The 55443-nt window shown below is 73.6% G+C and carries 55 protein-coding genes (1 of these 55 only partly in view); 15 read left to right on the forward strand and 40 right to left on the reverse strand.

Annotation, left to right across the window (positions count from 1 at the left end):
• Positions 1–415 precede the first annotated feature (415 nt).
• Complete coding sequence (gene tyrS, locus ACIOGZ_RS18295) at positions 416–1687, reverse strand: tyrosine--tRNA ligase (protein WP_400807627.1); 1272 nt, start codon at positions 1685–1687, stop codon at positions 416–418.
• A 290-nt stretch (positions 1688–1977) separates the two neighbouring features.
• Between tyrS and ACIOGZ_RS18300 the strand changes: the two genes are divergently transcribed.
• Positions 1978–2520, forward strand: a complete 543-nt coding sequence (locus ACIOGZ_RS18300; protein WP_063349641.1) for an HNH endonuclease — start codon at positions 1978–1980, stop codon at positions 2518–2520.
• A gap of 34 nt (positions 2521–2554) precedes the next feature.
• Here the strand turns inward: ACIOGZ_RS18300 and ACIOGZ_RS18305 are convergent, their stop codons facing one another.
• From ACIOGZ_RS18305 to ACIOGZ_RS18330, 6 genes are all read right to left on the reverse strand, one after another.
• Positions 2555–4510 carry a PQQ-binding-like beta-propeller repeat protein gene (locus tag ACIOGZ_RS18305; RefSeq protein ID WP_400986450.1) on the reverse strand — a complete coding sequence of 652 codons (1956 nt, stop codon included), beginning with the start codon at positions 4508–4510 and terminating at the stop codon, positions 2555–2557.
• Between the two features lie 93 nt (positions 4511–4603).
• Complete coding sequence (locus tag ACIOGZ_RS18310) at positions 4604–4909, reverse strand: 4a-hydroxytetrahydrobiopterin dehydratase (protein WP_400986452.1); 306 nt, start codon at positions 4907–4909, stop codon at positions 4604–4606.
• Positions 4910–5050: 141 nt separating this feature from the next.
• Positions 5051–5809, reverse strand: coding sequence for a sulfite exporter TauE/SafE family protein (locus tag ACIOGZ_RS18315; protein WP_363589448.1), 759 nt, complete (start codon positions 5807–5809; stop codon positions 5051–5053).
• 184 nt (positions 5810–5993) lie between these two features.
• Positions 5994–7043, reverse strand: coding sequence for an SPFH domain-containing protein (locus ACIOGZ_RS18320; RefSeq protein WP_363589446.1), 1050 nt, complete (start codon positions 7041–7043; stop codon positions 5994–5996).
• Between the two features lie 10 nt (positions 7044–7053).
• Positions 7054–7464, reverse strand: coding sequence for an NfeD family protein (locus ACIOGZ_RS18325; protein ID WP_363589456.1), 411 nt, complete (start codon positions 7462–7464; stop codon positions 7054–7056).
• Positions 7465–7619: 155 nt separating this feature from the next.
• On the reverse strand, positions 7620–8411 hold the full coding sequence (locus ACIOGZ_RS18330) for an ABC transporter ATP-binding protein (protein WP_063349636.1): 792 nt from the start codon (positions 8409–8411) through the stop codon (positions 7620–7622).
• A 148-nt stretch (positions 8412–8559) separates the two neighbouring features.
• On the opposite strand from ACIOGZ_RS18330, the gene ACIOGZ_RS18335 reads away from it, so the two are divergent.
• Positions 8560–9363: a hypothetical protein gene (locus ACIOGZ_RS18335; protein WP_363589444.1), complete on the forward strand. Its 804-nt coding sequence runs from the start codon at positions 8560–8562 to the stop codon at positions 9361–9363.
• Between the two features lie 91 nt (positions 9364–9454).
• On the opposite strand, the gene ACIOGZ_RS18340 is transcribed toward ACIOGZ_RS18335, so the two are convergent.
• From ACIOGZ_RS18340 to ACIOGZ_RS18350, 3 genes are all read right to left on the reverse strand, one after another.
• Entirely contained in the window at positions 9455–10132 is a 678-nt protein-coding gene (locus ACIOGZ_RS18340) for a response regulator transcription factor (RefSeq protein WP_363589442.1), read from the reverse strand.
• On the reverse strand, positions 10125–11282 hold the full coding sequence (locus ACIOGZ_RS18345; protein WP_363589454.1) for a GAF domain-containing sensor histidine kinase: 1158 nt from the start codon (positions 11280–11282) through the stop codon (positions 10125–10127). The genes ACIOGZ_RS18340 and ACIOGZ_RS18345 overlap by 8 nt, the downstream gene beginning before the upstream one ends.
• 228 nt (positions 11283–11510) lie before the next feature.
• Positions 11511–14096: an FHA domain-containing protein gene (locus ACIOGZ_RS18350; protein ID WP_363589440.1), complete on the reverse strand. Its 2586-nt coding sequence runs from the start codon at positions 14094–14096 to the stop codon at positions 11511–11513.
• A 212-nt stretch (positions 14097–14308) separates the two neighbouring features.
• Between ACIOGZ_RS18350 and serB the strand changes: the two genes are divergently transcribed.
• Entirely contained in the window at positions 14309–15565 is a 1257-nt protein-coding gene (gene serB, locus ACIOGZ_RS18355; protein ID WP_363589438.1) for a phosphoserine phosphatase SerB, read from the forward strand.
• A gap of 108 nt (positions 15566–15673) precedes the next feature.
• Here serB and ACIOGZ_RS18360 read toward each other — a convergent pair whose 3' ends face one another.
• The 3 genes from ACIOGZ_RS18360 to ACIOGZ_RS18370 form a co-directional block, all read right to left on the reverse strand.
• Positions 15674–16201, reverse strand: a complete 528-nt coding sequence (locus tag ACIOGZ_RS18360; protein WP_363618519.1) for a histidine phosphatase family protein — start codon at positions 16199–16201, stop codon at positions 15674–15676.
• 159 nt (positions 16202–16360) lie between these two features.
• The gene (locus ACIOGZ_RS18365; protein WP_279634939.1) at positions 16361–16483 is read right to left on the reverse strand and encodes an SGM_5486 family transporter-associated protein; all 123 of its coding nucleotides are present in this window, start codon (positions 16481–16483) and stop codon (positions 16361–16363) included.
• Positions 16484–16550: 67 nt separating this feature from the next.
• Positions 16551–17840, reverse strand: a complete 1290-nt coding sequence (locus tag ACIOGZ_RS18370; RefSeq protein WP_400986453.1) for a CynX/NimT family MFS transporter — start codon at positions 17838–17840, stop codon at positions 16551–16553.
• Between the two features lie 135 nt (positions 17841–17975).
• On the opposite strand from ACIOGZ_RS18370, the gene ACIOGZ_RS18375 reads away from it, so the two are divergent.
• On the forward strand, positions 17976–18650 hold the full coding sequence (locus ACIOGZ_RS18375) for a FadR/GntR family transcriptional regulator (protein WP_350887659.1): 675 nt from the start codon (positions 17976–17978) through the stop codon (positions 18648–18650).
• A gap of 78 nt (positions 18651–18728) precedes the next feature.
• On the opposite strand, the gene fabI is transcribed toward ACIOGZ_RS18375, so the two are convergent.
• Together fabI and fabG are read right to left on the reverse strand one after the other, a co-directional pair.
• Positions 18729–19496, reverse strand: a complete 768-nt coding sequence (fabI, locus tag ACIOGZ_RS18380) for an enoyl-ACP reductase FabI (protein WP_063349628.1) — start codon at positions 19494–19496, stop codon at positions 18729–18731.
• 2 nt (positions 19497–19498) lie between these two features.
• The gene (fabG, locus tag ACIOGZ_RS18385; RefSeq protein ID WP_350887665.1) at positions 19499–20218 is read right to left on the reverse strand and encodes a 3-oxoacyl-[acyl-carrier-protein] reductase; all 720 of its coding nucleotides are present in this window, start codon (positions 20216–20218) and stop codon (positions 19499–19501) included.
• Between the two features lie 314 nt (positions 20219–20532).
• On the opposite strand from fabG, the gene ACIOGZ_RS18390 reads away from it, so the two are divergent.
• The 6 genes from ACIOGZ_RS18390 to ACIOGZ_RS18415 all read left to right on the forward strand — a co-directional run bounded on the left by ACIOGZ_RS18390 (position 20533) and on the right by ACIOGZ_RS18415 (position 26457).
• Positions 20533–21678, forward strand: coding sequence for an MBL fold metallo-hydrolase (locus ACIOGZ_RS18390; RefSeq protein ID WP_400986455.1), 1146 nt, complete (start codon positions 20533–20535; stop codon positions 21676–21678).
• Positions 21679–21805: 127 nt separating this feature from the next.
• The gene (locus tag ACIOGZ_RS18395) at positions 21806–23407 is read left to right on the forward strand and encodes a TldD/PmbA family protein (RefSeq protein ID WP_400986457.1); all 1602 of its coding nucleotides are present in this window, start codon (positions 21806–21808) and stop codon (positions 23405–23407) included.
• Positions 23407–24804, forward strand: coding sequence for a metallopeptidase TldD-related protein (locus ACIOGZ_RS18400; protein ID WP_363580655.1), 1398 nt, complete (start codon positions 23407–23409; stop codon positions 24802–24804). Before ACIOGZ_RS18395 ends, ACIOGZ_RS18400 begins: the two co-directional genes overlap by 1 nt.
• Positions 24805–24836: 32 nt before the next feature.
• Positions 24837–25385: an RNA 2'-phosphotransferase gene (locus tag ACIOGZ_RS18405; RefSeq protein WP_063351459.1), complete on the forward strand. Its 549-nt coding sequence runs from the start codon at positions 24837–24839 to the stop codon at positions 25383–25385.
• Positions 25386–25568: 183 nt separating this feature from the next.
• Positions 25569–25961, forward strand: coding sequence for a DUF3099 domain-containing protein (locus ACIOGZ_RS18410; protein ID WP_363618529.1), 393 nt, complete (start codon positions 25569–25571; stop codon positions 25959–25961).
• A gap of 277 nt (positions 25962–26238) precedes the next feature.
• Entirely contained in the window at positions 26239–26457 is a 219-nt protein-coding gene (locus tag ACIOGZ_RS18415; protein WP_363580651.1) for a hypothetical protein, read from the forward strand.
• A 50-nt stretch (positions 26458–26507) separates the two neighbouring features.
• Here the strand turns inward: ACIOGZ_RS18415 and moaA are convergent, their stop codons facing one another.
• The 4 genes from moaA to ACIOGZ_RS18435 all read right to left on the reverse strand — a co-directional run bounded on the left by moaA (position 26508) and on the right by ACIOGZ_RS18435 (position 30858).
• A complete protein-coding gene (moaA, locus tag ACIOGZ_RS18420) occupies positions 26508–27497 on the reverse strand; it encodes a GTP 3',8-cyclase MoaA (RefSeq protein ID WP_400986458.1) in 990 nt (329 codons plus the stop codon).
• Positions 27498–27589: 92 nt separating this feature from the next.
• Entirely contained in the window at positions 27590–29200 is a 1611-nt protein-coding gene (locus tag ACIOGZ_RS18425; RefSeq protein ID WP_350880245.1) for a cation acetate symporter, read from the reverse strand.
• Positions 29197–29553: a DUF485 domain-containing protein gene (locus tag ACIOGZ_RS18430; RefSeq protein WP_063349620.1), complete on the reverse strand. Its 357-nt coding sequence runs from the start codon at positions 29551–29553 to the stop codon at positions 29197–29199. The genes ACIOGZ_RS18425 and ACIOGZ_RS18430 overlap by 4 nt, the downstream gene beginning before the upstream one ends.
• 261 nt (positions 29554–29814) lie before the next feature.
• Positions 29815–30858, reverse strand: a complete 1044-nt coding sequence (locus ACIOGZ_RS18435; RefSeq protein WP_363580647.1) for a zinc-dependent alcohol dehydrogenase family protein — start codon at positions 30856–30858, stop codon at positions 29815–29817.
• 158 nt (positions 30859–31016) lie between these two features.
• Between ACIOGZ_RS18435 and ACIOGZ_RS18440 the strand changes: the two genes are divergently transcribed.
• Together ACIOGZ_RS18440 and ACIOGZ_RS18445 are read left to right on the forward strand one after the other, a co-directional pair.
• Entirely contained in the window at positions 31017–32012 is a 996-nt protein-coding gene (locus ACIOGZ_RS18440) for a DEDDh family exonuclease (RefSeq protein ID WP_363580645.1), read from the forward strand.
• A gap of 31 nt (positions 32013–32043) precedes the next feature.
• Positions 32044–32850 (forward strand): SURF1 family cytochrome oxidase biogenesis protein, encoded by an 807-nt coding sequence (locus ACIOGZ_RS18445; protein ID WP_363627906.1) that lies wholly within the window; start codon positions 32044–32046, stop codon positions 32848–32850.
• Between the two features lie 46 nt (positions 32851–32896).
• Here the strand turns inward: ACIOGZ_RS18445 and trxA are convergent, their stop codons facing one another.
• Positions 32897–33229 (reverse strand): thioredoxin, encoded by a 333-nt coding sequence (trxA, locus tag ACIOGZ_RS18450; protein ID WP_063349617.1) that lies wholly within the window; start codon positions 33227–33229, stop codon positions 32897–32899.
• 3 nt (positions 33230–33232) lie between these two features.
• Positions 33233–33658: a MerR family transcriptional regulator gene (locus ACIOGZ_RS18455; protein ID WP_350880255.1), complete on the reverse strand. Its 426-nt coding sequence runs from the start codon at positions 33656–33658 to the stop codon at positions 33233–33235.
• Positions 33659–33849: 191 nt separating this feature from the next.
• Between ACIOGZ_RS18455 and ACIOGZ_RS18460 the strand changes: the two genes are divergently transcribed.
• Positions 33850–34620 carry an SDR family oxidoreductase gene (locus tag ACIOGZ_RS18460; protein WP_400986460.1) on the forward strand — a complete coding sequence of 257 codons (771 nt, stop codon included), beginning with the start codon at positions 33850–33852 and terminating at the stop codon, positions 34618–34620.
• Between the two features lie 42 nt (positions 34621–34662).
• Here the strand turns inward: ACIOGZ_RS18460 and ACIOGZ_RS18465 are convergent, their stop codons facing one another.
• From ACIOGZ_RS18465 to ACIOGZ_RS18505, 9 genes are all read right to left on the reverse strand, one after another.
• Positions 34663–35304, reverse strand: a complete 642-nt coding sequence (locus ACIOGZ_RS18465) for an alkaline shock response membrane anchor protein AmaP (protein ID WP_363580639.1) — start codon at positions 35302–35304, stop codon at positions 34663–34665.
• The gene (locus tag ACIOGZ_RS18470) at positions 35301–35897 is read right to left on the reverse strand and encodes a DUF6286 domain-containing protein (protein ID WP_400986462.1); all 597 of its coding nucleotides are present in this window, start codon (positions 35895–35897) and stop codon (positions 35301–35303) included. Before ACIOGZ_RS18470 ends, ACIOGZ_RS18465 begins: the two co-directional genes overlap by 4 nt.
• On the reverse strand, positions 35894–36241 hold the full coding sequence (locus tag ACIOGZ_RS18475; protein ID WP_400807583.1) for an Asp23/Gls24 family envelope stress response protein: 348 nt from the start codon (positions 36239–36241) through the stop codon (positions 35894–35896). Before ACIOGZ_RS18475 ends, ACIOGZ_RS18470 begins: the two co-directional genes overlap by 4 nt.
• On the reverse strand, positions 36241–36432 hold the full coding sequence (locus tag ACIOGZ_RS18480) for a hypothetical protein (protein WP_063349611.1): 192 nt from the start codon (positions 36430–36432) through the stop codon (positions 36241–36243). Before ACIOGZ_RS18480 ends, ACIOGZ_RS18475 begins: the two co-directional genes overlap by 1 nt.
• A gap of 52 nt (positions 36433–36484) precedes the next feature.
• Positions 36485–36991 (reverse strand): Asp23/Gls24 family envelope stress response protein, encoded by a 507-nt coding sequence (locus ACIOGZ_RS18485; RefSeq protein WP_400986588.1) that lies wholly within the window; start codon positions 36989–36991, stop codon positions 36485–36487.
• Between the two features lie 198 nt (positions 36992–37189).
• Entirely contained in the window at positions 37190–37996 is an 807-nt protein-coding gene (locus ACIOGZ_RS18490; protein ID WP_363627908.1) for an enoyl-CoA hydratase/isomerase family protein, read from the reverse strand.
• A gap of 232 nt (positions 37997–38228) precedes the next feature.
• Positions 38229–38462, reverse strand: coding sequence for a helix-turn-helix domain-containing protein (locus ACIOGZ_RS18495; RefSeq protein WP_030059940.1), 234 nt, complete (start codon positions 38460–38462; stop codon positions 38229–38231).
• Between the two features lie 327 nt (positions 38463–38789).
• A complete protein-coding gene (abc-f, locus tag ACIOGZ_RS18500) occupies positions 38790–40388 on the reverse strand; it encodes a ribosomal protection-like ABC-F family protein (protein WP_363580629.1) in 1599 nt (532 codons plus the stop codon).
• 206 nt (positions 40389–40594) lie between these two features.
• The gene (locus tag ACIOGZ_RS18505) at positions 40595–41620 is read right to left on the reverse strand and encodes a hypothetical protein (RefSeq protein ID WP_400986463.1); all 1026 of its coding nucleotides are present in this window, start codon (positions 41618–41620) and stop codon (positions 40595–40597) included.
• A gap of 360 nt (positions 41621–41980) precedes the next feature.
• Between ACIOGZ_RS18505 and ACIOGZ_RS18510 the strand changes: the two genes are divergently transcribed.
• Positions 41981–43228, forward strand: coding sequence for a glycoside hydrolase family 26 protein (locus ACIOGZ_RS18510; protein WP_400986464.1), 1248 nt, complete (start codon positions 41981–41983; stop codon positions 43226–43228).
• 16 nt (positions 43229–43244) lie between these two features.
• On the opposite strand, the gene ACIOGZ_RS18515 is transcribed toward ACIOGZ_RS18510, so the two are convergent.
• The 9 genes from ACIOGZ_RS18515 to ACIOGZ_RS18555 form a co-directional block, all read right to left on the reverse strand.
• Positions 43245–44405, reverse strand: a complete 1161-nt coding sequence (locus ACIOGZ_RS18515) for a GNAT family N-acetyltransferase (protein ID WP_363580623.1) — start codon at positions 44403–44405, stop codon at positions 43245–43247.
• Positions 44402–45211: a Wzz/FepE/Etk N-terminal domain-containing protein gene (locus ACIOGZ_RS18520; protein WP_400986466.1), complete on the reverse strand. Its 810-nt coding sequence runs from the start codon at positions 45209–45211 to the stop codon at positions 44402–44404. The genes ACIOGZ_RS18515 and ACIOGZ_RS18520 overlap by 4 nt, the downstream gene beginning before the upstream one ends.
• A 49-nt stretch (positions 45212–45260) precedes the next feature.
• A complete protein-coding gene (locus ACIOGZ_RS18525; RefSeq protein WP_400986468.1) occupies positions 45261–46376 on the reverse strand; it encodes a glycosyltransferase in 1116 nt (371 codons plus the stop codon).
• Complete coding sequence (locus ACIOGZ_RS18530; RefSeq protein WP_363580617.1) at positions 46373–47287, reverse strand: polysaccharide deacetylase family protein; 915 nt, start codon at positions 47285–47287, stop codon at positions 46373–46375. Before ACIOGZ_RS18530 ends, ACIOGZ_RS18525 begins: the two co-directional genes overlap by 4 nt.
• Positions 47277–49013, reverse strand: a complete 1737-nt coding sequence (locus ACIOGZ_RS18535) for a lipid II flippase MurJ (RefSeq protein ID WP_363580615.1) — start codon at positions 49011–49013, stop codon at positions 47277–47279. Before ACIOGZ_RS18535 ends, ACIOGZ_RS18530 begins: the two co-directional genes overlap by 11 nt.
• Entirely contained in the window at positions 49010–50323 is a 1314-nt protein-coding gene (locus ACIOGZ_RS18540) for an O-antigen ligase family protein (protein ID WP_363580613.1), read from the reverse strand. Before ACIOGZ_RS18540 ends, ACIOGZ_RS18535 begins: the two co-directional genes overlap by 4 nt.
• Before the next feature lie 5 nt (positions 50324–50328).
• Entirely contained in the window at positions 50329–51852 is a 1524-nt protein-coding gene (locus tag ACIOGZ_RS18545) for a sugar transferase (protein ID WP_400986469.1), read from the reverse strand.
• Between the two features lie 378 nt (positions 51853–52230).
• On the reverse strand, positions 52231–53385 hold the full coding sequence (locus tag ACIOGZ_RS18550; protein ID WP_363580609.1) for a glycosyltransferase: 1155 nt from the start codon (positions 53383–53385) through the stop codon (positions 52231–52233).
• A 219-nt stretch (positions 53386–53604) separates the two neighbouring features.
• Entirely contained in the window at positions 53605–54045 is a 441-nt protein-coding gene (locus tag ACIOGZ_RS18555) for an SRPBCC family protein (protein WP_363580607.1), read from the reverse strand.
• Between the two features lie 130 nt (positions 54046–54175).
• On the opposite strand from ACIOGZ_RS18555, the gene ACIOGZ_RS18560 reads away from it, so the two are divergent.
• A complete protein-coding gene (locus ACIOGZ_RS18560) occupies positions 54176–55069 on the forward strand; it encodes a HipA family kinase (protein WP_363627915.1) in 894 nt (297 codons plus the stop codon).
• 121 nt (positions 55070–55190) lie between these two features.
• Here the strand turns inward: ACIOGZ_RS18560 and ACIOGZ_RS18565 are convergent, their stop codons facing one another.
• A protein-coding gene (locus tag ACIOGZ_RS18565) for a S8 family serine peptidase (protein ID WP_363580603.1) crosses the window boundary here: on the reverse strand, positions 55191–55443 show its final stretch. 1235 nt of this gene lie beyond the right edge of the window; the window shows 253 of its 1488 coding nt (coding positions 1236–1488); the start codon falls outside the window, past its right edge — the gene reads right to left on this strand; its stop codon occupies positions 55191–55193.

Here is a 55443-nt window from a genome sequence, read left to right on the forward strand (position 1 = left end):
TGGCACGCTGTTGAGTTCTCAAGGAACGGACACTTCCTTCGGACCGCCTTCCAGCGGGCCCTCCGGGCGCTTCGTTCTTTCGTGTTTCCAGCTTACCAGATGTTTTCCGCTCCGTTTTCCGGAGTTTCATTCATCCGATTTCCCGAACTGGTCGGGCCGCTTTCCGCGACGGCCTCCACATTAGCGCATTTCGGTTGTCACCCGAAATTCACACTCACCACGGTTGACGGGAACGCCAACAAACCCATGTCAATGGGTATCGAGGTGAGGGTGGGTCCTGCGGAGTGGGATGGCCGCATCAGCGACTCGTTCAACACTAGGCCACCCGGACGACATCGTCAAACACCGAGGGCGGGATCCGGCTGGATCCCGCCCTCGTATGTCGAAGCCGCAGCTCAGCGGCGTCGTGTTTCGGTCACACCGTAGCCGGAACCAGCTCCGCCGCCGCCAGGTTGCGCTTGCCGCGGCGCAGTACGAGCCAGCGACCGTGCAGCAGGTCGGCCTCGGCCGGCACCGCTTCCTCGTCCGTCACCTTGACGTTGTTGAGGTAGGCGCCGCCCTCCTTGACCGTGCGGCGGGCGGCCGAACGGCTCGGTGCGAGGCCGACGGCGACCAACAGGTCGACCACCGAGTGGAGTTCGGCCACCTCGGCCTTCGGGACCTCGGCCAGGGCGGCGGCCAGGGTCGGCGCCTCCAGGTCGGCGAGGTCGCCCTGGCCGAACAGCGCCTTGGACGCGGCGACCGCGCGCTCGTACTGCTCGGCGCCGTGGACGAGGGTGGTGAGCTCCTCGGCGAGGGCTCGCTGGGCGAGGCGGGCGGCGGGGCGCTCGGTGGTCTCGCGCTCCAGCTCCTCGATCTCCTCCTTCGAGCGGAAGCTGAAGATCCGCAGGAAGTTGGGGACGTCCCGGTCGTCCGCGTTCAGCCAGAACTGGTAGAAGGCGTACGGGGTGGTCAGCTCGGGGTCGAGCCAGACCGTGCCGGACTCGGTCTTGCCGAACTTGGTGCCGTCGGCCTTGACGATCAGCGGCGTGGCCAGCGCGTGCACGGACTTGGCGTCGGCCTTGCGGATCAGGTCCGTGCCGGCGGTCAGGTTGCCCCACTGGTCACTGCCACCGGTCTGCAGGGTGCAGCCGTAGCGGCGGTTCAGCTCCAGGTAGTCCATGCCTTGCAGGATCTGGTAGCTGAACTCGGTGTAGCTGATACCCGCGTCGGAGTTGAGCCGTCGGGCGACGGCCTCCTTGGCGATCATGTTGTTGACGCGGAAGTACTTGCCCACGTCGCGCAGCAGGCTGATGGCCGACATCCCGGACGTCCAGTCCAGGTTGTTGACCATGCGCGCCGCGTAGGGGCCCTCGAAATCGAGGAAGCGCGAGATCTGGCCCCGCAGCCGCTCGACCCAGCCGGCCACCGTCTCGGGGTCGTTGAGGACGCGCTCGGCGGTGGGCTTCGGGTCACCGATGAGGCCCGTGGCCCCGCCGACCAGGCCGAGCGGGAGGTTTCCCGCCTGCTGGATGCGGCGCATGGTGAGGATCTGCACGAGGTTGCCGAGGTGCAGGCTGGGGGCCGTCGGGTCGAAGCCGCAATAGAACGTGACCGGGCCGTCCGCGAACGCCTTGCGCAGTGCGTCCTCGTCGGTGGACAGGGCGATCAGCCCCCGCCACCGCAGCTCGTCGACGATGTCCGTCACGGTCACGCTTCTCCTTCGATCGGGCGCCCGCCCGGTGGCGGCCCGTTCTCTCGGACCCCGGGTCGGTGCGACTCCAGCGTGGTAGAGCCTACGCGGTCGGGGCCAGCGGGTTTTCCCCGAGCGTCGTGCCGCAGTCCTCCCCCGGCCGCTCCGGCGCCTGCCCGATACCGGAAATTCCGTTGTTCGTCGGCTGTGGGCCCGTTCAGAGTGGTGTCACCGCCGTGCGGCGGCAGTGACGTGTGTGGAGACGGTCGTGCCGCCGTGGCACGCCCGCGGGAAGGGTGTGCCGAGTGCGCAACACGCTGGTTCTGAACGCGAGCTACGAGCCCCTGACGACGGTGTCGCTCCAGCGCGCCGTCGTCCTGGTGCTCCAGGACAAGGCGGTGGTGGAGCAGGCGCATCCGCTGCGCACGGTCCGGGGGACGGGCGTCAGCATCCCGGTGCCCCGGGTGATCAGGCTTCAGCGCTACGTGAGAGTGCCGTTCCGACAACAGGCGCCGTGGTCGCGGCGGGGTGTCCTGGCCCGGGACCAGCACCTGTGCGCGTACTGCGGGCGGCGGGCCACCACGGTGGACCACCTGCAGCCCAGGTCGCGCGGTGGGGAGGACAGCTGGTTGAACACCGTGGCCGCGTGCCCGGAGGACAACCAGCGCAAGGCGGACCGGACACCCGAACAGGCCGGGATGAGGCTGCTGCGCCGGCCGTTCGTGCCGACCCCGCAGGCCACCCTCATGCTGGCGCTCGGCCTGCGCGGCTCGGAGGCCCGGGAGCTGGCCGACTGGCTGCCGGCCGTGCCGGGCCAGCCCGCTCCGACAGCCGTCCCGGCCGCGTGAGCGCCGCCGCGAGCCGCGCCCTACGGGGCCCGGGCTAACCCTTCGCCTGGTAGCCCGCCGCCGTGCCGTAGTTGGCCGAGTGCTCGGGCATCACGACCACCCGCCCGCCGCCGATCAGCACCCGCCCGGAGACCAGCAGCGAACCGGTGCCCTGCGGGAAGTTGCCGCCGGTCGCCTCCTGGCCGCCGGCCAGCGGGAACCGGCTGAGGCGGGCGGGCTGGTCGCGGCGTTCGTCGGCGGCGAGCACGAGCGCGCCGCCGTCGACGCCGACCGCCCGGACGGTGCCCTTGGCGGCGGTCGGCGCCTTCCAGCGCTGCTTACCGGTGTCGAGGTCGTAACCGACCGCCGCGGCCGGTCCGCCGCCGTTCGCCGGGACGAGCGTGGTGACCATCGTGCGGTTCTGGAAGAACACCTCGGGCGTGGCCGAGAACGTGCCGTGGCCGACGTCCAGCCGGCCGCCGTCGCCGACCACCGGGATCTCGGCGGCCGGGTCGCCGCCCGCGCCCCAGGAGAACACCCGGTCGTCCTCCGGCTTCTCGCCCGTGGTGAGGACGACGGACGGCTCGGCGGACAGCACGGTCACCGTCTTCGGCCGGTTGTTCAGGCCGCGCCACCAACTGACCTTGCCGTCCGCCGTGTTCAGTGCGACGGCCTGGTCGGCGGGGGTCGAGTCGGCGCAGGAGGAGGCGACCAGCACGGTCTTGCCGGTCACGCCGCCGGACAGGGTGCAGAACTTGCCCTGCCCGGTGTACTGCCAGACGTCCTTGCCGTCCGCGGACTCCCAGGCGACCGCCCGGTCGTCGCCGACCGCGATCACCTTGTCCTCGGTGACGCCGATCCGCGCGCCGTACGCGCCCTTGGCGTCCGAGACGGTCTTCGTCCACGCGGTCTTGCCGGTCTTGGTGTCCACGGCGGCGACCAGCGTGCACGGGCTCTTCGGGTCGGCCTGGGCCCGGAACAGCACCGCGCCCAGCCCCGCCTGGTTGACCCCCGCCGACAGCCCGCACGGGACGGCCCCGGCGGCCGGTGGCTCGACCGACCAGACGGGCTTGCCGGCCGCGAGGTCGTAGGCCCGCACACCGGCGGCGTCGGCGCGGACCACCGCATCGGCCAGCAGCCAGCTGCCGACCAGCGTGTCGTCACCCGGCGACCCGGACGCGGCGGGCTGGGCGGACCACACCTTGGTGTGCGCGACGGCGAAACCGGGCTCCCCACCGCTGCTCGCGGCCGCGCTGCCGCCGCCCTCGGCCCCGACCATCAGACCGGCCGCGACCAGCACGCCCAGCGCGGCCACCCCGGCGCCGGTGCGCACCAGCAGGGTCCGCCGGCTGGGCACGTGCTCGCCGGTGAGCACCGCCCCGGCGGCGGCGCGGGCCCTGGCCGAGAGCGAAGAGCCCGCCGTCGAGGAGCCTGCCTTCGGGGACCTGCCCCGACGGGCGGCAGCCCGCGACGGCGCGACGGGCACGGCCTCGGGCGTCGTGTCCGGCTCGGGCTCCGGCTCCGTGGACGGCTCCACCGGAACGGGCTCGGCGTCCTCGATGTGCACGTACCCGTCGGCCGAGTACTCCGCCCCCACCGGGACGTACAGCCCCTCCCCCGCAGGCTGCTCCGGGACGGCGTACGGCGCGTACTGCTGCTGCCCATGATCCGGGTACGGCTGGTACTGCTGGTACTGCCCCTCGGCGTAGCCGCCCTGGACGTAGCCGCCCTCGGCGTACCCGGTCTCGGCGTACCCAGCCTGGGCGTAGCCGGTCTGCCCGTACTGCGGGTCCTGTCCGTACTGCGCGTCCTGCCCGTCCTGGCGCGGGTCCTGTCCGTACGGCGAGCCCTGCCCGTACCCGCCCTGGCCGTAGCCCGCCGCCGTCTGCCAGTACTCCTGCTGCGGGTGGTCCTGCGGCTGCGGCTCCTGGTGCCCGCCGACCGGCCAGGCCTGCCGGCCCTGGGGGTACCACGGCTGCTGCTGGGCGTCTGCGAAGGGCTCCTGCGCCATCCGTTCCCGTCCCTCCCGAGCCGCCTGCCGATGCGGCAGTCAGCATCTCACGCCCGTTCGAGCGCGCCGCCCCGGCCTCGGGGGTCGGGGAGGTCAGCCTGCGGACTCGGCCTTCAGCGCCTCGTCGATGCGGGCGGCCAGGGTGAGGTCCAGGCCGGTCAGCCCGCCCGCGCTGTGGGTGGAGAGGACGAAGCGCAGGGTGCGCCAGCGGATGTCGACGTCGGGGTGGTGGCCGAGCGCCTCGGCCTGTTCGGCGACGGCGACGACCACCCGGATCGCCGCCGGGAAGTCGGGGGCGTCGGCCACGCGGACGATGCTGTCGCCCTCCCTGGTCCACCGCGGCAGTGCGGCCAGGGCCGCCGTGATCTCGTCCTCGCTCAGCCGTGCCCTGCTGCTCATCGAAGCTCTTCCGTTCGTCGTCTCGTCGTCCGGTCCGGCGTGCACTGCGAGGAACATACCGAGCCGGGGCCCTCCGCACCGGACGACACAGCCGCTGACGGGCAGCCCCCGGCGGGCGTCCCCCGACGGATGCTCAGCTCATCAGCTCAGCAGCAGTTTGGTGACCGCGGCGAGGCCGACCACCACGATGATCCCGCGCAGCGCGACCGGCGGCAGGCGGCGGCCGACCTTGGCGCCGAGCAGGCCGCCGACCAGCGAGCCCGCCGCGATCAGGCCGGCGGCCGCCCAGTTGACGGTGGAGGTGAACAGGAAGAACAGCGCGGCGACGCCGTTGACGACCATCGCCAGCGCGTTCTTCACGGCGTTGATCCGCTGCAGGTCCTCCTGGAGCAGCATGCCCATCAGCGCCAGCAGCAGGACGCCCTGCGCGGCGCCGAAGTAGCCGCCGTAGATGCCGGTGAGGAAGACGCCGACGAACAGCAGCAGGCCGCCGTCCGGGTCCCCGTCGGGGCGGCGGCGGGCGGCGACCGCCTTGGCGACCTTGGGCTGGATCACCACCAGGACGAGGGCGAGCAGGATCAGTACCGGGACGATCGCGTCGAAGGCGCCGTTCGGCAGTCTGATCAGCAGCAGCGCGCCGACCAGTCCGCCGAGCAGTGAGGCGGTGCCCAGGCGCAGCAGCCGGTGGCCCTGGCCGGCCAGCTCGCGGCGGTAGCCGATCACGCCGCTGAGCGAACCGGGCACCAGGCCGAAGGTGTTGGAGACGTTGGCGGTGACCGGCGGAATCCCGATGGCGAGCAGCACCGGGAACGTGATCAGCGTGCCGGAGCCGACGATCACGTTGATCATCCCGGCGCCGACGCCCGCCACCAGGACGGCGATGCCCTCCCAGAGCGTCATGGGTCACCTCTCCTCTCGGTCCTGTCCGGGGGGATCATGCCGGACGGCCCACCGGTCGGACCAGGGCCGCCCACGATTCGGGACACGCACCACGACCGCCACACGCCACGACCGCCACGACCGCCACACGCCGGGGGCCCGCCACCGTGCGGTGGCGGGCCCCCGGGCCGGACGGTTCAGCCGGTCACTCCGGGTCGATCTTGCGGTACTCGCGGGCCGGGTCCACCCGGGGGCGGGCGGCACCCTTCTCGGTGTCCACCGGGCGCGGGCCGGCCGCCGGGTCGAGCGGCACCTGGGTGGCCGCGGGGGCCGCCTGCGGGACGCTCGGGGCGGCGACCGCGCCGCCGTTGACGCCGGGGTTGCCGGTCAGCCCGCCGAAGGCGCCGCCGAGGCCCTTGAGGGCGTCGCCGACCTCGCTGGGGATGATCCACAGCTTGTTGGAGTCGCCCTTGGCCAGCTCGGGCAGGGTCTGCAGGTACTGGTAGGCGAGCAGCTTCTGGTCGGCGTCGCCGTCGTGGATGGCCTCGAAGACCGTCCGGATCGCGGCCGCCTCACCGTCGGCGCGCAGCACCGCGGCCTGCGCCTCACCCTCGGCCCGGAGCACGTCGGCCTGCTTCTCACCCTCGGCCTTGAGGATCTGGGCCTGCCGCTGGCCCTCGGCGGTGAGGATCGCGGCGCGCTTGTCACGGTCGGCGCGCATCTGCTTCTCCATCGAGTCCTGGATGGAGGTGGGCGGCTCGATCGCCTTCAGCTCGACGCGGTTGACCCGGATGCCCCACTTGCCGGTGGCCTCGTCCAGGACGCCGCGCAGACCGGCGTTGATGACCTCGCGCGAGGTCAGGGTGGATTCGAGGTCCATCGAGCCGATGATGTTGCGCAGCGTGGTGACGGTCAGCTGCTCGATGGCCTGGATGTAGCTGGCGACCTCGTAGGTGGCCGCGCGCGGGTCGGTGACCTGGTAGTAGATCACCGTGTCGATGTTGACCACCAGGTTGTCCTGGGTGATCACCGGCTGCGGCGGGAACGGCACGACCTGCTCGCGCAGGTCGATCCGGTTGCGGACCCGGTCGATGAACGGGACGACGATGTTCAGGCCTGCGTTGAGCGTCCGGGTGTAGCGGCCGAAGCGCTCCACGATCGCGGCGCTGGCCTGCGGGATGACCTGGATCGTCTTGATCAGCGCGATGAAGGCCACCACGACCAGGACGACCAAAACGATAAGGACGGGTTCCACGGACTCTCCCCTAGATGACCAGGGCGGTCGCGCCCTGGATTTCGACGACGTCGACCTGCTGCCCCGGTTGGTACACGCTGTCCGGGTGGAGCGCGCGGGCCGACCAGATCTCGCCGTTCAGCTTGATCCGTCCGCCCTCCCCGTCGACGGTTTCCGCGACGACCGCGGTGGCGCCCTGGAGCGCCTCGATGCCCATCTTGATGTGCGGGCCCTGCCGCAGTTGCCGGTAGGCGATCGGGCGGACGAAGACCAGCAGCGAGACCGAGACCGCGATGAAGACCAGGGTCTGCCAGACCGCGTCTCCGCCCAGCCCGGCCACGCCGGCGGCCGCCAGCGCACCGACCGCGAACATGGCGAACTCCGGCATCGCGGTCAGCACCAGCGGTATGCCGAGCCCGACGGCGGCCAGGAGCCACCAGATCCAGCTGTCCACGTGTCCATCCTAGGGAGCGAAGGGCCTTCGAGGCGGACAGTTCCCGCAGGTCGAGGGGCGGAAACCGGTCGCGCGTGCGACCGGTCCCCGGAAACCCGACGACATCGGAGCGTGCGAGGCGCGGGCGGGGCGCGGGCGGGGGCTCAGCCCAGCGGCAGGCCCTGCGCGGACCAGCGGTCCCCGTGGCGCTCCAGGGTGAGCGGCAGGCCGAAGCACTTGGAGAGGTTGCGGGCGGTCAGCTCGGTGTCGATCGGACCGGCGGTGAGCACCTTGCCCTGGCGGATCATCAGGACGTGGGTGAAGCCCGGCGCGATCTCCTCGACGTGGTGGGTGACCATCGCCATGGCCGGGGCGAACTCGTCCTGGGCGAGCGCGCCGAGCCGGCGGACGAGGTCCTCGCGGCCGCCGAGGTCCAGGCCGGCCGCGGGCTCGTCGAGCAGCAGCAGCTCGGGGTCGGTCATCAGGGCGCGGGCGATCAGGGTGCGCTTGCGCTCGCCCTCGGAGAGGGTGCCGAACTTGCGGCCGGTGAGGTTGGACATGCCCATCCGGTCGAGCAGCGCGAGCGCGCGGGACTCGTCGAACTGCTCGTAGGTCTCCTGCCAGCTGACCGTCATGCCGTAGGCGGCGGTCAGCACGGTCTGCAGCACCGTCTGCTCGGCCGGCAGCTTGTCGAACATGGCGGCGCCGGCCAGGCCGATCCGGGAGCGCAGCTCGAAGACGTCGACCTCGCCCAGCTTCTCGCCCAGCACCGACACCTTGCCCGCGGTCGGGAACAGGTAGGTGGCGGCGATCTGCAGCAGGGTGGTCTTCCCGGCGCCGTTGGGGCCCAGGATGACCCAGCGCTCCCCCTCGGAGATGGACCACGAGACCTGGTCGACCAGCGCGCGTCCCTCCCGGACCACGGATACGTCCACCAGCTCCAGCACGTCGCTCATGCCTACGCCTTCCCCAATACAAGAATTTCGGCCGTCGGTGCGGGCGGCGAGCCTACTCCGGCAGCCGGTGGGCACGGGGTGGGTGCGCCGCACACGCATGGGCAAACCTACGCCACGCGGATGACCGCCGATTCCGTAGGCTGGCCGGATGCTCGCGACTCCTCCCGACAATCCGTACGAAGAACCCCGTTCGGGGCGGCTGACCGCGTGGGGCAACGCCCTGCTGGCCGGTCTGGTGCCGCCGGACAACGCCGCGGCGGCCGTGCTGGGCGACGACGAGAGCCACCGGGTGACCGGGCTGCCCGGGGACGGGCCGGGCGAACGGCACGGCCTCACCTGGGCGCTGGGACGGCTCCGGGTGCTCGGGGTCAAGGGCCTGCGACTGGCGCTGCCGTCCGCCGGGCACCCGCTGGGGCTGACCGGTCCGGCACCGTTCAACGAAGCGGCGATGGGCGTCGGGGAGGCGGTGCTGGCGGTGGGCGTCCCGCTCGGACTGGTGCCGGAGGTGGAGGTGTTCGGCCCGGCCGGGGACCGTTCGGCGACGGTGCTGTGGCGCTGCCTTGAGACCAACGACACACCGCCGGCCGACGTCCCGTCGCTGCACGAGGCCGAACGGGAGCTGGCCGACGGGCTGCGCGAGGCGACGCTCCTGCTGACCCGCCTGGACGTGGCGGGCGCCGGACCGGAGGCGCTGCGGGCGCTGGAGGCGTACCGCCGGCGCGGGCACGCCGAACTGCTGGCGCCCGGGTACCCGCCGCGTGCGGTGCGGGTGCTGGAGTCGGCCCGGCAGGTGTCGGCGCTGCTGGCGATCGCCGCGGGCGGGCACGGCGCGGCGGTCAGCGCCTCCGAGATGGCGGCGCGGCAGGCGGTGCTGGCGCCGCTGCGGCGCACCGCCCGGCGGGCGCAGGTGGCGGCGTACAACGCGCTGGTCGACGAGCGCGAGGACCGCTGAGCACGGGGCCCGCTCAGCACGAGGAACGCTCAGCACGAGGAGCGCTGAGCACGGGGCCCGCCGAACACGGGGCCGCTCAGGACGCGGCCCGCTAGGACGGGCCGCCGTCCCGCGCCTCGCCGTTGCGGACGGCCCACAGGGCCGCCTGGGTGCGGTCCGCCAGGTCCAGCTTCATCAGGATGTTGGAGACGTGGGTCTTCACCGTCTTCTCCGACAGGTGCAGGCTGCGGGCGATCTCCCGGTTGGAGCGGCCGTCGGCGATGTGGCCGAGGACCTCGCGCTCGCGTTCGGTGAGGGTGCCGCCGCGGCCCTGCGGGGCGCGGGGGCCGTCGTCGGCGAGCAGCGCCTCGGCCAGTTCGGGCTGGAGCAGGACGTGGCCGGCGTGCACCGAGCGGATCGCGCCGGCCAGCGCCTCCGGGTCGACGTCCTTGTAGACGTACCCGGCGGCGCCGGCCCGCAGCGCGGGGACCATCGTGCGGTGCTCGGTGAAGCTGGTGACGATCAGGATCCGGGCCCGGCTGCCCTCGCCCTTGAGCGTGCGCAGCGCCTCGATGCCGTCGACACCGGGCATCTTGAGGTCCATCAGGACGACGTCGGGGTCGAGTTCGCGGGCGCGCTCGACGCCCTCCGCCCCGTCGGCGGCCTCCCCGACCACCTCGATGTCGTCCTGGACCTCCAGGAACGTGCGCAGCCCGCGGCGGACCACCTGGTGGTCGTCGACCAGCAGGACGCGGATCGACGGCGTGCTGTCAGGCGGGTTGTCAGGCACCGGGGACCTCCATCTCGACGAGCGTCCCCCGGCCGGGGGCGGACTCCAGGGTGAGCGTGCCGCCGACGGCGGCCGCGCGGTCGCGCATCGAGGCCAGGCCGAGGTGGCGCCCGGCCCGGCGGACGGACTCGGGGTCGAAGCCGTGCCCGTCGTCGCGCACCCGCAGCACGGCGCCGCGCGCGGGCGTGCCGGCCAGGGTGACGGTGACGCGGCCGGCTCCGGAGTGGCGCAGCGCGTTGTGCAGCGCCTCCTGGGCGACCCGCAGCAGCGCGGCCTCCTGCGCGGGCGGCAGGGCGCGGACGCCGTCGGCGGCGAAGGCGACGTCCGCGGTGTGGGCCCGGTCGAGGACCTGCACCTGGGAGGCGAGGGTGGCGCTCAGCCCGTCCTCCTCCAGGGCGGCGGGGCGCAGTTCGACGACGACGGCGCGCAGTTCGTCGGCGGCCTCGGCGGCGAGCCGGGCGACCTCGGCGAGTTCGGCGCGGGCCCGGGCCGGGTCGCGGTCGACGAGCGTGGCGGCGGCCTTGGCGGTGAGCCGCAGCGAGAAGAGCTTCTGCGCGACGGCGTCGTGCAGGTCGTGGGCGATGCGGGCGCGTTCGCCGGCCAGGGTGAGCTCGCGGCTGCGCTCGTACAGGCGGGCGTTGGAGAGGGCGAGGGCGGCGTGCGCGGCGAGTATCCGCAGCAGTTCCTCGTCGTGGTCGGTGAACAGGCCGCCGCCGCGCTTGTTGGCGAGGAAGATGACGCCGGTGACCTGCGGTTCGTCCTCGGCGGCCTCGGCGTCCAGGATGGGCATGCCGAGGAAGGCGTCCATCTCGGGGTGGGCGGCCGGCCAGCCGCCGAAGGCCGGGGCCCTGCGGACGTCGGCGAGCCGGGTGGGGCCGGTCTCGTGCAGCATCTTGGCGAGGACGCCGTGCTGGCGGGGCAGCGGGCCGATCGCCCGCCACTGCTCGTCGGTGACGCCGTCGACGACGAACTGGGCGAAGCCGCCGTGGTCGTCGGGCACGCCCAGAGCCGCGTACTCGGCGCCGAGCAGGTCGCGGGCGGAGGCGGTGATGCGGCGCAGCACCTCGCGGACCTCCAGGTGCCGGCTCATCGCGAGCAGCGCCTGGCTGACCGCCTCGATGCCGGCCAGGCAGGGGTCGCAGCCGGGCATCGGGCGGGCCGGGCCGCGCAGGTCGAGGTGCGGACCGGCCGGGCTCCGGTGGTCGCTGGGCGTGCTGGGCATACCGCCAAACTACCGCCGCCGCGGGCGCCGCCGCGTCGGTCCGCGGCCGGGGTGGGCGCAGGTCCGGGGACCTAGGTCTCGGGGCCCGCGCAATGGAGGAGGGGCGGCTCTCCGGGTGATGGGAGAGCCGCCCCTCGTCGGGCGGGGCGAAGGGGGTCAGCCCTTCTGCATGACCTCGGGCTCGTGGCGGCGCTGGAGCCGGGTGACGATGACGCCGATGACGATCGAGATCGCGATCAGCGCGCCCGCGTCGATCGCCCACTGGGCGACGCTGGCGGTCCACAGCGGGTCGTACTGGGGGTTCTGGAAGTCCTTGTTCCAGGGGCCCATGAGCTTGGACAGGTCCAGTGTGGTGGCCACGATGCCGGTGCCCCAGCGGGCCGGCATCAGCCAGGCGGCCTGCTCCAGGCCGGGCTTGCCGAAGAGCTGGAACAGGCAGCCGGTGAAGACGACCTGGATGATGGCGAACATGACCAGCAGCGGCATGGTCTTCTCGGCGGTCTTGACCAGGGCCGAGATCATCAGGCCGAACATCATCGCGGTGAAGCTGAGCAGGATCATGCCGATGGTCATCTCGATGATCGGCAGGTCCTTGACGATCAGGCCGTGCTCGGGGAGCTTGCGCGGCAGGAAGCCGACCGCGGCGACGATGGCGCCCTGGATCACGCTGAAGAAGCCCAGCACGATGATCTTGGACATCATGTACGCCGAGCGGGAGAGCCCGGTGGCCCGTTCCCGTTCGTAGATGGCCCGTTCCTTGATCAGTTCGCGGACCGAGTTGGCCGCTCCGGAGAAGCAGGCTCCGATCGCCAGGATCATGATGATCGTCGCGGCCCCGCTGTTGAGGTGGAGCTGCGTGTTCGGATTGGGCGCGAGGCCCGCCCCGTTGGGGACCAGCACGCTGACCGCGCCGATGACGGCGGGCAGCAGCACCGACAGCGCCAGGAAGCCGCGGTCCGAGGCGAGGACCGACATGTAGCGGCGCATCAACGTCCACAGCTGGGAGCCCCAGCTCTGCGGCTTCGGCGGCCGGACGGCCTCCTGGGCGACCTGGGCGTGCTGCACCTCGCCCGACTCCACGTCGGGGGCGGAGTACTGCTGGTAGTGCACCGAGCCGCGGTAGCGGCCGGCCCAGTCGTGGTCCGGGTAGTTCTCGAAGGCCTGGAAGACGTCCGCCCAGGTCTCGTACCCGAAGAAGTGCAGCGCCTCGTCCGGCGGGCCGAAGTAGGCCACCGCGCCGCCCGGCGCCATCACCAGCAGCCGGTCGCAGAGCGCGAGTTCGGCCACCGAGTGGGTGACGACCAGGATGGTGCGGCCGTCGTCGGCGAGACCGCGCAGCATCTGCATGACCTCGCGGTCCATGCCCGGGTCGAGGCCCGAGGTGGGCTCGTCCAGGAAGATGAGCGACGGCTTGGTGAGCAGTTCCAGGGCGACCGAGACGCGCTTCTGCTGGCCGCCGGAGAGCGCGGTGATCTTGTTGTCGGCGCGCTTGTCCAGGCGCAGCTCGTACAGCACCTCGTCGATCCGGGCCGCGCGCTCGCGCGCCTCGGTGTCGCCGGGGAAGCGCAGCTGGGCCGCGTACTTGAGGCCGGTGCGGACGGTGAGTTCCTTGTGCAGGATCTCGGACTGCGGCACCAGGCCGATGCGCGAGCGCAGTTCGGCGAACTGCTTGTAGAGGTTGCGGCCGTCGTACAGGACCTCGCCGCGGTCGGCCGGGCGGTAGCCGGTGAGGGCGCGCAGCAGGGTCGACTTACCGGAGCCGGACGGGCCGATGACGGCGACCAGGGACTTCTCCGGGACGCCGAAGCTGACGTCGTCGAGCAGGATCTTCTTGGCGCCCTTGTGCTCGACCTCGACGGTCAGGTGGCGGGCGGAGAAGGAGACCGCGCCGGTGTCGACGAACTCCTGCAGCTGGTCGCCGACCAGGACGAAGCTGGAGTGGCCGACGGTCAGCCGGTCCTGCGGGCCCATCAGCTGGCGCTGCACCCGCTGGCCGTTGAGGAAGATCCCGTTGTGGCTGCCGAGGTCGACGATCTCGTAGCGGCCGTCCTGGAGCTGGCGCAGCTCGGCGTGGTGGCGGGAGACCTGGAGGTCGGAGACCACGACGTCGTTGTCGAGCGCGCGGCCGATCCGGACGGTGCGCATGGCGGCGGTCAGGTTGCGGATGATCGTCGGCTGCGGGCCGTCGCCGTCCTGCGGGGCGGGCGGGAAGGCCTGCTGCTGCGGGAAGCCGCCCTGCTGGGGCTGGGGCTGGGGCGGGTGCTGCTGGTGCGGGAACGGTGGCTGGGGCCGACCCGCCCAGGCCTGCTCGGGCTGCGGCGGGTAGGGGGCCTGCGGCGACCAGCCCTGCTGCGGGGCCGGCGGCTGGGGCGTCGGCGCGGCGCTGCGGCTGGTGGCGGCCTCGTGCCAGGCGGGAGCCTGGGGGGCGGCGGCGTGCGGGGCGGCGTGGGCGGGCGCGGAGAAGCCGAGCCGGGGTCCGTTCTCCGGGTTGCCGAGGTTGACGACGGCGCCGGGGAACAGCTGGGCCTGCGTCGTCCGGGCGCCGGCCGTGTAGGTGCCGTTGGTGCTGCCGTGGTCGTCCAGCTGCCAGCCGCTGCCGTTGAAGGTGATGGTCCCGTGGTTCCAGGAGACCCTGGCGTCGTCGAACGGGAAGTCCGACTGCGGGTTGCGCCCGATGGTGTAGGACCGCCCGGGCTCCAGAGTCCGCTGCTGTCCGTTGATATCGATGACGAGTTGCGGCACTGTGCGCCTGCCCCGCTCTCTCGGTTCCCCCGAATTGTGCCCCCGACCAGGGGTGCGATGTTTCCGAAACTGACGGGGGGAATCATTCCAGCCTGCTGACCGCCGATAGAAGTCGCCCCGGGTGACTGTGACCAGGCTGCTACCCGGCACCCGTCCGCGACGTGGGACGGGTGCTCTGGGCCCGCCGGCCGGCGGGTAGCGTGGGAGGCACCATGAACGCATCGCCCCTGGCCGCTGAGCCCCTCCCCGCCGCCCAGCCCCGGACCGCGGACGAGCGCACCCTGCTCGTCAAGGTGTTCGGCAAGGACCGCCCCGGCATCACCGCCGGCCTCTTCGCCACCCTGGCAGGCTTCGCCGTCGACGTGATCGACATCGAACAGGTCGTGACCCGTGGCCGCATCACGCTCTGCGCACTGGTCACCCCGCCCACCGCTCCCGGCGCCGAGGGCGGACTGCGGGCCACCGTGCACCGCTGGGCGGAGGAGCAGAAGCTCCAGGCCGAGATCCTCTCCGGCATCGGCGACAACCGGCCGCGCCGCGAGGGCCGTTCGCACGTCACCGTGCTCGGCAATCCGCTGACCTCCGCCGCCGTCTCCGCGCTCACCTCCCGGATCACCGCGGCGGGCGGCAACATCGACCGTGTGTTCCGGCTCGCCAAGTACCCGGTGACGGCGGTCGAGCTGGCCGTGTCCGGTGTGGCCACCGACGAGCTGCGGGCCGAGCTGGCCCAGGAGGCGGCCACCCAGCGGGTGGACGTCGCGGTGGTCGCGGCCGGGCTGGAGCGCCGGGCCAAGCGCCTGGTGGTGATGGACGTCGACTCCACGCTCATCCAGGACGAGGTGATCGAGCTGTTCGCGGCCCACGCGGGCTGCGAGGAGGAGGTCGCCGAGGTGACGGCGCAGGCGATGCGCGGCGAGCTGGACTTCGCCGAGTCGCTGCGGGCCCGGGTCTCGCTGCTGGCCGGGCTGGACGCCTCGGTGACCGAGAAGGTGCGCGCGGAGGTCCGTTTCACGCCGGGCGCGCGCACCCTGATCCGCACGCTCCAGCGGCTGGGCTTCCAGGTCGCGGTGGTGTCGGGCGGGTTCACCCAGGTCACCGACCACCTGGTCGAGGAGCTGGGGCTGGACTTCGCGGCGGCCAACACCCTGGAGGTGGTGGACGGCAAGTTCACCGGCCGGGTGGTCGGCGAGATCGTGGACCGCGCGGGCAAGGCCCGCTGGCTGGCCCGGTTCGCCGAGCAGGCGAAGGTGCCGCTGTCGCAGACGGTGGCGATCGGCGACGGCGCCAACGACCTGGACATGCTGAACGCGGCCGGGCTGGGCGTGGCGTTCAACGCCAAGCCGGTGGTGCGCGAGGCCGCCGACACCGCCGTCAACGTGCCGTTCCTGGACACCGTGCTGTACCTGCTGGGCATCACCCGGGAGGAGGTCGAGGCGGCCGACGCGGTGGACGGCAGCCTGACCGAGTAGAGCCCGAAGACGCACACGAGGGGCGCGCGGACCTGGTCCGCGCGCCCCTCGTCGTCATCGAAGCCCGGAACCCCGGAGCCCGTACGGAACTCGGAGCTCCGTACCGGGTCAGTCCTGCGGCGTGTAGTACGAGACCAGCGCGGCCGCGCCCGGCTCGACGCCCTTCCACGAGCCGCTGAAGCTGAGCACCGCGATCGCCGCCGTCGGGAAGCCGCCGAGCCGCAGCCGCTCCAGCGCGTCCCGGTCGCCCGCGTCCCCGGCCAGCACCTGGGTCAGGCCCAGCACGCCGGGGTTGTGCCCGACCAGCACCACGTCCGCGTACTCCTCCGGGGTCTCCTGGAGGACGGCGATGATCTCGCCGGGGCTGGCCTCGTAGATGCGGTCCTCGTACACGGTCCTGCGGGCCCGCTTCGGCAGCTCGTGCGCCGCCAGCTTCCACGTCTCGCGGGTGCGCAGCGCGGTGGAGCAGAGCACGTACTCGGGGTTGATGCCGGAGTCGACCAGCCAGCGGCCGGCGTCCGGGGCCTGGTGACGGCCCCGGTCGGCCAGCGGCCGCTCGTGGTCGTCCACGCCGTTGGGCCAGTCGGCCTTGGCATGGCGGAGAACGATGATCCTGCGGGACGTGTCGGCGCTCATACCCAGCAAGCTTGGCAGAAAAGCCGCTCCGGGGCGCGGTGCTCCCGGATGCCGCCACTCGCAGGGGTGGCGGGTGTCATCATCCGCCGTTCGTCCGGCCTTCCGATAAACGGGGGTGGCCGGTGAACGGCGGTGCTACGCGGGGGGGGATGGACCGGATCAGCCTATGGCGGCGGCGACGGAGGCGATGATCGCCACCAGCACCACGATGCCGGCGATCGCCAGGGCGATCTGGCCGAGCTGCTTGCGGCCGTCGGTCGGGTTGGGATCGAGAACGGGCATGTCCGGGATTCTTCCACCCCGAACACGCCCGTCGGTCACCGACCCCTCGGGGTTGGCCGTCCCTTGGTCAGGCCTTGACCTGCGCCACGGGGTGGACCGCCTCGTCCTCGATGTGCCGGGCCATCGCGGCCCGCAGGCCGAACAGCATCTGCGGCACCAGCAGCAGCGCCAGGAAGCCCAGCGGGCCGTACCACTCGCCGGTCATCTGGTAGATCCGGCCGATCAGGATCGGGCCGGGGATGGAGATCAGGTAGCCGACACCCTGGGCGAAGGCGGAGAGCTGGGCGACCCCGCCGGCGGTGCGGGCGCGCAGCCCGATCATCGTCAGCACCAGCGGGAAGGCGCAGTTGGACAGGCCCACCAGGACCGCCCAGAGCCACGACGCGCCGGCCGGGGCCAGCGCCAGCCCGGCGTACCCGGCGATGCCGCAGGCGGCCAGCACGACGACGAACAGCCGCTGGTCGCCGCGGCGGGCGGCCAGGTTGGGCAGCACGAAGGAGACCGGCACGCCGATCACCATGGTCACCGCGAGCAGCACCCCGGAGGTGCCCTTGTCGACGCCGGCGTCCTGGAAGATCTTCGGCAGCCAGCCCATCACCACGTAGGCGCCGGTGGCCTGGAGGCCGAAGAAGCAGGCCATCGCCCAGGCCGTCCGGCTGCGGGTGATCGGCAGCCTGGCGGCGGCGGCCGCCCCGCCCGCGCGCTCGCCGCGCTCGCGCTTGGTCAGCAGCACCGGGAGCCAGAGCAGCAGGGCCAGCGCGGCGAGACCGGCCCAGACGCCCAGGCCGTAGCGCCAGTCGCCGCCGAGCGCGCTGGTCATCGGCACGGTGACGGCGGCGGCCAGCGCGGTGCCGGCCGACAGCGCCATCGAGTACAGGCCGATCATCGGACCGACCTTGTCCGGGAAGTAGCGCTTGATCACCACCGGGATCAGCACGTTGGAGACCGCCACACCGGCCAGCGCGAGCGCCGTCAGCAGCAGGAACACCGCGGTGCCGCCGGCGAAGGAGCGGGAGAGCACGCCCAGGGTGATCGCGCCCATGCCGGCGGTGATCACGGCGATCGGGCCGATCCGCCGGGCCATCGAGGGCGCGGCGAAGCCGAACAGGCCGAAGCAGAGCGACGGGACGGCGGTGAGCAGCCCGGCGAGCGTCGGGTTCATCCCGAGGTCGGCGCGGACCTGGTCGAGCAGCGGCCCGAGGCTGGTGACCACGGGGCGCAGGTTGAAGGCGGCGGCGGCGATCGCGATGGCGAACAGCCAGCCCAGGTACTTGCCGGAGGAGGGCGTGGAGGGCCGCTCGGTCTGCGGCCGGGCCTCGGTTCGTGGGGAGGCGGTGGTGTCTGCTGCGGGAGGCATGGGCACCATCATAGAATGATGGGATGAATCGGCGCACCTTCGAATTGGCATGATGTGCCGACCCGCTCCCCCACCGGACGCCGGCCCTCCCACCCGCCGGCCCCGTCCATCGAACCGTAGCCGCAAGGAGTACCCGTGGCGCTGTCCTCGCCGAGGCGCACCCCGCTGTCCGACCAGGTGATCGCGCAGCTGCGCGCCCAGATCACCTCCGGAGAGTGGCCCGTCGGCTCACGCATCCCCACCGAGGCCGCACTCGTCGAACAGCTCGGCGTCGCCCGCAACACCGTCCGCGAGGCCGTCCGCGCCCTCGCCCACAACGGGCTGCTCGACATCCGCCAGGGCTCCGGCACCTACGTGCTCGCCACCAGCGAGCTGGCCGGGGTCATGCACCGCCGCTTCGCCGACGCCGACCAGGCGCAGGTCGCCGAGCTGCGGGCCGCCCTGGAGACCTCTGCGGCCGGCCTCGCCGCGGCCCGCCGCACCGACCGCGACCTCGGCCTGCTGGACGCCGCGCTGGGCCGCCGCGAGAGCGCCTGGCACTCCGGCGACGCCGAGGACTTCATCCAGGCCGACGCCGCGTTCCACCAGGCCGTCGTCGCCGCCGCCCACAACGACGTGCTGGCCGCCGTCTACGCCGACCTCGGCGAGGTCACCCGCGCCCACCTGCGGCACGACGTCGGCCCCGAGCTGATCGCCGAGCGCTACATCGGCCACGCCACCATCCTCGACGCCATCCGGGCCGGCGACGCCCAGCGCGCCTCCGTCGAGGCCGGCCGCGCCATCGGCGCGTGCACCCCCGCCGACGCCTGAGGCGCCCCCGAACGCCCTGGAACGCCGCTGCCCGGCACCCCCCACGAGGGTGCCGGGCAGCGGTGTGCGGCGAAGCGGTCAGGCGCCGATGGCGTGCAGCCCGCCGTCGACGTGGATGATCTCGCCGGTGGTCTTCGGGAACCAGTCCGAGAGCAGCGCGACGATGCCGCGGCCGGCCGGCTCCGGGTCGGTCAGGTCCCACTTCAGCGGGGAACGGTGGTTCCAGGTGTCCGCGAGGTCGCCGAAGCCCGGGATGGACTTGGCGGCCATCGAGCCGAGCGGGCCGGCCGAGATCAGGTTGCAGCGGATGTCCCGCTCGCCCAGGTAGCGCGCCAGGTAGCGGTTGGTCGACTCCAGGGCGGCCTTGGCCGGGCCCATCCAGTCGTACTGCGGCCAGGCGAACTGCGCGTCGAAGGTGAGGCCGACGACCGAGCCGCCGTCCTGCATCAGCGGCAGCAGCGCCATGGTCAGCGACTTCAGCGAGAAGGCCGAGACGTTCATCGCGGTGGCCACGGACTCCCACGGGGTGTCCAGGAAGTTGCCGCCCAGGGCGTCCTGCGGGGCGAAGCCGATCGAGTGGACGATGCCGTCCAGGGTCGGCAGGTGCTCGCGGACCGTGTCGGCGATGCCCGCCAGCTCCTCCTCGCTGGAGACGTCCAGCGGCAGCACGGTGACCGGCTTCGGCAGCTTCTTGGCGATCCGCTCGGTCAGGCTCGGGCGCGGGAACGCGGTGAGGATGATCTCCGCACCCTGCTCCTGGGCCAGCTTGGCGGCGTGGAAGGCGATGGAGGACTCCATCAGCACACCCGTGATCAGGATGCGCTTGCCCTCAAGGATTCCAGTCATGCTCAGTGACCCATGCCCAATCCGCCGTCGACGGGAATGACGGCTCCGGTGATGTACGCGGCCTCGTCCGAACCGAGGAACCGCACGGTGGACGCGACCTCGGCGGGCGACGCGTAGCGGCCCAGCGGCACGCCCGAGACGATCTCCGCGCGGCGCTCGTCGCTGAGCACAGCGGTCATGTCGGTGTCGACGAAGCCGGGGGCGACCACGTTGACGGTGATGTTGCGCGGGCCCAGCTCACGCGCCAGCGACCGGGCGAAGCCGACCAGGCCCGCCTTGGACGCGGCGTAGTTCGACTGGCCCGGCGAACCGGACAGGCCCACCACGGACGAGATCAGCACGACGCGGCCCTTGCGGGCCCGCATCATCAGCTTCGAGGCGCGCTTGACCACCCGGAAGGCGCCGGTCAGGTTGGTGTCCAGGACGGAGGTGAAGTCCTCCTCGGACATGCGCAGCAGCAGGGTGTCGTTGGTGATGCCCGCGTTGGCGACCAGCACCTGGACCGCGCCGTGCTTCTCCTCGATCTCGGTGAAGGCGGCGTCGACCTGCGCGGCGTCCGTGATGTCGCAGCGCACCGCGAGGACGTCGTACTTCTCCAGGGCCTCGGGCACCTCGCCCGAGCGGCTGGTGATGGCGACCTTGTCACCCGCCTCGGCGAAGGCCTGGGCGATCGCGAGGCCGATGCCCCGGTTTCCTCCGGTGACGAGAACCGAGCGGCTCAACGATCCACCTCTCTCCGTGTGTGCGGACGTACGTCGGAACGCGTACGCAGTGTGACGCTATCGGGCGGTCGGCGGTGTCGGCGCATCGGGCTCCCACAGCGCCGCACCGGAGGAACTGTCGCAATCCGACAATCCGTACCCGCAGCGCCCCGCACCTGCTCAGCCGCCCTGACCGAACCACCGCCGGAGCCGAGCCGACGCCGCCGTACGGGAACAACACGGCCCCGCGCACCCGTTGCCCCCGTGGTGCGGGCCGACCCGGGACCGGCCGTACCGATCCCCGAAGGGTCCCGCGAGGAACGAAGGCAGGGCGCATGACCAAGGCACGGCCCAGGAGCACCCACCGAAACGGACGGCTGCTGGCCCTGACCGCCCTCGCGGCCGGCCTGGGAGCGGCCGCCTGGTCGCTGCGCGACCTGCCGGCGGCGTTCGGCCGACGCCCGGACGGCGAGCACGAGGAGCGGGTGCGCGACTCGCCGCAGTACCGCGACGGCGTCTTCCACAACGCCCCCTCCACCCTGGCCCGGGCCACCACCGCCCCGGACATCGACCGCGGCACCATCCGCCGGATGCTGTTCGACCGCGAGGGCCGCGTCCCCGCCCACCCCGTGCCGACCGTCCGCCCCGCCGGCGGCCCCGGCCCGGCCGCCGAGGACGTGGCGATCACCTGGTACGGGCACGCCTCCGCGCTGGTGGAGATCGAGGGCTCCCGGGTGCTGCTCGACCCGATCTGGAGCGAGCGCTGCTCCCCCGCCGCGCACGTCGGCCCCAAGCGGCTGCACCCGGTGCCAGTGGAACTGGAGGAGCTGCCGCAGGTCGACGCCGTGCTGATCTCGCACGACCACTACGACCACCTGGACATGGCGACGGTCAAGCGCCTGGTGCGCAGCCAGTCCGCGCCGTTCGCGGTGCCGCTGGGCATCGGCGGCCACCTGCGCCGCTGGGGCGTCCCGGAGCACCGCATCATCGAACTGGACTGGGACGAGACCTGCACCCTCGGCGACCTGGTGCTCACCCTCACCTCGGCGCACCACTTCTCCGGCCGCGGCCTGACCCGCAACACCACCCTGTGGGGCTCCTGGGTGATCGCCGGCCCCGACCGCAAGGTCTTCTACACCGGTGACTCCGGCTACTTCGAGGGCTACGCCCGGATCGGCGACCGCCACGGCCCCTTCGACGCCGCGCTGGTGCAGATCGGCGCCTACGACGCCGCCTGGGCCGACATCCACATGACCCCCGAGGACGCCGTGCGCGCCCACCGCGACCTCCAGGCGGGCCTGCTGGTGCCGGTGCACTGGTGCACCTTCAACCTGGGCCTGCACCCGTGGGCCGAGCCGATCGAGCGACTGCTGGTCGAGGCCAAGGCGCAGGCCGTCCCGCTGGCCGTGCCGCGCCCCGGCGAGCGGGTCGACGTGGACAACCCGCCGGAGCTGGACGGCTGGTGGGAGATCGTCGGCTGACCGACCGGCCACCACGGCGGCGCACCGGCCGAAATGCGCTGGCCGAAACCCCCTGGACCGGCCATGATGCGGTGCGGGCGCCCCTGTGCGGCGCCGCACCGCCACCCTCCGCGACCAGGGAGCACGATTGCCTCCGATCCCTCCGGCCGACAGCGTCGGCGCCCCGCACGGGCGCGCCGTCGACCCGCTGTTCCTCGCCTTCCCGCTGCGCACCCTCGCCGACGCCGCCCTCACCCGGGCGCGCGAACTCGGCGCCGCCCACGCCGACTTCCGTCTGGAGCGGGTCCGCAGCGCCTCCTGGCGGCTGCGCGACGCCCGCCCGGCCGGCACCTCCGACAGCGTGCAACTCGGCTTCGCCGTCCGGGTGCTGCTGGACGGCGTCTGGGGCTTCGCCGCCGGGGTGGACCTCACCACCGACGCGGCGGCGCGGGTCGCCGAGCAGGCCGTCGCGGTGGCCCGCCTGTCCGGCGGGATCAGCCGGGCCGCCGGCTCCGCCGAGCGGGTCGAGCTGGCCGACGAGCCGGTGTACCGGGACGTCACCTGGGTCTCCTCGTACGAGGTGAACCCCTTCGAGGTGCCGGACGCGGAGAAGACCGCGCTGCTCGCCGAGTGGAGTTCGCGGCTGCTGGCCGCCGAGGGCGTCTCGCACGTCCAGGCGAGCCTGCTGACCGTCCAGGAGAACAAGTTCTACGCGGACACCGCGGGCACCGTCACCACCCAGCAGCGGATCCGGCTGCACCCCACGCTGGAGGCCACCTCGGTGGACGAGCGCACCGGGGCCTTCGACTCGATGCGCACGCTGGCCCCGCCGGTCGGGCGCGGCTTCGAGTACCTCACGGGGGTCCGGGGGCCGTCCCCCGACGGCCGGGGCCTGCCCGCAACGGGCTGGGACTGGGACGCCGAACTCGCCGAACTGCCCACCCTGCTGGCCGAGAAGATGAAGGCGCCGAGCGTCCGGGCCGGCCGCTACGACCTGGTCATCGACCCGTCCAACCTCTGGCTGACCATCCACGAGTCGATCGGCCACGCCACCGAGCTGGACCGCGCCCTCGGCTACGAGGCCGCCTACGCCGGCACCTCCTTCGCCACCTTCGACCAGCTCGGCTCGCTCAGGTACGGCTCCGAGCTGATGCACGTCACCGGCGACCGCACCGCCGAGCACGGCCTGTCCACGATCGGCTACGACGACGAGGGCGTCGCCACCCAGTCCTGGGACCTGGTCAAGGACGGCACCCTGGTCGGGTACCAACTCGACCGCGGCATGGCCGAGCTGAAGGGCTTCGAGCGTTCCAACGGCTGTGCCTTCGCGGACTCCCCGGCGCACGTGCCGGTGCAGCGGATGGCCAACGTCTCGCTCCAGCCCGCCGCCGACGGCCCGGACACCGAGGGCCTGTTCGCCGGGGTGGAGAACGGCCTGTACATCGTCGGCGACCGCTCCTGGTCGATCGACATGCAGCGCTACAACTTCCAGTTCACCGGCCAGCGTGCCTACGCCATCAGGAACGGCGAACTCGCCGGCCAGGTCAAGGACTTCGCCTACCAGGCGACCACCACCGACTTCTGGGGCTCGATGACGGCGGTCGGCGGCCCGCAGACCTACGTCCTCGGCGGCGCCTTCAACTGCGGCAAGGCGCAGCCCGGCCAGATCGCGGCGGTCAGCCACGGCTGCCCGTCGGCGCTGTTCCGCAACGTCAACGTGCTCAATACCCAGCAGGAGGCGGGTCACTGATGACCGCGATGCAGCCCCACGAACTGGTCGAGCTGGCACTCGGCCTCGCCCGCGCCGACGGCTGCGTGGTGATCGCCGACGAGGAGTCCACCGCCAACCTGCGCTGGGCCGGCAACTCGCTGACCACCAACGGCGTCACCCGCGGCCGCCGCCTCACCGTGATCGCCACCGTGGCCGGGGCCGACGGCACCGCCTCCGGCGTGGTCTCCCGCGAGGCCGTCACCCCGGACGAGGTGGAGGGCCTGGTCCGCGCCGCCGAGGAGGCCGCCCGCGCGGCCGGCCCGGCCGAGGACGCCCAGCCGCTGGTGGCCGACCGGCCGTCCTCCCCGGACTTCACCCGGCCGCCCGCCGAGACCTCGATCGCGGTGTTCGACGCCTTCGGCCCGGCCCTCGGCGAGGCCTTCGCCCGGGCCGCCGCGCAGGGCGAACTGCTGTACGGCTTCGCCCGGCACGAGGTGGTCAGCAGCTACCTGGGCACCTCCACCGGCCTGCGGCTGCGCCACGACCAGCCGACCGGCATGGTCGAGATCAACGCCAAGACCGCCGACCTGTCCGGCTCCGCCTGGGCCGGCGCCGCCACCCGGGACTTCTCCGACGTGGACGTCACCGCCCTGCACACCGAGCTGACCAAGCGCCTCGGCTGGGGCGCCCGCAAGGTGGACCTGCCCGCCGGCCGGTACGAGACGCTGCTGCCGCCCTCGGCCGTCGCCGACCTGATGCTCTGCCTCGCCTGGTCCGCCGTCGGCCGCGACGCCCACGAGGGCCGCACCGTCTTCTCCAAGCCCGGCGGCGGCACCCGGATCGGCGACAAGCTCGCCGGGCTGCCGCTCACGCTGCGCACGGACCCGGCCGAACCCGGCCTGGAGTCGGCGCCGTTCGTCCTCGCGCACTCGACCGGCGGGGACATCTCGGTCTTCGACAACGGCCTGCCGATCGACGCCACCGAGTGGATCCGCGAGGGCGTGCTGACCGACCTGGTCACCAGCCGCCACTCCGCCGGCCTCACCGGCCTGCCGCTGCGCCCGTTCGGCGACAACCTGGTGCTGGAGACGGCCGACCAGGACAGCGCGCCGACCTTGGACGAGATGATCGCCCGCACCGAGCGCGGCCTGCTGCTCACCTGCCTCTGGTACATCCGCGAGGTGGACCCGGCGACGATGCTGCTCACCGGCCTGACCCGGGACGGCGTCTACCTGGTCGAGAACGGCGAAGTCGTCGGCGCGGTCAACAACTTCCGGTTCAACGAGTCCCCGGTGGACCTGCTGGACCGGATCACCGAGGCGGGCCGCACCGAGCGCTGCCTGCCCCGCGAGTGGAGCGACTACTTCACCCGCACCGCGATGCCACCCGTGCGTGTCGCGGACTTCAACATGAGTTCGGTCAGCCAGGCCTCATAGCCACTGACCAACGGGGGGATACGAGAGACATGATGGACGAGAAGCGGCTGGTCAAGACGAGCAAGATGCTGTCGCGCATCCTGCGGCACGAGCCGGAGCGGGTGGGCGTCACGCTGGACGAGTCCGGCTGGATCCGGATCGACGTGCTCCTCACCGCCCTCGCGGCCAAGGGCAACCGGCTGACCAGGGCCGATCTGGACCACGTGGTGGCGACCAACAACAAGCGCCGCTTCGGCTACTCCGCGGACGGTCTCTCGATCCGCGCCAACCAGGGCCACACGGTGGCGGTCGACCTCGGCCTGGCCGCCACCGTGCCGCCCCCGGTGCTCTACCACGGCACCGCCGACCGCCACCTGGCGTCGATCTTCCGGGAGGGCCTGCGCCCGATGGCCAGGCAGGACGTCCACCTGTCCGCGGACACCGAGACCGCGGTGCGGGTCGGCGCCCGGCACGGCCGCCCGGTGGTGCTCACCGTGAACGCGGCCGCGATGGCGGCGGCCGGCCACGAGTTCCGGATCAGCGACAACGGCGTCTGGCTCACCGACGCCGTCCCGCCGCAGTTCCTCTCCCGGCGGTCGTGAGGCCCCTCGCCCCGCCGTTCCGACTACCCGTTCCGATCGGCCGTCCCGATCGGCCGGACAGTCCCCTCGCACACCCGACCGGGTGGGTCCGCCCCACCCGGTCTCGTCGTCCCCGCTGCCCAGGCGTACCGTGAGGAGGCCGCGCGGCGAGTCGCGCGGGAGCGTGGACGAGGGCGGTAGGACATGGGCAAGAGCGCCGACGGTGGGCAGGTCCACCGGATCACGGGAGCGCGGAGCAGCCTCACCGAGGACGTCCGCGGGCGGCAGCGCCGCTACGTGGTCTCGATGCTGCTCCGGACGGTCTGCGTGCTGCTCGCCGTGGTGCTGTGGGACGTCCAGCGGTGGCTGGCGTTCGCGGCGCTGGCCGGCGCCGTACTGCTGCCGTACTTCGCCGTCCTGATCGCCAACGCGGGCCGGGAGCGGGCGCCGGGGCTGCCGAGCACCTTCGACATCCCGCTGGACACCCCGCTGATGCTCGGTCCCGGTGGGACGGGTGGGAGGGGTGGGGCGGACGGGGCCCCCGGTACAGGCGGGGCAAAGACCGCTGCCACCGATCCTTCACAGGGCCCGAACTGACCGTCCGTTTCGAGACGTTTCGAGAAAATCCGGCTCGAAGAAAGCTCAGAAGAAGCTCAGATTAATCATGCAAGACCTCCCCATCCGAGGCCCCTGGCGTGACATACTGCGTACGCGCTCCGCATCCCCCGTCGGAGCGACGGACCGACGCCGGGCGGCTCCCCCCGTGGCTGCCCGGCGTCGCCATGCCCGGATCCGGGCGGGCTCCCTCCGGGCCGCGCGGAGCGCGTGAAACACTGGCGGTGCAGACCACCCGCCTAGCGCTGAGGACGGCCCGATGGACACCCCGCAGACGCCGATCTGCTCCGCCAAGGGCTGCCGGGCGGACGCCCGTTGGGTGCTGGTGTGGAACAACCCCAAGCTGCACACCCCGGACCGCCGCAAGACCTGGCTCGCCTGCGACGAGCACCGCGAGCACCTGTCCCAGTTCCTCGGCGTGCGCGGCTTCCTCAAGGAGGTCGTCGCCTTCGCCGACTGGACCCCGGAGACGTCCTAGCCGTCCGGGTCGTCCGAGTCGGCCGAGTCGCCCTGACCTCGCGGGACCCGCTAGCCGCCGATCGCCGACATCGGCCGCTCGGGCTGGTGGAACTCCGGGTCGTCGATCCCGGCCCCGGCCTTCTTGCCCCACATCGCCGCCCGCCACAGCGTGGCCAGCTCGGTGTCGTCCGCGCCCGAGCGCAGGGCGGTGCGCAGGTCCGTCTCCCCGGTCGCGAACAGGCAGTTGCGCACCTGCCCGTCGGCGGTCAGCCGGGTCCGGTCGCAGGCCCGGCAGAACGGGCGGGTGACGGAGGCGATCACGCCGACCCGGGCCGGGCCGCCGTCCACCAGCCAGCGTTCGGCGGGCGCCGCGCCCCGGCGGGCGGACGGCTCCGGGGTGAGCGTGAACCGCGCACCGAGCAGGTCGAGGATCTCCTCGGCGGTGACCATCGCGGAGCGGTCCCAGCCGTGCTGGGCGTCCAGCGGCATCTGCTCGATGAAGCGCAGCTCGTAGCCGTGCTCCAGGCACCAGGCCAGCAGGTCGGGAGCCTCGTGGCCGTTGACCCCGCGCATCAGCACCGCGTTCAGCTTGACCGGCGTCAGCCCGGCGGCCTCGGCGGCGGCCAGCCCGGCCAGCACGTCCTGGTGGCGGTGGCGGCGGGTGAGGGTGTGGAACACCTCGGGGTCGAGGGTGTCCAGCGAGACGTTGACCCGGTCGAGCCCGGCCTCGCGCAGCGCCGTCGCGGTACGGGCCAGCCCGATGCCGTTGGTGGTGAGGGACAGCTCGGGGCGCGGCTCCAGCCCCGAGCAGGCGGCGACGATGGCGACCAGGCCGGGGCGCAGCAGCGGCTCGCCGCCGGTGAAGCGGACCTCCCGGACGCCCAGGTCGCGCACCGCGAGGGTGACCAGCCGGACGATCTCCTCGTCGGTCAGCAGCTCGGGCTTGGCCAGCCAGCGCAGGCCCTCTTCCGGCATGCAGTAGGTGCAGCGGAGGTTGCACCGGTCGGTCAGAGATACCCGCAGGTCGACGGCCTGGCGTCCGAAGGTGTCGAGCAGCACGTGCGTCCCTTCCCGAGAATGCGGCCGGCCCGGCCACCGTCAAGGCGGGCCGGGCCAGCATAGTCATCGCCGGTCGGTGAGTGGGCGCCCGGTCAGTGGGCGCCCAGCCCGGTCAGCGCCCGGACCTCCAGTTCAGCGTACTTCGCCGGGTCGGGTCGGTCCTTGGAGAGCAGGGTGGCGATCCACCCGGCCAGGAAGCCGATCGGGATGGAGACCAGGCCCGGGTTCTCCAGCGGGAACCAGTGGAAGTCGGTGTCCGGGAACAGCGAGGTCTTCGCGCCGGAGACCACCGGGGAGAAGACCACCAGCACGACCGAGCTGATCAGGCCGGCGTAGACCGAGCTGACCGCGCCGGAGGTGGTGAAGCGCTTCCAGAACAGCGAGTAGAGCAGGGTGGGCAGGTTCGCCGAGGCGGCCACCGCGAAGGCCAGGGCGACCAGGGCGGCGGTGTTGAGCTTGCCCGCGAAGAGGCTGAGCACGATGGCCACCGCGCCGATCGCGACGGCGGCCCACTTCGCCGAGAGCACCTCCTGCTTCTCGGTGGCCTTGCCGCGCCGGATCACGTTGGCGTACAGGTCGTGCGCGAAGGAGGCGGAGGACGCCAGGGTGAGTCCGGCGACCACGGCCAGGATGGTGGCGAAGGCGACGGCGGAGATCACCGCGAGCAGGATCGCGCCGCCGGTGGTGCCGGAGCCTCCGCCGAGCACCTCGGCCAGCTGCGGGGCCGCCGTGTTGCCGGAGGCGTTGGCCGCCTTGATCGCCTTGGGGCCGACCAGCGCCGCCGCGCCGAAGCCGAGCGCCAGGGTCATCAGGTAGAAGACGCCGATGATGCCGATCGCCCAGAGCACCGACTTCCGGGCCGCCTTGGCGGTGGGCACGGTGTAGAAGCGGACCAGGATGTGCGGCAGGCCGGCGGTGCCGAGCACCAGCGCGATCCCGAGGCTGATGAAGTCGAGTTTGCTGGTGTCGCTGGCCCCGTACTTCAGCCCCGGTTCGAGGAAGGCCGCGCCCTTGCCGCTCGCACTGGCGGCGGCGCCGAGCAGTTCCGAGGGGTTGAAGTGGTACTTGGCGAGCACCAGGACGGTCATCAGCGCGGTGCCGGCGATCAGCAGCACGGCCTTGACGATCTGCACCCAGGTGGTGCCCTTCATGCCCCCTATCACCACGTAGACGACCATCAGCGCGCCGACCGCGACGATGGTCCAGCGCTTGGCGGCGTCCCCGTTGACCCCCAGTAGCAGGGCGACCAGCGTCCCGGCGCCGACCATCTGGGCGAGCAGGTAGAAGATCGACACCACGATGGTGGAGACGCCCGCCGCGGTGCGCACCGGGCGCTGGCGCATCCGGAACGCGAGGACGTCCGCCATGGTGAAGCGGCCGGAGTTGCGCAGCGGTTCGGCGATCAGCAGCAGCGCGACCAGCCAGGCGACCAGGAAGCCGATCGAGTAGAGGAAGCCGTCGTAGCCGGAGAGCGCGATGGCGCCGGCGATGCCGAGGAAGGACGCGGCGGACATGTAGTCGCCGGAGATGGCCAGGCCGTTCTGGAATCCGGTGAAGCCGCGGCCACCGGCGTAGAAGTCGGCCGCGTCCTTGGTCTGCCGCCCGGCCCAGACGGTGATCGCGAGGGTGGCCAGCACGAACAGCCCGAAGAGGGTCATCGTGATGCCGCGGTGCTCCGTGGCGGAGCTGGCGAGCAGGCTCATTCGGCGGACTCCCGGGGAGCGTGGACGACGGCGCCGTGGGCCTCGCGGATCGCGGCGGCGGTCGGGTCGATCCGCCGGTCGGCGTAGCGGGCGTACCAGGCGGCGATGGCGAAGGTGGTGACGAACTGCAGCAGCCCCAGCACCAGGGCCACGTTGATGTGCCCGACGACCTTGGCACCCATCAGGCCGGGCGCGTAGCAGGAGAGCAGCACGTAGAGCAGGTACCAGAGCACGAAGCCGATGGTGACCGGGAAGGCGAAGCTCCGGAACGAGCGCCTCAGGGTACGGAACTCCTCGCTCTCATCGATGAGTTGGACTTCCGTAGGGGTAGTGGTGATCGGCGGCGAATCCACTCTGTCTCTCCTCACTCCTTCGGCGTAGCGGTCGCACACGGGGAACGATCGGACGTGAGGGGCGTCACAATCCGTGTGCGCGCCGCGCAATGCTAGGAGCGTCGCGCCCGCCCCGAAAGGGGTTGACCGCGATCAGCCAGTCGTTCACCCTCTCGCACTATCCAATTGGCCGAAAACCACCACTCACGCCACTTCACAACACCGCCGCCACATGCCGAAGGGGCGGCACCGTCCAGCAGTACCGCCCCTTCTGACGCATCGTCAGAAGGCGATCCGGACCTTCAGCGCCGAGCGGTCGTCCATTGCCCGGTAGCCGTCCGGGACACCGTCCAGGCCCACCGTGCGGTCGAACACCAGACCGGGCTCGATGGCCCCGGAGAGGACGTCCGGCAGCAGGTCGGGGATGTAGGCACGGGCCGGGGCGACGCCGCCATTGAGCGAAACGTTTCGGCCGAACATCTGACCGATGTCGACGCCCGCACTGCCGCCGTGCGGAACGCCGACGTAGCCCACCGCGCCGCCGTCCCGGGCGATCGAGACGGCCGTGCGCATCGACTCCTCGGTCCCGACGGCCTCCAGGACAGCGTGCGCGCCCTGGCCGCCGGTCAGCTCCTTGACCGCCTCGATCGCGGCCTCGCCGCGCTCGGCCACCACGTCGGTCGCGCCGAAGCGCCGGGCCAGGTCGGTGCGGGCGGTGTGCCGGCCCAGCGCGATGATGCGGTCCGCGCCCAGCCGGTGCGCCGCCAGCACGCCGCACAGGCCCACCGCGCCGTCGCCGACCACGGCGACCGTCACGCCCGGGCGCACCCGGGCCGACACGGCGGCGTGGTGCCCGGTGGCCATCACGTCGGACAGCGCCAGCAGCCCCGGCAGCAGCTTCTCGTCGCCCGCGGCCTCCTTCGGCAGCTTCACCAGCGTGCCGTCCGCGAACGGCACCCGCACCGCCTCGCCCTGGCCGCCGTCGGAGCCGACCTGGCCCCAGAACCCGCCGTGCGGGCAGGAGGTCTGCAGGCCCTCCCGGCAGAAGTCGCAGCTGCCGTCCGACCAGACGAACGGCGCCACCACCAGGTCGCCCGGCGCGAAGCCGCGCACCTCGGCGCCCGCCTCCTCGACCACGCCCAGGAACTCGTGCCCGATCCGCTGCCCGGCCACCCGCTGGGCCACCCCGCGGTACGCCCACAGGTCGCTGCCGCAGATGCAGGCGTTCACCACCCGCACCACGACGTCCGTCGGGTGCTGGATCACCGGGTCCGGGACCTCTTCGATCCGGATGTCATTGGGGCCGTGGATCACGGTGGCGCGCATGGGAGTTCGTCCTTACGGAGTCGGCCGTCGGAGGGTGTCGACAGCCGGTGGATGGCGTCGACCGGATAGGCGACGCCTATGCGGAATACTCTATTCCGGTCGCTCGGCCGGAACATTTCGACCGGACACGGGCCCGGCGGCGCTTATCCTGTTGGACCATGCAACCGATCCAGCCCGAGACGTACGGCGCGCCGCGGACCGTCCCGGTCCCCGCCCAGCGCACCGCCGCCCCCGCCGAGGGCTTCGCGGTGGTCGACGTCGAGACCACCGGCCTCGGCCGCTCGGACCGCGTCATCTCGGCGGGCGTCTACCAGCTGGACCCGGACGGCGAGGTCACCGACCACTGGTACACCCTGGTCAACCCCCAGCGGGACCCGGGGCCGGTCTGGATCCACGGCCTCACGGCGGAGCTGCTCTCGGGCGCCCCGACCTTCCCGCAGATCGCCGACGAGTTCGCCGACCGGCTGAACGGCCGGGTCCTGGTCGCCCACAACGCGCTCTTCGACTGGAACATGATCTCGCGCGAGTTCTCCCGGGCCGGCCTGCGCGCCCCGGTCGAGCAGCGGATCTGCACCATGGTGCTCTCCCGCGACCTGCGGCTGCCGCTGCCCAACGGCAAGCTGTCCTCGCTCGCCGCCCACTTCGGCGTCCGCCAGCAGCACGCGCACAACGCCCTGGACGACGCCCGGGTGCTCGCCGAGGCGTTCCGCCCCAGCCTGCACCTGGCGCGCCAGGGCGGCGTCCCGCTGCCGGTGCAGGCCTGCGTGGCGGTCACCGACCTCGGCGAGGACGAGCCCGCCACGCCCGGCCGCGCCTCCTGGACCGGCGCCGCCTACCGCCAGGCCAAGAAGCGCCCGCCCTGCCCGTACCCCAACCCCGGACGCTGGGAGGACGGCAAGCCGCTGGTGCAGGGCATGCGGGTGGCCTTCACCGGCGACACCGCCACCGACCGGGAGCTGCTGGAGGACCGCGCCGCCGAGGCCGGCCTGCACATCGCCACCTCGGTGAGCCGGCTCACCAGCCTGCTGGTCACCAACGAGCCGAACAGCTGGAGCGGCAAGGCCCGCCGGGCCCGCGAGGTCGGCACGCCGGTGGTCGGCGAGGACGCCTTCCTCCAACTGCTCCGCGAAGTCGCGCCGCACCCCGGTGCGTGAGCCGGATGTGAGGTCGGCGTACCGTGCCCATGTGTACCGTTTTCTGCTGACCCGCCAGTGGCTGATCACCATGCTGATCGCGCTGCTGCTGATCCCCGCGACGATCGAGCTGGGCTTCTGGCAGCTGCACCGCCACGAGGCGCGGGTGGCCCGGAACGACCTGATCGGCAAGGCCCTCACCGTCGCCCCGGTGCCGTTCGACACGGTGTCGTCGACCCCCGGCTTCACGGTGCCCAAGGACCTCATCTGGCATCCGGTGACGGCCACCGGGCAGTACGACACGGCGCACGAGTTCGTCGTCCGCAAGCGGACCGACTCCAGCGGGGACACGATCGGCTACTTCGTCATCACCCCGCTCAAGCTCTCCGACGGCAGGGGCAGCATCCTGGTCAACCGCGGCTGGGTGGCCGGCGACGGCGGCGCCACCGCCTACCCGACGGTCCCGGCCGCCCCGACCGGCGAGGTCTCCCTCACCGGTCGGATGCGCGCCGACGAGACCACGGGCAGCAGCGGTATCAAGGACCGCGCCGGCCTGCCCGACCGGCAGTTCAACCTGATCAACACCGAGCAGCAGGCCAAGGAGACCGGCGTCACCACCGTGCTCGGCGGCTACCTGGAGCTCACCGCCACCACCCCGGCCCCCGCCGACCAGCCCGAGCTGATCCCCGAGCCCAACCACTCCGACATCGGCCCGCACATGGCGTACGCGATCCAGTGGTGGCTGTTCACCGCGATGATCCCGGTCGGGGTCGGGGTGCTGGCCCGCCGCGAGGCCAAGGACCGGGCCAAGCAGGCCGCCGAGGCCGAGGTGCCGGTCGAGGCCGTACCGGCGGCCTGAGGCCCCGGCCCGGAAGGACGGCCCCGCAAACGCCCCGGGGAACCGCCTACAGCACGTCCTCCAGCTCGCGCAGCAGCCGCGCCTTGGCCCGGGCTCCGACCACCGAGCGCACCGGCTCGCCGCCGCGGAACACCATCAGCGTCGGCATCGACAGCACCCCGTACGCGGCCTGGGTGCGCGGATTGCGGTCCACGTCCACGCTGACCACCCGCAGCCGGTGCGCCTCCTCGCGGGCGACGTCCGCCAGCACCGGCGCCATCATCCGGCACGGCGGGCACCAGTCCGCCGTGAAGTCCACCAGCACCGGACCTTCGGCCGCCAGCACCTCCGCGGCGAACGTGTCGTCCGTCACCGCGGGCACCCCTGGGATCTGCACCATCGTCTACTCCTTCGCCCATTCGTTCGCCAGTTCACAGCGCGGCGGCTGTCCGGAGGGCTCGGCCGCCAGCCCGTCCCGGGCCCGTACCGCCCGGTCGAACTGCCCGGCCACCCGGGCCCGGACGTCCTGGAGCCGGGCGATGCACTCGTCCAGTTCGGCGAGCTTGCGCCGGTACACCTCCAGCGAGGCCGGGCAGGAGTCGCCCTCGGGGTGGCCCGCCTGGAGGCACTCCACGAACGGACGGGTCTCCTCCAGGCCGAACCCGAAGTCCTGCAGCGTCCGGATCTGCCGCAGCAGCCGCAGGTCCTCCTCGTCGTACGCCCGGTAGCCGTTGCCCGCCCGGCGGGCCGGCAGCAGGCCGAGCTGCTCGTAGTACCGCAGCGCCCGGGTGGTCGTCCCCGCCCGCTCCGCCAGCTCCCCGATCCGCATCCCCGCACCCGCTCTCCCGGCCCGCCTCCGCACGCCGCCGGGACCGACGGTAGACCTTGACCCGGACGTCAACGCCAGCCCGCCCCCGGCCCCACCTCACCCCGGCCCCCTCCACCGCCCCCGGCGCCACGCCACCCCGCCACCCGCCCCCAGCCCTCCCCCTCGCGCCCGCCACCCGGCAGGATGGCCCCATGGATCTTGGACTGAAGGACAAGGTGTACGTGGCCACCGGCGCCACCCGGGGCCTCGGCTTCGCCGCCGCCCGGGAGCTGGCCGCCGACGGTGCCCGGGTGCTGGTCAGCGGGCGCGGCAAGGAGTCCGTGGCCGCCGCCGTCGCCGAGCTGGACGCCATCGGCGGCGCCGGGACGGCCCACGGCCTGGCCGCCGACAACGCCGACCCGGCGACCGCCGAACGGCTGATCGCCGAGGCGACCGGGCACTTCGGCCGGCTCGACGGCGTACTGATCAGCGTCGGCGGCCCCCAGGCCGGCCCGGTGGCCACCGCCCCCGAGGAGGCCTGGCGCGACGCGTTCGAGTCGGTCTTCCTCGGCGCGCTGCGGCTCGCCCGCGCCGCCGCCGCAGCCCTCGGCGAGGGCGGCGTGATCGGCTTCGTGCTCTCCGGCTCGGTGCGCCAGCCGATCCCCGGCCTGGGCATCTCCAACGGCCTGCGCCCGGGGCTGGCGATGGCCGCCAAGTCCCTCGCCGACGAGCTCGGCCCGCGCGGCATCCGGGTGGTGGGCCTGCTCCCGGCCCGGATCGACACCGACCGGGTGCGCGAGCTGGACTCCCTGGGCGGCGACCCGGACCGCGCCCGCGCTCAGGCCGCCGCGACCATCCCGCTCGGCCGCTACGGCACCCCCGAGGAGTTCGGCAAGGTCGCGGCCTTCCTGCTCTCCCCCGCCGCCTCCTACCTGACCGGTGTGATGATCCCCGTCGACGGCGGCGCCCTGCGCCCCCTCTAGGACGCACACGGGGGCGGGCGTCCGACTCCGCCCGCCCCCGGTTCACTCCACCCGCGGGGGCCTGCGCCGCCCTCGGCGCCGTCGCGACTCGGGCCGGGCGGCCTGGAGGACCCGGATCCGCAGGTCGGCGGGGAGTTCCGGGAGGCCCAGGCTGGTCCGGGCGTCGGTTCGCGGGCCGGTGTCGAAGTGCTCCACCAAGGCCGCCGGATCGCCACCGGGGGTGAGCCGGACAGCACCCCGCAGCCGCGGATGCCCAGGTGCGCGCACCAGGCGTACGCCCGCGCGCTCGACTTCGGGGAGCGTGGCCGTCCCGTTCTCCAGTGCCTCTTCCAGCGCCCGGGTGCGGACCCGCAGCCGGAGTCCGGTGGCACCGGGCGTCGGCACGACGAGGCCGGCCGGGCCGCTGCGCCGCAGCTGCGCCACCAGCCACCAGGCGGTGCCCGCGATCACCACGGCCAGCCCGCCGATGACGGTGGGCCACCACCAGGTCGAATCCGCCCAGCGGGTGCGCGAGCGGGCACTGAGCACCGGCTGGTCCGGGGAGGTGAGCGGCCACCAGCCCGGCGGGTCGGCGCCGAGCCGCCGGTACAGGTCGAGCCCGCCGGCCAGCACCAGCACGCCGACGGCCAGCAGCACCGCCCCGACCACCCCCAGCAGCAGCCGGTTGACGCCCGTCCGCCTCATCCCGCCGCCCCCACCCCGGGCCCCGCCCGCACGTCGAGGCGCAGCGGCCGGGCCAGCGTCACCCGCGCCAGCTCGTCCCGCAGTTGGCACTGGACCGACACCGGGTCCGCCGCCCCGATGAGGGTGACCCGGACGCGCCGGCGGCTGATCCGGATCCGCAGCTCGTCGATGCCCTGGAGTCCGGCGGCGCGGTCGGCGAGCAGGTGCCCGATGCCGGCCCGGTCGATGGCGGCGCCGGTGTCGCCGTGCGGGCGCAGCGGGAGCCAGCGGCCGAGACCGGGGGCGAGGGCCAGCCAGAGCAGCACCCCGCCGAGGAGGACGGCGGTGCCGGCACCCACCAGCACCCACAGGTCGTCGAGGTGACGGGTGGCCAGGTCGTCGGCGATCCGGGCGCGCCACCGGCGGGTCGGGTACCCGGCGCGGACGGCGACCACGTCGTACAGCAGCGCGCCCGCGAGCACCAGCAGCACGGTGGCGACGAGCGCCGCGACGACGGCCCGCGGCGCCCGCGGCCGCCGCACCTTCTCCGGCGGGGGCCCGTCCCCGGCCGCCGTCGCCTCCTCGCCGGGCACCGGTTCGCCCCCCGCACTCATGACACTCCCCCGGTCACCAGCCGCTCCACGACGACGACCACCTCGGACACCCTGGTCCCGGTGAACCCGGCGACCTGCGCGGCGACGCGTTCGCGGACGGCCCGGGCGAGCGCCGCGAGGTCGGCGGGGAAGGGCAGTGCGACAGCGACCCGGACGGTCACGGTGCTGCCGGGCACGGCCACCGAGACGGCGGGCGGTGCGCCCTTGACGGTGCGGCCGGTCCAGGCGTCGGCGAGGGCCTCGCGGGCGGCCCGGGCGGCGATGCGGGCGTAGACGCGGTCGGCGATCCGGAGTCGGCCCCGGGCCGCGGGTTCGCGGCGGGCACTGGTGGTGGGAGCCGTCATCAACGGCGCCGGTCGCGGCCGCGGAGCAGGTCGCCGAGGTCGCCCAGCTCGATGTCGCCCTCCAGCAGGCGGCCGGCCACGAAGCCGACCAGCCCGAGCGCGGCGACCAGCAGGAACGCCGCGAAACCGCCGAAGTACCCGGCGAAGCCGAGGGCCATGCCCACCACCAGGCCGACGATGGCCAGGTTCATCCGCTACTCCTCGTCCTCGCTGCCGCCCGCCGCCGGGCGCTTCGTGGGCTCGCTACTTGAGTTTGGGCCGCTGCCCCGCGACGACCGTCTCCTCTTCCTCCTCCTCGACGTCCGGCTCGTCGGGGAGGTGGACGTCGTTGACCGCGATGTTGACCTCGACGACTTCCAGGCCGGTCATCCGCTCGACCGCGTCGATGATGTTCTCCCGTACCTGCCGGGCGAGTTCGGGGATGACCACGCCGTACTCGACGACCAGGGCGATGTCGATGGCGGTCTGCTTCTCGCCGACCTCGGCCTTGATGCCGCGCCCGACGCCGGACTTGCCGCCCGGCACCCGGTCGCGCATCGCGCCGAAGGTGCGGGCGAGGCCAGAGCCGAGGGCGTGGATGCCGTTGACCTCGCGGGCGGCCATCCCGGCGATCTTCTCGACCACGCCGACGGCCAGCGCCGTGCGGCCGCGCTCGCCGGTCGGCTTGCCGGCGTCGGTCGCGGCGGAGGCCGAGGACGGCGCGTGGGCGGCGGAGCCGGCGGCCGCGGCGTGGCCGGGGTTCTTGTGCATGGTGGCGGGGGTCGGAGTGTCAGGCATGGGGGCGCATCTCCCGTCGTACGGCTCCAGCTATATCGCAAATCCCCATAACTCTGACATTTCGCCACGTTCCGCGCCCGCCGGGAGGGCCACCGGGATGCCTCCGGAACGCCGAGGGCCCGGCCCGGGGAGCACTCCCCGGGCCGGGCCCGTTCACACGACGCAGCCTGGCTAGTCGCCGATCCCGGCGAGGTCCCGCAGGCGGCGGGCCTGCGCCGCCCGTTCGGCCGAGCGCTGCTCGTCGAAGGAGCGGCCGGCGGCGCCCTGGAGCAGGGCCTTGGTCTCGATGACGGCGTTGCGCGGCGCGCCCAGCAGGGCGGCGGCGAGGTCGCGGGCGGCGGCGTCCAGTTCCGCACCGGGGACGGCCAGGTTGGCCAGCCCGATGGCGGCGGCCTCCTCGGCGCCGACCCAGCGGCCGGTGACGCAGATCTCCAGCGCCCGCGCGTAGCCGACGAGTTCGGTGAGCGGCTTGGTGCCGGCCAGGTCGGGGACGAGGCCGAGCGAGGTCTCCTTCATGGCGAACTGGACGTCGTCGGCGACGACGCGCAGGTCACAGCCGAGGGCGAGCTGGAAGCCGGCGCCGACGGCATGGCCCTGGACGGCGGCGATGGAGACCAGGTCGGGGCGGCGCCACCAGGTGAAGGCCTGCTGGTAGGAGGCGATGGTGTCGTCGAGCTCCTGGTCGGGGGCGCTGGCGAGCTGGAGGAAGGTGGGCTCGCCGGGGATGCCCTCGGGGGTGAACATGGCCCGGTCCAGGCCCGCCGAGAAGGAGACGCCCTCCGCACGCAGCAGGACCACCCGGACGCCGCCGGGCAGGTCACGGCCCGCGGCGGCGAGGGCGCGCCACAGGGCGGGCGACTGGGCGTTGCGCCGCTTGGGCTGACACAGGGTGACGACGGCGAGCTCGCCGTCGATCTCCAGGCGGACGCCGTCCTGCTCCCAGCTCGGGGCCTGCGGGTCGGTGACGGGGGCGGTCATGCGGGGACCTCCGGTGGCGAGGGGCTTGGCTACCGGAGAGTAACAAACCTGGGCGCACGCCGGCAGGGCGCCGGCCCGGAAAGATCGACGGAAGGAGCGCGCCCGGGGGCGGACGACACCCCGGACATGACGATCGGCGGCCGGTCCACTCGACCCGAGGGCGGACGATCGGTTCTCGTCTCCCCGGTCGGCGCCCTGCCGCCGCGCCATTCAGCCATGAGCTGACGGACCGTCAGGAACCGGCCCCGGCGGTCGCCTTGTTCTTGCCACGCGTGGCACCACCGCGGCCCCGGAGAATGACTCCGGACTCGCTCAGCATCCGGTGCACAAAGCCGTACGAACGACCGGTCTCCTCCGCGAGAGCGCGAATGCTCGCCCCGGAGTCGTACTTCTTCTTGAGATCGGCCGCGAGCTTCTCACGCGCGGCACCGGTCACCCGGCTGCCCTTTTTCAGAGTCTCGGCCACCCGTGCCTCCTCGTAGCGTTGCTCGGTCAGATTCCCATGATCACCCATCCACCGCGTCCTGGCCACCCATTCGGCAAGGTCGATGTCGGGAATGCGTGGTCCTGCGGTGGTGATCCGAGCGCATCAGGGCGCTCACGTAGAGTGCGCGCCCCCGGGCGGATTCCGCCATCCGCCGAGAAAGGGCTGATCAGCAGTGTCGGCCCGACCACGATCGAGTGGCGGGCCGACAGGAAGTCCTTAAACGGAATCCAGGCTTTCTTCATTCCCGGACACGCCGTAAGTACTAGTTTTTCTGGTCCTAAAAGCGGAGATCGCGTCTACACCCGGTCAGGCCAGCGAGACCAGATCGGCGTACGCCGGGCTCCAGAGGTCCTCGACCCCGTCCGGCAGCAGGATGATCCGCTCCGGCTGGAGCGCCTCCACGGCGCCCTCGTCGTGGGTGACCAGCACGACCGCGCCGGAGAACTCCCGCAGTGCGCCGAGGATCTCCTCGCGGCTGGCCGGGTCGAGGTTGTTGGTGGGCTCGTCGAGCAGCAGCACGTTGGCGCTGGAGACCACCAGCGAGGCCAGCGCGAGCCGGGTCTTCTCACCGCCGGAGAGCACCCCGGCCGGCTTGTCGACGTCGTCGCCGGAGAACAGGAAGGAACCGAGGATCTTGCGGATCTGCACCAGGTCGGTGTCCGGCGCGGAGGAACGCATGTTCTCCAGCACCGTGCGGTCCGGGTCCAGGGTCTCGTGCTCCTGGGCGTAGTAGCCGATCTTCAGGCCGTGGCCCGGGATCACCTCGCCGGTGTCCGGCTGCTCCACCCCGGCGAGCATCCGCAGCAGGGTGGTCTTGCCCGCGCCGTTGAAGCCGAGGATGACGACCCGCGAACCGCGGTCGATGGCCAGGCCGACGTCGGTGAAGATCTCCAGCGAACCGTAGGACTTGGAGAGCCCGCTGGCCGTCAGCGGGGTCTTGCCGCAGGGCGCCGGGTCCGGGAAGCGCAGCTTGGCGACCTTGTCGTTCTGGCGCACCTGCTCCAGGCCGGAGAGCAGCTTCTCGGCACGGCGGGCCATGTTCTGCGCGGCCACCGTCTTGGTCGCCTTGGCCCGCATCTTGTCGGCCTGGGAGTTGAGGGTCGCGGCCTTCTTCTCGGCGTTGGCCCGCTCGCGCTTGCGGCGCTTCTCGTCGTCCTCACGCTGCTGCTGGTACTGCTTCCAGCCCATGTTGTAGACGTCGATGGCGGAGCGGTTGGCGTCCAGGTAGAAGACCTTGTTGACGACCGTCTCGACCAGCTCGACGTCGTGCGAGATGACGATGAAGCCACCCTTGTAGGTCTTCAGGAAGTCCCGCAGCCAGACGATCGAGTCGGCGTCGAGGTGGTTGGTGGGCTCGTCGAGCAGCAGCACGTCGGAGTCCGAGAACAGGATCCGGGCCAGCTCGACGCGGCGGCGCTGACCACCGGAGAGGGTGTGCAGCTCCTGGTTCAGGATGCGGTCCGGCAGGCCCAGGGCGGCCGCGATGGTGGCGGCCTCGGCCTCAGCGGCGTACCCGCCCTTGGTGAGGAACTCGGTCTCCAGGCGCGCGTACTTCTTCATCGCGTTGTCCCGGGTGGCGCCCTGGCCGTTGGCCATCCGGTCCTCGTTCTCGCGCATCTTCTTGAGCACGGTGTCGAGGCCGCGGGCGGAGAGGATGCGGTCCTTGGCGAGGACGTCCAGGTCGCCGGTGCGCGGGTCCTGCGGGAGGTAGCCGACCTCACCGGAGCGGGTCACCGTGCCCGAGGCCGGCATGCCCTCGCCGGCCAGCACCTTGGTCAGCGTGGTCTTGCCGGCGCCGTTGCGCCCGACCAGGCCGATCCGGTCGCCGGCGGCGACCTTGAAGTTCGCGGACTCGATCAGGATTCGGGCACCGGCGCGCAGCTCAAGGGCGTTGGCGGAAATCATGGCGGAAACTACTCCTGGGACGTGGGCGGGCGGCCGGACGGGGCCCGGGGCCGGGCAGCGGGAAGGGGCGTCGTCGGTGGTCGGCACAGCGCACGAGGCGGTGCCGCGCGCCCGCTATTGCCCGGAGAAGTCAGCCATGACGGCAAGTCTACCGGGCCGCGCGGGAACCCCCGGGGCTACCGCCCAGGGGTACCGGCGGTCCGGCGTTACTGCTGGGACTGCTGGGACTGCTGAGGCTGCTGCGCCTCGGGCTGCATGGGCGGCTGGCCATCCACCGGGGCGTCCTGACCCACCGGGGCGTCCTGGGCCGGGCTCGCCGCCGGGTCGGTGCAACCGCCCTGCGGACGGACCGCCGCGAACGGCGCGGACGGGCTGCCGCAGGCCGCCTCGGGGGCGGCCGCCTTGGTGTCGAACACCCGGGCCGGAACGATCGGGCCGTCGGTGATCAGCACCCGGCTGCCGTCCAGCGCCTTGACCGAGGCGCTCGGGCCGGTGTTCAGCTGCCAGCCGGTGCTGTCCAGCCGGTACCCGTTGATGCCGCCGGAGACGGCCTGCCCGGCGCTGTTGGTGCAGCTGCGCGGGACGAGCACGGCGTACTCGGTGCCGACCGTGCGCAGCGGGTCGTAGACGCAGCTGCCGGGCGGCTTGGAGTTGTAGCGCAGGTCACCGTCGGCGTCGCGCAGGCCCATGGTCAGGTTCGGGGTCACCACGGCCACCCAGGCGGAGCCGCCCTGCGGGACGGTGTGCAGGGCCGCCGCGGCCCGCTCCTGGGCCAGCTCCTTGCGCTGCGCGTCGGTGCGCTTGTCGGCGCCGGGCTCGCCGTCGCCGCGCAGCCAGTCCGCCAGGCCGGGCACCGCCCGGTGCCAGCGCACCTCGTGGTCGCCCGGGCGCACCGAGGTGACCAGGCCGTCGTCCCAGACCACGATGGCGTTGTCCCCCGCCATCGACAGGTACAGCGCGGTGGCGCCCTCGCGGCGGTAGGACCAGGCCTGCTCGCCGCTCTGCCGGTGGAAGGCCTCCAGTCCGGGGCCGACCTTCAGATCCAGGTCGGCCGTGCTCAGCGACTGCGTGCTGACCGGCGTGGCCTCCGCCTCGCCCGGCCCCGCCACCCGGTCGCCGAACGGCACCGGCTTGTTGGCGTGCGCCGCCGCACCGGCCGCAAGGACCAGCATCACCGCCAGGGCAGGCAGGATCGAGCGGGGGGTCAGTACACGCAGCGGCTTCCAGGACACGGCCGGAGCGTACCTTTCACCGGGCACGCGAGTCAGCCTGGAATCGCCCCCGCCCCACCCCTCGGACCGCGCGTCCGGCCGCGCGCGCCCTCCCCGCGCACCCGCCCGCCCACCTGCACCGTCGGTGCCGAGGCCGGGCCGCCGCCCGCTCCGGGGCCCGGCGCCGGGGCCCGGCCGGACCGTTACAGAGCTGATACACGCGGCGAGGCCCGGCCGGGCGTTGCGGCAGACGGCGTTCGAATACCGCCCACTTTAGGGTGACATTCGGCTTTTCCGACGCCCGCCGGGCCTACTGTCGGCGAGCGGAGCGCCACGGTCCGTCCAGCGCGCCCCCGCCCCGCGACGCCCGGAGGAGAGACCATGCGAATCGGCCGCCTGACGCTGGCCGCCGCCGCCCTGCTGCTGATGGCCACGGCCAGCGTCCCGGCCGGGTCGCCGCTCAGCCAGACCGAACGGCACACCCTCTCCTCGGACGCCTTCGAGCCGCGCGGCGCCGCCCCCCGCCCGCCCGTCCAGCGGCCCAAGCACGAGCCGCCGTTCGGCGCCTTCGTCGGTTCCTGGGACGACTACATCCCGCAGATCGGCCAGTACGCGCAGTGGCTGGGCGACGCCAACCTGCAAGTCGGCCACACCTACCTGGCGGGCAACAGCTGGGCCGACGTCGAGGGCGAGCTGATGGTGCTCGGCATGTGGTCGCAGTGGCGGCTGGCCGACCCGTCCCGGACGCTCGTCCTCGGCGTGCCGATGCTGGTGCCCAACGAGGCGAACGTGCCGGACGGCGAGGTCGCCAAGCTGCTCGCCCAGGGCGCGCGCGGGGACTTCGACCGGCACTTCCTGCGGCTCGCCCACCGGCTGGTGTCCCTCGGCGGCGCGGACACCGTGCTCACGCTCGGCTGGGAGATGAACGGCGTCACCTACACGCACCGCTGCAAGCCCGACCCGTCCGCGTGGAAGGCGTACTGGCGACGGATCGTCGGCGTGATGCGCTCGGTGCCGGGGCAGCGGTTCCGCTTCGACTTCACCCCGAACCGGGGCCTGGACGCCATCCCGTGGACCAAGTGCTACCCCGGCGACGACGTGGTCGACATCATCGGCATGGACAACTACGACCAGCCCGCCGGGGGCACCTTCGACGACTACGTGCGCGAGCCGTACGGGCTTCAGGACCAGGTGGAGTTCGCCGCCAAGCGCGGCAAGCCGGTCTCCTACCCGGAGTGGGGGCTGTTCCACAACGGCGACAACCCGGAGTTCGTGCAGCGGATGGTCGAGTGGATGCGCACCCACGACACCGCCTACCAGACCGTCACCGACTACTGCCCGCACGGCTTCTTCGAGTGCGACCGCAACCCGCGCTCCGCCGCCCGGTTCAAGCAGCTGATGTCCGGGTCGAAGGGGGCGCCGGAGGTGGTGCCGACGGCGCCCCAGGCCCCCGTCCCGCCGATCGTCCCGCCGCGCCCGCCCACGCCCTCGGCCGTGCCCGGGGCCCCGAGCGTGGTGCCCGGCCCGTCCGCGAGCCCGTCGCCGGGCCCCTCGGCCACCACGTCGGCAAGCCCCTCGGCGAGCCCGTCCGCGAGCCCGTCGGCGGCCCGGACGCCCGCCCGGCGCTGAGCCCGGGCGGGGGCGGTCAGCCGCGGCGGCGGGCCAGCAGGGCCTCCTTGAGCCGCGGGAAGCGGGTCCGCAGCACGTGCGCCGCCTGCTGGCGGACGCGCACCGCGCCGGACCGGGCGACGGCCGCCGGCGCCGGCCCGGGCGGACCGAACAGCAGGCGCTGGTTGGACAGCTGGTCCGGCCGCCAGCGCTGCTTGTAGGGCTCCTGGCCGCGCAGCAGGCCGAGCAGCGGGACGCCCGCGCCGACCGTCTCGTCCAGGGCGGCGCTGAACAGCAGCCCGGCGATGTCCAGCCGCTCGCGCAGCACCGGGTGCGCGCCGTACATGTACAGGCCACCGAAGGAGGGGCAGAGCAGCAGCAGGTTCACCGCGACCAGTTCGCCGTTCAGCCGGAACTGGTGGACGGCCGCCCTGCCGGTGGCGACCAGGCCGACGGTGGACTCGGTCAGGTGGCGGGCGAAGCGCTCGGTGCGGTGCTCCGGGGTGACGCCGCGCTCCTGCCACTGCAGGAAGTGCAGCCGCAGCAGGCCCTCCAGCGCCGCCGGCACCTCGGCCGCCGGCGTCGAGCTGACCTGCACCCCGGCCTCGGCGATCTTGCGCAGCTTCACCCGGCTGCGCTGCGCGGTCTTGCCGGGCACCCGCTTCAGCAGCCGGTCCATCGGGACGGCCGGCAGGTACTGGCAGAGCGAGTCCTGGTAGCGGCGGCGTCGGCCGTGCCAGTGCTCGTACACCCGCTGCACCGCCGCCTCGGGGTGCACCTCGCGCAGCTCCAGGGAGTGCCACGGGCGGGTGAGCGGGAGGGCGGCGGCGAACTCGGCGGCGGCCCGGTCGGCGCAGTCGTCGTCGAGCAGCACGTCGGAGTAGTCGACCAGCCCGGCGCCCAGGGCGGTCAGCCCACCGAGCGGGCCGCCGCGGCGCCTGAAGGCACCCGCGCCGACCAGCAGGCCGTCCCGGCGGACGAGCACCACCAGCAGGCTGCCCGGGCTGCCGTAGTGGCGCCACCAGGAGCGCTGCCAGTCGGCGGCCTGGAAGAAGGTGGCGGTCCGGCAGCGGGCGGCCAGGTCGTCCCACTCCTCGGCGAGGGTGTCCAGAGCGTCGTCCTCACGGCGCAGCTCGGTGGTCCAGCCCGGCGCAGCCGGCTGGGCGGGGAGGCCGGCGTGCCGGGTCTCAGTGCTCATCGCCCGCTCCCGGCCGCGGCCTTCTCCTTGGCCGGGGGCTCCTCGGCGCTCTTCTTCGCGGCAGCGGCCTTCCCGGGCTTCTCTTCCGCCTTCCCGGGCTTCTCTTCCGCCTTCTCGGCCTTCTCGGCCTGGCCGGTCTTGCCGGCCTGGTCGGCGGCGGGCGGCTCCTCGCCGCGCGGGCGGGGGGTGGCCGGCGTCGTCGGCTCCACCGGGGCCCCGGCGGGCTCGGCGGCCTCCGGCAGGGCGGCCTCGCCCCGGCGGCGGGTCATCATCACCAGGGCCCCCACCAGCAGCCCGGCCGCGCCACCGACCGCGACGTCCAGCGTGGCGGACGGGGTGGTCGGCTTGTCCGGCTCGGCGGCCGGGGCCAGCGTCACCAGCCGGACGCTGGTGTCCCTGCTGCTGGTGTTCGCGAAGGAGACCAGCGAGCGGGCCACCGCGTCGGCGGTCTGGGCCGCCTCCTGGGGGCGCGTCCCGGTGCCAGTGATCTCGATCATCGGGGCGTCCGGGGAGGTGGTCCCGTGCACCAGGGACTCCAGCTCGGCACGGGTGTGGCCGGTCTCGGCGGCCGCCACCGCAAGCACCTGCGGCTGGCCCGCCAACCGCCCGTACGCCTGGGCGAAGTTGGTCGCGGTGGCGGCTTCCCCCGGGTTCTGCGGCACCACGAGGACGTAGGCGCTGGCGGCGTACGAGGGGTGCGAGACGACGGCGTACCCGGCGCCGGCCGCGGCGCCCAGCGGCACCGCGAGCGCCACCGGCCACCAGCGGCGGACCAGGTGGCGGGCCCTTCGGCGCGGTGTGGTCATGGGTGTGACTCCTTGGGTATGTGACGGCGGTTCCGGCGGCGGCGGGCGGTCAAGCGCGGGCCAGCCGGTCGTAGAGGGCGCCCAGGTCTGCGGCGACCCGGGCGATGTCGTAGTGGCCGACCGCCGGGGGGTGCGGCAGCGGATCGGAGTTGTGGTCGTTCAGGTGCCGCAGGTCGCGCAGCGCGGCGGCGTACGCGGCGCCCTCGGACGGGATCCGGCGGGCCTGCGGGGCGGCGCTGGGCGGCAGTTCGTCGAGCGCCGGGCAGGCGCTGTGCCGCACCGGCAGGCCGGCCGCGAGGCCCTCCAGGATGCCGAGGCCGAAGGTCTCCGCGGTGGAGGGGGCGGCCAGCACGTCCAGGGCGGTCAGCAGGTCGGGCACGTCGTCGCGCTCGCCGGTGAGCACCAGCCTTTCCCGGACGCCGAGTTCGGCGGCCCGGTGCTCCAGCGCGGCGCGCTCCGGGCCCGCGCCGACCAGCACCAGCCGGGCGGCCGGGTCGAGAGCGGCGAGGGCCTCCAGCAGCACCTCGAAGCGCTTGCCGGGGACCAGCCGGCCGACTCCGCCGACCACCCAGCTCCCCTCCGGCAGGCCGAGTTCGGCCCGCAGCCGGCGGCGGGTGGCGGCCCGGTCTGCGGCCGGGCGGCGGTAGCGGGCGGAGTCGATGCCGTTGGGGATCAGCTCGACCCGGGCCGGTGGGACGCCCCAGGAGTGCAGCGTCTGGGCGACCTGCCGGGAGACCGCGACGGTGGTGCTGCCGAGTCGCTCGGCCGCCAGGTAGAGGCCCTTGACGCCGCGGGTGACCGGGCGGCCCTCGATCACCCCGGCGTGCAGCGAGTGCTCGGTGGAGACCACCGTGCGGACCCCGGCGAGCCGGGCCGCCAGCCGGCCGTACAGCTGCGCCCGGTACAGGTGGGTGTGCACCAGGTCGTAGCGGCCGGAGCGGACCAGCCGGACCAGCCGGGGCAGCGCGCCCAGGTCGCGGTTGCCGCGCATGCCGAGGTGGTGGACGGTCACCCCGTCGGCGCGCAGCGCGGCGGCGACCGTGCCGGGGTTGGTCAGTGCGACCACCTCGCACTGCTGGTGTGCGGGCAAGTGCCTCAGCAGCAGGTGGAGTTGGCGCTCGGCGCCGCCCGAGTCGAGGCCGGTGACGATGTGCAGGACCCTCACGGCCGGGCCCCCCGCCGGGCGGCCAGGGGGCTTCGGCGCAGCTCGGTGACGGCGTCGCGCAGCCGCTGCCGGCCACGTTTGGCGCGCAGCCGCCAGGCGCCGTCGCGGTCGCCGACGTAGCAGCGGGGCAGCGCGAAGCGGCCGGTGAGCGGGGAGTGCGCGATGGCGCAGGCGTAGTCGTAGCCGGCGTCGCGCACGGCCTCGGTGGCGGGCAGGTCGACGGCGCCGTACGGATAGCAGAAGCCGGTGACCGGGCCGCCGACCACCTCCTCCAGGAGGCGCCGGCTCTCCCGGGTCTGCACCGCCAGGACATCGGCCGGCAGGCCGGGCAGCGCCTGGTGGCCGAGGCCGTGCGAGCCGATCTCCCAACCGGCGGCGGCGAGTTCGGTGACCTCCTGGACGGTGAGCAGCTGCTTGCGCGGCCCCTTCGCGTCCCAGCCGTTGTCCTGGCCGAGCAGGTCGGCGACCACGTACGCGGTGGCGGTGAAGCCGTACGCCTGGAGGATCGGCACGGCGTGGCGCGCGAAGTCCGCGTAGCCGTCGTCGAAGCTCAGCCCGACCAGTCCGCCGTCCCGGCCGACGGCCCGGGCCCGCATCAGCTCGCGCACGGAGACGCCGCGCCGCCCGCGCCGGTGCAGCCAGGCGACCTGCTCGGCGAACCGCTCGGGGCTGACGGTCAGCTGGTACGGGTCCTCCTTCTCGACCGCCACCGAGTGGTACATCAGGATCCACGGCGAGGAGGAACCGGGGCCGGACGGTTCGCCGAGCGGGCGGCGGCTCCTGGGCAGCTGCGCCTTCGGCCCGGCGGGGTCGGTGTACGGGAGGTCGCCACGTGGTGCGGCTGCGGCCGGTACGGCCTGGCGGCGGACGCCCGCCTGGGCCGAACGGACGGTTCCCCGTTCATTGTCCATGGGGAAGCTTCCCTTCATCGGCGACGGTTGGCGGGTTCAGGGCCCGGGCCACGGCGAGGACCGGACCGCGCACCTCACGCGCGCCGAGGCCGGTGCCGAGGACGGCGAAGGCCAGCGCCACGGTGAGGCCCCCGAGGAGGGTGGAGAGCAGGGGGCCGGCGGCCAGCCCGGCGACGGCGGCGCCGAGGGCGGTGGCGCCGCCGGCGGCGGCCACCAGCCGGGCGTGGCCGCCGAGCACCCGGCGCAGCCGCAGCGGGATGCCGCGCAGCACCAGGCCGTGCAGCAGCAGTGCGGCGGTGGCGGTGATGCCGGCCGCGTTCCCGGCGGCGAGCCCGAGGGCGCCGAAGCGGGGGGTGGCGAGCAGGCTGACCACGACGGTGACGCCGAGGCCGAGCAGCATCGCGGCGACCGGGAACCAGTCCAGCAGCCGGCGGCCGCCGTCCTCGGTGCCCGGATCGTCGGCCCGGCGGACCACCGGGCGCAGCGAGAAGTACGGGCGGATCATCACGCCGATCAGCGCCTGGGCGGGCAGGCCGAAACTGTAGACCCGGATGACGGCGGCGGTGGCGGCGGTGTCCTGCGGGCCGAAGGCGCCGCGCTGGAAGAGCAGCGAGACCACCGAGGGAGCGCAGGCCATCAGGAAGGCGGTGCCGCCCAGGACGACCGCCGCGGCCTGGCCGAGGTCCTTCTCGACCCGGTCCCGGGCGGCGGCGAGGTCCCCGGCCGCCAGCGCCCGGGCGACCAGCGGGAAGGTGACGGTGCAGATCAGGATGCCGGCCGTCATGGCCAGTTGGGAGACCTTGGCGGCGTAGTTGAGGTGCGAGATGGTACCGGGCGGCAGCGCCGAGCCGAGGTAGCGCTCGACGAAGACCTGCGACTGGCGGGTCAGGGTGAACGCGGCCACCGGCAGCAGGGCGAACGGCATCAGCACCAGCGCCTTGCGGGAGCGGCCGGCGCGGCCCGCGCCGGGGTGCGATCCCGGGCCCGCACCCTGGCGCAGCCGGCGCAGGAACGGGGCGACCAGCAGGCCGGCCATCAGCAGGCTGCCGAGCGCGACGCCCAGGGCGGCGGAGCGCACGCCCAGGAAGGACTGGCAGCCGAGCAGCACGGCGAGGATGCCGACGTTGTAGGCGACGTAGATGCCGGCCGGCGCGGTGAAGCGGTGGTGGGCGCGCAGCGCGGCGGCGAGGTAGCCGGCCACGCCGAACGGCAGCACGGTGATCGCGGTGATCCGGGTGCAGGTGACGGCGAGGCCGGGGTTGGCCAGGCCGGGGGCGAGCAGCTCGACCAGCTGCGGGGCGCCGAGGGCGGCGGCCAGCGCGAGCCCGCTGAGCGCGAGCAGCAGCCAGGGCAGGGTGGCGCGGACCAGTTGGCGGACCGGGTCGGGGGCGTCCGGGTCCTCCTCGCGCAGCACCAGGGCGAGCGCGAAGGCGGGCACCATGAGGAAGGACATGGCGTCCTCGATCAGCAGCGGCGCGGCCGTCTCCGGGACGGTCCAGGCGACCAGGAAGGCGTCGGTGCCCTGGTTGGCGCCGAAGTAGCGGGCCAGCAGGAGGTCGCGCAGCAGGCCGAGGCCGGATCCGGCGGCGCTGAGGACGGCGGTGATGCCGAAGGCCTTGGCGAGGAAGCCGCGCCTGGGGGCCGGGTCGGGCCCGGACGGCGGGCCGTCGGCGGCGCCGCGCGGGGCGGGCACGGCGGAGGCGAGGGCCGGCTGGTCGGTGGTCATCGCGGGTCGGCCTCCGCGACGCAGGCCCGGGCCGCGAGGCCGAGGACGACGGAGGTCAGCACGGTGGTGGTGCCACCGATGTCCGCGTACAGGAAGTCGACCAGCACCCAGGTGAGCAGGGCCAGGGCGGCGAGGGCCGGGCCGCGGGAGTGGCGCAGGCAGCCGAGCAGCAGACCGAGGAAGAGCGCGGCGTAGGCGACGATGCCGATCAGACCCTGCTCGCTGAGCACCAGGAAGTACATGTTGTGCGGGGAGAGCAGCGGTTCGCGCTGGAAGCCGATGGTGGGGTCGGCGGCGTCGCTGCCGGAGGAGAGCCGCAGCGGGGCGTGGCTGTCGCGCAGTTGCTGGAAGGCCTTGGGGCCGGCGCCGTGGACGGGGTGGTCCTGCCAGATCCGCCCGGCGGTGGACCACAGGTCGTAGCGGTCGGAGACGGACTGGTCGGGGGCGGCGGAGACGGAACCGATCGAGCTGAGACGCTCGGTGACGCCGGAGGCGCCGAGGCCGAGGCCGCCGACCAGGACGACCGCGGCGGCCAGGCCGAGGACGGCGCCGCGGACGGCGAGCCGGGCGTCGGCGCGCAGCAGCAGCACGGTGGCCGCGGCGGCGGTGGCGATCCAGCTGCCGCGGCTGAACGAGACGGCGAGCGGGAAGGCCAGGAAGGCGGCGGCCGCGAACATGGCGCGGCGCAGCCGGACGTCGCCGCCGGGGCGGCGCTCGGCGAGCGCCAGGGCCAGGGCGGCGAGCAGGCCGTAGCTGACGACCGTGGACATCGCCATGATGTCGAGGGCGCCGAAGGTGCCGACGGCCCGGATCGGCTGGCCGGTGTAGGAGGCGCCGGTCCGGGTGAGGTACTGGTGCGCGCCGACCACGCCCTGGATCAGCGCGGCGAGCACGAAGGAGCCGAGGACCAGCCGCTGGTCGACGCGGTCGCGCAGCGAGCAGAGCACCCCGGCCGGTACCAGGACGAACACCTGGGTGAGCCGGACGAAGCCGGTGAGGCTGGTGGCCGGGTCGATCGAGCCGACGGTGGCGACGGCGGCGGCGACCACGATGCCGCCGAACAGCACGCAGGTGGCGCGGCTGACGGCGGGCAGCCGCCCGCGCAGCAGGTTGAGCGCGGTGAGGGCGACCAGGGCCAGCGAGGCCACGTCGGCGGCGGTGACGTGGACGGCGGCGGCGACGTCCTTCTCACCGGTGGGCACGCAGACCAGCAGGACGGTCGCCGCGGCGAGCGGGCTGGGCCGGTCCGCGAGCGCGGGCAGCGCCTTGCGTAACGCGAGCCGCGGGACGGCGGGAAGGGTCAGGGCCACGCGGGTCAGCTCCCGTCCGGGTGGAGCAGCAGGACCGCGGTGCGGCACAGGATCTTGACGTCCTGCCAGAGGCTCCAGCTCTCGATGTAGCGGTTGTCGAACCGGGCCCGGTCCTCGATCGAGGTGTCCCCGCGCAGGCCGTTGACCTGGGCGAGGCCGGTCAGGCCGACCGGGACGCGGTGGCGGTCGGCGTACTCGGGGTAGGCCTGGCCGAACCGCATGACGAAGTAGGGGCGTTCCGGGCGCGGGCCGACCAGGCTCATGTCTCCGCACAGCACGTTCCACAGCTGCGGCAGCTCGTCCAGCGAGCTGCGGCGCAGCAGTCGGCCGACGGCGCCCATCCGGTGGTCCTGGGAGATGTTCCAGCGGGTCGCCGACTCGTGTTCGTTGCTCGGGCGCAGGGTGCGGAACTTGAGGACGGTGAAGACCTTGCCGTCGAGCCCGGTGCGCTGCTGGCGGAAGAGCACGCCGGGGCCGGTGTCGAAGCGGACGGCCAGCGCGCAGAGCACCAGGACGGGGGCGAGCAGCAGCAGGCCGAGCCCGGCGGCGGTGACGTCCAGGGCGCGCTTGGCGGCCCAGCCGGGGCGGCGCATCGCCGGGCTGCCGACCCGCAGGCAGGGGAAGCCCCACAGGTGGTCGGCTCCGGCCAGCGGGCCGGCGGGCAGCGAGCCGTGCTCGCGCAGCGCGGGCACCAGCCAGACCTGGCAGCCGAGCCGGGCGGCGTCGCGCAGGGCGGCGGCGGTCTCGGCCTCGTCGGCGGCGCCGGCGGTGGCGACCACGTGGTGGATCCGGTGCCGGCGGACCTCGCGCTCCAGTACCTCGCGGCCGCCGAGGACGGGCAGGTCGGTGTCGCCGGCGAGCAGCGGCGGGTCGGCGTCGAGGAAGCCGACCGGGCGCATCCCGTACTCGCCGCGCTCGCTGAGGGCGGCGGCGACCCGGCGACCGAGCCGGCCGGCGCCGAGCACCAGGACGGGGTTGGGGCGGCTGCGGCGGATCCGCCGGACCAGGTGGTAGAGCACGGCGCGGCCGACGGCGGCGATCAGCAGTTGGACGCCGAGCAGGACGGTGAGCCGGGCCGGGGTGGCCGGGCCGCAGTCGGGCCAGCGGCCGTCCAGGCAACCGGCCAGGGTGACGGCGAAGGCGGTGGCGACGACGGCCCGGACGGCCAGCGCGGGCAGTTCGTCCAGGACGGAGAGGGTGAGCCGGGTGCGGTAGAGGCCGCCGACCAGGTTGAGCACGAGCAGCAGGGGCAGGACGGCGGCGGCACCGAGCAGCGGCGCGAGCGGGACGGCCGGGTCGACGGCCCGGTTGGCGAGGCCGGTGGCGGTGCACAGCGCGATCGCGTCGACCTGGACCAGCGCGAGCGGCAGGGCGAGCCGGGATCGGACCGCCCCGCGGTGCCGGCGGGGCGGCGGCACCGTCCGGGTCTGGGCGGATCGGGCCGGGCGGTCGAGCAGCCCGGTGCCGGGCCGCCGCGGGCCGGACAGGGACCGACCGGATCGCGGCACGCTGTCGTGGTCAATAGTCATCAGCGCACGAACTCCCCTGCTGTGTGCCCGGGGTGACGGCGCCCCGGCACCGGATGGCGCGGAGCGGCCGTCCCGGCCCGGTGGGCGCGGTCCTGACAGCACCTGCTACCGCTGGCGGCTTTCGGTCCTCTCGCACCGGGCCCGGCCGCGCGGGGCGCGACCATGAAGGGCTCAGTCGCGAATTCCCGGCGTGAAATCGAAACGAAGCAGGCGAAATCCGACAATACATAACCTGGCTGCGTAGGCTGGAAGTTGACTTGCCGTTTCATTCCAGCCGCCCATTAATAGGTATTTCGGATTTGACGCCTCGTCCCTATCCGGTTGAGGGTGCGAATACGACGGCGCCGGATCGGCGGGCATTCACGGCATGTGAAACGATCAGATCCGCTCTGGGACACGGGCCCGGCGCCGCCCGGCCGCCGGACCGGCACCCAGCAGATGGCGGTACAGCGCGTCCACCTGTTCGACCACCGTGCGGACGTCGTGCCGGGCGACCACGTGATCGCGCAGCCTCGCCCCGCGTCGCTCACACTCGATCGAATCGGACAGCGCTTCCGCCATTCGGGTGGCGAGCGCGGTCACGTCCTCGGGCGGCACCACCGCCCGCCCCCGCTCGGCCTGGGGCAGGCACTCCCGGGCGCCCGGCACGTCGGTCAACAGCACCGGACGGGCCACCGCCATCGCCTCCAGCGGGGCCAACGCCATGCCCTCCCAGCGCGAGGGCAGCACCACCAGGTCGGCCGCCGCCAGCCACGGCCTCGGGTCCGGCACGTCCCCGACCAGCCGGACCCGGGACGGCTCGGCCGACTCCCGGACCAGGTCCGCCAGCCGGTTCTCCTCGGGGCCGCCGCCGACCAGCGCCAGCCGGGCCTGCGGCACCGCCCGCAGCACCTCCGGCCAGGCCGCCAGCAGCACGTCCTGGCCCTTCTGGCGGCACAGCCGGCCGACGCAGACCGCGAGCGGAGCGTCCAGGTCCAGGCCCAGCGCGATCCGGGCCGCCCGGCGGTCGGCGGGTGCGTAGTGGCGCACGTCCACGCCGTTGGGCACCACCGCCCAGTCCGCGCTCACCCCGGCGGCGACGCCGTCGGCCCGCTCCTGGACGCTGACGCAGAGCAGGCGGTGCGCCCAGCGGCCGGCGAAGCGCTCCCAGTGCAGGGTGGCGGTGGCCATCGGGCCCTCGACGGCGGCGAAGGACCAGGCGTGCGGCTGGAAGACGGTCGGCACCGCGCCGCGCACCGCCAGTCGGCCTGCCAGCCCGGCCTTGGCGCTGTGCAGGTGGACCACGTCGGGCGCGGCCGCCCGGACGATCCGGCGCAGCCGCCACGCCTCGGCGGCGGTGCCCGGGCCCGGCGAGCGCCCGGCGGGCCAGTCATGGACCAGCGCGCCCACGGCGGCGGCCTCCTCGGCCAGCCGGCCGCCGCCCGGGCAGGCGACCAGCACCCGGTGACCGGCCTCGCGCTGCCCCCGGACCAGATCGGCGACGACGCGGGCGACTCCGCCGTCCACGGGCTGTGAAATGTGAAGGATCGTCATATGCACGGCGGCGAGCCTAGGGTGGCTCCCCCGCGCCGGGCGGCCCTCGTCACCCGGAGGTGGCGGGCCGTCCACCCGTACGGCTTTCCGCTCGTACGGGTGGGCGGGCCGCTCGAATTCCCGGGCGAATTGCCGCGGGAAAGGCGAACTCGACGAACTCGGCGAGCTCAGTGAGCTCGGCGGACTCAGTGAGCTCGCGGACTCAGTGAGCTCGCGGACTCAGCGGACCTCGGCGGCCAGGTTGGCCAGCACCTGGTCGTGGATCCGGTTCAGGCCCTTCGGCGCGAAGGTGCGCTCGAAGAAGCCGCCGATGCCGCTCGCGCCCTGCCAGGTGGCCGAGACGACGACCTTCGACCGGCCCTCACCGGCCGCCGAGACGGTCCAGGTGATCACCATGCTGGAGTTGGCGTCCTTCTCCACCAGCTGGTCGGGCGAGGGCGCCGAGACGGTGAACAGGCAGTCCCGCACGCGCTTCTCGGTGGCCTGGAGCTTCCAGTGCACCTGGGTGCCGGCGCCGGTGCCGCCGACCCGGACCTCGTACTCGCTGTACTGCGGGGGCAGCAGCTTCGGACGGGTCACCCGGTAGTCGGCCAGCGCCTCGTACACCCGCTCGGGGGCGGCGTCGTAGTCCCGCTCGGTGGTGGCCTGCACCTGTCCCATGGCCTTGCTCTCCTCGTCCGGTGGTCTTCTGGTCTTCCGATTCTCACCGGCAAGCCAATCACAGCGCCGGGGGCGGAGGCCGACCGGACGGGCCGCTGCGGTGGCGGGGCGGCGGGATAGGGTGGCCGGTGTGCTCGATCTGGTGACAGCAGTGCGCTACGTCGACCCGCTGCGGTCCGGCGGCTCCGTCCCCGGTGTGGTGGAGACCGACGACCTGGGAACCTACGTGGTCAAGTTCACCGGCGCCGCGCAGGGCCGCAAGGCGCTGGTCGCGGAGGTGATCGTCGGCGAGCTGGCCCGGCGGCTCGGCCTGCGCGTCCCCGAGCTGCGGCTGGTGGACTTCGATCCGGCCGTCGCCGCGGACGAGCCCGACACCGAGATCCAGGACATGCTCAAGGCCAGCGGCGGCCTCAACCTCGGGATGGACCTGCTGCCCGGCGCGCGGGACTACCGGCCGGGCATGATCCCGGTGGACTCCGCCGAGGCCGGGCGGATGGTCTGGCTGGACGCCCTCACCGGCAACGTCGACCGCACCGTCCACAACCCCAACCTGGTGGTCTGGCACGGACGGCTCTGGCTGATCGACAACGGCGCCGCGCTGATCTTCCACCACCGCTGGACCACCGCCGAGGCGGCGGTCGGCAGGCGCTACGACCTCAGCGCGCACGCGCTGGGCGGCTCGGCCCCGGACGTCCGGCTGGCCGACGAGGAGCTCGGCCCGCTGGTCACCGTCGGCCTGCTGGAGGAAGTGCTGGCGCTCGTCCCGGACGAGTGGCTGGCCGACGAGCCCGGCTTCGACTCGGCGGCCGCCGTCCGGCACGCCTACGTGTCCCACCTGGCCGCCCGGGTGGTGCTCTCCGCGCAGTGGCTCCCGGAGGGCTTCGCCACCCCCGAGCAGCTGCGCGAGGCCGAACGCCGCCGGGAGGCCCGGACCCGGGCCGGCCGGCCCGCCTGGCTCCAGGAAGTCCCGGACCTGCACGGCAAGCCGTCGGTGGAGACCGGCTGGGACCAGCACGTCGAGTGAGCGGGCCGGGGCTCGCCCGGAGAGGTCGGCCGGGCGGGGCCCGGGCAGGAAGCGACCGGGGAGCGGACCCGGATGGGCCCGCTCCCCGGCTCAGTGTTCAGGTGTCGCCGTGGTCAGCGCGTCAGCGCCACCACTGGACCGCCTTCTCGGCGTTGATGATGCCCGCGCCGTAGAAGCCGTTGTCGTCCGCGCCGCCCTCGCAGGTGGCCTTGTACGCGCCGGTGCCGCCCGGGTTGTACTCGCCGGTCGGGCAGGGGTGCGACTCCGCCTGGTTGGTGAGCAGCTCGGTCAGCTCGTCCGGGTTGGCCCACGGGAAGGTGCTGGCGAGCAGCGCGACCACGCCGACGACGTGCGGGGTGGCCATCGAGGTGCCC

The organism is Kitasatospora sp. NPDC088160 (assembly GCF_044741445.1).
Lineage (GTDB): Bacteria > Actinomycetota > Actinomycetes > Streptomycetales > Streptomycetaceae > Kitasatospora.

Coding starts and splice junctions, on each gene's coding strand:
- ACIOGZ_RS18305 (WP_400986450.1), bottom strand. CDS start 4,510: ATGGCGCAGGAGCCCTTCGCAGACGCCCAGCAGCAGCCGTGGTACCCC.
- ACIOGZ_RS18310 (WP_400986452.1), bottom strand. CDS start 4,909: ATGAGCAGCAGGGCACGGCTGAGCGAGGACGAGATCACGGCGGCCCTG.
- ACIOGZ_RS18315 (WP_363589448.1), bottom strand. CDS start 5,809: ATGACGCTCTGGGAGGGCATCGCCGTCCTGGTGGCGGGCGTCGGCGCC.
- ACIOGZ_RS18330 (WP_063349636.1), bottom strand. CDS start 8,411: ATGAGCGACGTGCTGGAGCTGGTGGACGTATCCGTGGTCCGGGAGGGA.
- ACIOGZ_RS18335 (WP_363589444.1), top strand. CDS start 8,560: ATGCTCGCGACTCCTCCCGACAATCCGTACGAAGAACCCCGTTCGGGG.
- ACIOGZ_RS18345 (WP_363589454.1), bottom strand. CDS start 11,282: ATGCCCGGCTGCGACCCCTGCCTGGCCGGCATCGAGGCGGTCAGCCAG.
- serB (WP_363589438.1), top strand. CDS start 14,309: ATGAACGCATCGCCCCTGGCCGCTGAGCCCCTCCCCGCCGCCCAGCCC.
- ACIOGZ_RS18360 (WP_363618519.1), bottom strand. CDS start 16,201: ATGAGCGCCGACACGTCCCGCAGGATCATCGTTCTCCGCCATGCCAAG.
- ACIOGZ_RS18365 (WP_279634939.1), bottom strand. CDS start 16,483: ATGCCCGTTCTCGATCCCAACCCGACCGACGGCCGCAAGCAGCTCGGC.
- ACIOGZ_RS18370 (WP_400986453.1), bottom strand. CDS start 17,840: ATGCCTCCCGCAGCAGACACCACCGCCTCCCCACGAACCGAGGCCCGG.
- fabI (WP_063349628.1), bottom strand. CDS start 19,496: ATGACTGGAATCCTTGAGGGCAAGCGCATCCTGATCACGGGTGTGCTG.
- ACIOGZ_RS18390 (WP_400986455.1), top strand. CDS start 20,533: ATGACCAAGGCACGGCCCAGGAGCACCCACCGAAACGGACGGCTGCTG.
- ACIOGZ_RS18400 (WP_363580655.1), top strand. CDS start 23,407: ATGACCGCGATGCAGCCCCACGAACTGGTCGAGCTGGCACTCGGCCTC.
- ACIOGZ_RS18405 (WP_063351459.1), top strand. CDS start 24,837: ATGGACGAGAAGCGGCTGGTCAAGACGAGCAAGATGCTGTCGCGCATC.
- ACIOGZ_RS18410 (WP_363618529.1), top strand. CDS start 25,569: ATGGGCAAGAGCGCCGACGGTGGGCAGGTCCACCGGATCACGGGAGCG.
- ACIOGZ_RS18415 (WP_363580651.1), top strand. CDS start 26,239: ATGGACACCCCGCAGACGCCGATCTGCTCCGCCAAGGGCTGCCGGGCG.
- ACIOGZ_RS18425 (WP_350880245.1), bottom strand. CDS start 29,200: ATGAGCCTGCTCGCCAGCTCCGCCACGGAGCACCGCGGCATCACGATG.
- ACIOGZ_RS18435 (WP_363580647.1), bottom strand. CDS start 30,858: ATGCGCGCCACCGTGATCCACGGCCCCAATGACATCCGGATCGAAGAG.
- ACIOGZ_RS18440 (WP_363580645.1), top strand. CDS start 31,017: ATGCAACCGATCCAGCCCGAGACGTACGGCGCGCCGCGGACCGTCCCG.
- trxA (WP_063349617.1), bottom strand. CDS start 33,229: ATGGTGCAGATCCCAGGGGTGCCCGCGGTGACGGACGACACGTTCGCC.
- ACIOGZ_RS18455 (WP_350880255.1), bottom strand. CDS start 33,658: ATGCGGATCGGGGAGCTGGCGGAGCGGGCGGGGACGACCACCCGGGCG.
- ACIOGZ_RS18460 (WP_400986460.1), top strand. CDS start 33,850: ATGGATCTTGGACTGAAGGACAAGGTGTACGTGGCCACCGGCGCCACC.
- ACIOGZ_RS18465 (WP_363580639.1), bottom strand. CDS start 35,304: ATGAGGCGGACGGGCGTCAACCGGCTGCTGCTGGGGGTGGTCGGGGCG.
- ACIOGZ_RS18470 (WP_400986462.1), bottom strand. CDS start 35,897: ATGAGTGCGGGGGGCGAACCGGTGCCCGGCGAGGAGGCGACGGCGGCC.
- ACIOGZ_RS18475 (WP_400807583.1), bottom strand. CDS start 36,241: ATGACGGCTCCCACCACCAGTGCCCGCCGCGAACCCGCGGCCCGGGGC.
- ACIOGZ_RS18480 (WP_063349611.1), bottom strand. CDS start 36,432: ATGAACCTGGCCATCGTCGGCCTGGTGGTGGGCATGGCCCTCGGCTTC.
- ACIOGZ_RS18485 (WP_400986588.1), bottom strand. CDS start 36,991: ATGCACAAGAACCCCGGCCACGCCGCGGCCGCCGGCTCCGCCGCCCAC.
- ACIOGZ_RS18490 (WP_363627908.1), bottom strand. CDS start 37,996: ATGACCGCCCCCGTCACCGACCCGCAGGCCCCGAGCTGGGAGCAGGAC.
- abc-f (WP_363580629.1), bottom strand. CDS start 40,388: ATGATTTCCGCCAACGCCCTTGAGCTGCGCGCCGGTGCCCGAATCCTG.
- ACIOGZ_RS18510 (WP_400986464.1), top strand. CDS start 41,981: ATGCGAATCGGCCGCCTGACGCTGGCCGCCGCCGCCCTGCTGCTGATG.
- ACIOGZ_RS18515 (WP_363580623.1), bottom strand. CDS start 44,405: ATGAGCACTGAGACCCGGCACGCCGGCCTCCCCGCCCAGCCGGCTGCG.
- ACIOGZ_RS18520 (WP_400986466.1), bottom strand. CDS start 45,211: ATGACCACACCGCGCCGAAGGGCCCGCCACCTGGTCCGCCGCTGGTGG.
- ACIOGZ_RS18530 (WP_363580617.1), bottom strand. CDS start 47,287: ATGGACAATGAACGGGGAACCGTCCGTTCGGCCCAGGCGGGCGTCCGC.
- ACIOGZ_RS18535 (WP_363580615.1), bottom strand. CDS start 49,013: ATGACCACCGACCAGCCGGCCCTCGCCTCCGCCGTGCCCGCCCCGCGC.
- ACIOGZ_RS18545 (WP_400986469.1), bottom strand. CDS start 51,852: ATGACTATTGACCACGACAGCGTGCCGCGATCCGGTCGGTCCCTGTCC.
- ACIOGZ_RS18550 (WP_363580609.1), bottom strand. CDS start 53,385: ATGACGATCCTTCACATTTCACAGCCCGTGGACGGCGGAGTCGCCCGC.
- ACIOGZ_RS18555 (WP_363580607.1), bottom strand. CDS start 54,045: ATGGGACAGGTGCAGGCCACCACCGAGCGGGACTACGACGCCGCCCCC.